The organism is Mucilaginibacter aquaedulcis (assembly GCF_030409325.1).
Classification (GTDB): domain Bacteria; phylum Bacteroidota; class Bacteroidia; order Sphingobacteriales; family Sphingobacteriaceae; genus Mucilaginibacter; species Mucilaginibacter aquaedulcis.
The window spans coordinates 57,672-115,342 of record NZ_JAUFPR010000001.1; the positions used below are offsets into that span (position 1 = coordinate 57,672).

The 57,671-nt window shown below is 41.3% G+C and carries 50 protein-coding genes (2 of these 50 cut by a window edge); 26 read left to right on the forward strand and 24 right to left on the reverse strand.

Translation table 11 applies throughout. From position 1 onward, the window contains the following. A protein-coding gene (locus tag QWZ01_RS00240; protein WP_290321193.1) for a GH92 family glycosyl hydrolase crosses the window boundary here: on the forward strand, positions 1-118 show its 3' portion. The gene continues 2,498 nt to the left of window position 1, outside the view; 118 of the gene's 2,616 nt are visible here — the last part of the coding sequence; the start codon falls outside the window, past its left edge; the stop codon is at positions 116-118. A gap of 91 nt (positions 119-209) precedes the next feature. Continuing rightward, on the forward strand, positions 210-575 hold the full coding sequence (locus QWZ01_RS00245; protein ID WP_290321194.1) for a DUF4870 domain-containing protein: 366 nt from the start codon (positions 210-212) through the stop codon (positions 573-575). Between the two features lie 65 nt (positions 576-640). Here the strand turns inward: QWZ01_RS00245 and QWZ01_RS00250 are convergent, their stop codons facing one another. Beyond that, positions 641-1,510, reverse strand: coding sequence for a polyphosphate kinase 2 family protein (locus QWZ01_RS00250; RefSeq protein ID WP_290321195.1), 870 nt, complete (start codon positions 1,508-1,510; stop codon positions 641-643). A 290-nt stretch (positions 1,511-1,800) separates the two neighbouring features. On the opposite strand from QWZ01_RS00250, the gene QWZ01_RS00255 reads away from it, so the two are divergent. The 4 genes from QWZ01_RS00255 to msrB all read left to right on the forward strand — a co-directional run bounded on the left by QWZ01_RS00255 (position 1,801) and on the right by msrB (position 8,812). Continuing rightward, a complete protein-coding gene (locus tag QWZ01_RS00255) occupies positions 1,801-4,125 on the forward strand; it encodes a penicillin-binding protein 1A (protein ID WP_290321196.1) in 2,325 nt (774 codons plus the stop codon). A 146-nt stretch (positions 4,126-4,271) separates the two neighbouring features. Continuing rightward, complete coding sequence (locus tag QWZ01_RS00260; protein ID WP_290321197.1) at positions 4,272-7,490, forward strand: tolB protein precursor; 3,219 nt, start codon at positions 4,272-4,274, stop codon at positions 7,488-7,490. A 111-nt stretch (positions 7,491-7,601) separates the two neighbouring features. Then, a complete protein-coding gene (locus tag QWZ01_RS00265; protein ID WP_290321198.1) occupies positions 7,602-8,198 on the forward strand; it encodes a fasciclin domain-containing protein in 597 nt (198 codons plus the stop codon). 137 nt (positions 8,199-8,335) lie between these two features. Further along, a complete protein-coding gene (msrB, locus tag QWZ01_RS00270) occupies positions 8,336-8,812 on the forward strand; it encodes a peptide-methionine (R)-S-oxide reductase MsrB (protein ID WP_290321199.1) in 477 nt (158 codons plus the stop codon). On the opposite strand, the gene QWZ01_RS00275 is transcribed toward msrB, so the two are convergent. After that, on the reverse strand, positions 8,802-9,158 hold the full coding sequence (locus QWZ01_RS00275) for a GIY-YIG nuclease family protein (RefSeq protein WP_290321200.1): 357 nt from the start codon (positions 9,156-9,158) through the stop codon (positions 8,802-8,804). The genes msrB and QWZ01_RS00275 overlap by 11 nt on opposite strands. Before the next feature lie 86 nt (positions 9,159-9,244). Here QWZ01_RS00275 and QWZ01_RS00280 point away from each other — a divergent pair, with 86 nt between their 5' ends. The 6 genes from QWZ01_RS00280 to QWZ01_RS00305 all read left to right on the forward strand — a co-directional run bounded on the left by QWZ01_RS00280 (position 9,245) and on the right by QWZ01_RS00305 (position 13,679). Next, complete coding sequence (locus QWZ01_RS00280) at positions 9,245-10,021, forward strand: XRE family transcriptional regulator (protein WP_290321201.1); 777 nt, start codon at positions 9,245-9,247, stop codon at positions 10,019-10,021. 72 nt (positions 10,022-10,093) lie between these two features. Further along, the gene (locus QWZ01_RS00285; RefSeq protein WP_290321202.1) at positions 10,094-10,468 is read left to right on the forward strand and encodes a DUF4890 domain-containing protein; all 375 of its coding nucleotides are present in this window, start codon (positions 10,094-10,096) and stop codon (positions 10,466-10,468) included. Between the two features lie 39 nt (positions 10,469-10,507). Next, positions 10,508-11,656: an aminotransferase class I/II-fold pyridoxal phosphate-dependent enzyme gene (locus tag QWZ01_RS00290; protein ID WP_290321203.1), complete on the forward strand. Its 1,149-nt coding sequence runs from the start codon at positions 10,508-10,510 to the stop codon at positions 11,654-11,656. Further along, positions 11,646-12,263: a dethiobiotin synthase gene (gene bioD / locus QWZ01_RS00295; RefSeq protein WP_290321204.1), complete on the forward strand. Its 618-nt coding sequence runs from the start codon at positions 11,646-11,648 to the stop codon at positions 12,261-12,263. The genes QWZ01_RS00290 and bioD overlap by 11 nt, the downstream gene beginning before the upstream one ends. Before the next feature lie 166 nt (positions 12,264-12,429). Next, complete coding sequence (locus QWZ01_RS00300) at positions 12,430-13,323, forward strand: 3-hydroxybutyryl-CoA dehydrogenase (RefSeq protein ID WP_290321205.1); 894 nt, start codon at positions 12,430-12,432, stop codon at positions 13,321-13,323. A gap of 65 nt (positions 13,324-13,388) precedes the next feature. Continuing rightward, positions 13,389-13,679, forward strand: a complete 291-nt coding sequence (locus QWZ01_RS00305) for a hypothetical protein (RefSeq protein WP_290321206.1) — start codon at positions 13,389-13,391, stop codon at positions 13,677-13,679. A gap of 112 nt (positions 13,680-13,791) precedes the next feature. On the opposite strand, the gene argS is transcribed toward QWZ01_RS00305, so the two are convergent. Continuing rightward, positions 13,792-15,558 (reverse strand): arginine--tRNA ligase, encoded by a 1,767-nt coding sequence (gene argS / locus QWZ01_RS00310; RefSeq protein ID WP_290321208.1) that lies wholly within the window; start codon positions 15,556-15,558, stop codon positions 13,792-13,794. Positions 15,559-15,642: 84 nt separating this feature from the next. On the opposite strand from argS, the gene QWZ01_RS00315 reads away from it, so the two are divergent. Further along, positions 15,643-17,085, forward strand: coding sequence for an arginine deiminase family protein (locus QWZ01_RS00315; protein WP_290321209.1), 1,443 nt, complete (start codon positions 15,643-15,645; stop codon positions 17,083-17,085). Between the two features lie 146 nt (positions 17,086-17,231). Further along, positions 17,232-18,158: a citrulline utilization hydrolase CtlX gene (ctlX, locus tag QWZ01_RS00320; protein WP_290321210.1), complete on the forward strand. Its 927-nt coding sequence runs from the start codon at positions 17,232-17,234 to the stop codon at positions 18,156-18,158. A gap of 601 nt (positions 18,159-18,759) precedes the next feature. On the opposite strand, the gene QWZ01_RS00325 is transcribed toward ctlX, so the two are convergent. Beyond that, complete coding sequence (locus QWZ01_RS00325; RefSeq protein ID WP_290321211.1) at positions 18,760-19,497, reverse strand: hypothetical protein; 738 nt, start codon at positions 19,495-19,497, stop codon at positions 18,760-18,762. A gap of 329 nt (positions 19,498-19,826) precedes the next feature. On the opposite strand from QWZ01_RS00325, the gene QWZ01_RS00330 reads away from it, so the two are divergent. Then, complete coding sequence (locus QWZ01_RS00330; protein WP_290321212.1) at positions 19,827-21,221, forward strand: arginine decarboxylase; 1,395 nt, start codon at positions 19,827-19,829, stop codon at positions 21,219-21,221. Positions 21,222-21,319: 98 nt separating this feature from the next. On the opposite strand, the gene QWZ01_RS00335 is transcribed toward QWZ01_RS00330, so the two are convergent. Continuing rightward, positions 21,320-21,805: a hypothetical protein gene (locus tag QWZ01_RS00335; RefSeq protein WP_290321213.1), complete on the reverse strand. Its 486-nt coding sequence runs from the start codon at positions 21,803-21,805 to the stop codon at positions 21,320-21,322. A 292-nt stretch (positions 21,806-22,097) separates the two neighbouring features. On the opposite strand from QWZ01_RS00335, the gene QWZ01_RS00340 reads away from it, so the two are divergent. Next, positions 22,098-23,597, forward strand: a complete 1,500-nt coding sequence (locus tag QWZ01_RS00340; RefSeq protein WP_290321214.1) for a malate:quinone oxidoreductase — start codon at positions 22,098-22,100, stop codon at positions 23,595-23,597. Positions 23,598-23,668: 71 nt separating this feature from the next. Here the strand turns inward: QWZ01_RS00340 and QWZ01_RS00345 are convergent, their stop codons facing one another. Next, positions 23,669-26,272 carry a M1 family metallopeptidase gene (locus tag QWZ01_RS00345; RefSeq protein ID WP_290321215.1) on the reverse strand — a complete coding sequence of 868 codons (2,604 nt, stop codon included), beginning with the start codon at positions 26,270-26,272 and terminating at the stop codon, positions 23,669-23,671. Between the two features lie 222 nt (positions 26,273-26,494). On the opposite strand from QWZ01_RS00345, the gene QWZ01_RS00350 reads away from it, so the two are divergent. The 7 genes from QWZ01_RS00350 to QWZ01_RS00380 all read left to right on the forward strand — a co-directional run bounded on the left by QWZ01_RS00350 (position 26,495) and on the right by QWZ01_RS00380 (position 34,013). Next, entirely contained in the window at positions 26,495-27,445 is a 951-nt protein-coding gene (locus QWZ01_RS00350; RefSeq protein ID WP_290321216.1) for a glycosyltransferase family 2 protein, read from the forward strand. A gap of 88 nt (positions 27,446-27,533) precedes the next feature. Then, positions 27,534-28,502: a glycosyltransferase family 2 protein gene (locus QWZ01_RS00355; RefSeq protein WP_290321217.1), complete on the forward strand. Its 969-nt coding sequence runs from the start codon at positions 27,534-27,536 to the stop codon at positions 28,500-28,502. A 6-nt stretch (positions 28,503-28,508) separates the two neighbouring features. After that, complete coding sequence (locus tag QWZ01_RS00360; protein ID WP_290321218.1) at positions 28,509-29,207, forward strand: hypothetical protein; 699 nt, start codon at positions 28,509-28,511, stop codon at positions 29,205-29,207. Positions 29,208-29,210: 3 nt separating this feature from the next. Next, positions 29,211-30,710 (forward strand): GH3 auxin-responsive promoter family protein, encoded by a 1,500-nt coding sequence (locus tag QWZ01_RS00365; protein ID WP_290321219.1) that lies wholly within the window; start codon positions 29,211-29,213, stop codon positions 30,708-30,710. Positions 30,711-30,792: 82 nt separating this feature from the next. Then, positions 30,793-31,980 carry a 1-deoxy-D-xylulose-5-phosphate reductoisomerase gene (locus QWZ01_RS00370; RefSeq protein WP_290321220.1) on the forward strand — a complete coding sequence of 396 codons (1,188 nt, stop codon included), beginning with the start codon at positions 30,793-30,795 and terminating at the stop codon, positions 31,978-31,980. A gap of 20 nt (positions 31,981-32,000) precedes the next feature. Further along, on the forward strand, positions 32,001-33,329 hold the full coding sequence (gene rseP / locus QWZ01_RS00375) for an RIP metalloprotease RseP (RefSeq protein WP_290321221.1): 1,329 nt from the start codon (positions 32,001-32,003) through the stop codon (positions 33,327-33,329). Between the two features lie 234 nt (positions 33,330-33,563). After that, a complete protein-coding gene (locus QWZ01_RS00380; RefSeq protein ID WP_290321222.1) occupies positions 33,564-34,013 on the forward strand; it encodes a KTSC domain-containing protein in 450 nt (149 codons plus the stop codon). Between the two features lie 76 nt (positions 34,014-34,089). Here the strand turns inward: QWZ01_RS00380 and QWZ01_RS00385 are convergent, their stop codons facing one another. From QWZ01_RS00385 to QWZ01_RS00405, 5 genes are all read right to left on the reverse strand, one after another. Continuing rightward, positions 34,090-34,647, reverse strand: coding sequence for a DUF4199 domain-containing protein (locus QWZ01_RS00385; RefSeq protein ID WP_290321223.1), 558 nt, complete (start codon positions 34,645-34,647; stop codon positions 34,090-34,092). Positions 34,648-34,792: 145 nt separating this feature from the next. Then, complete coding sequence (locus QWZ01_RS00390; RefSeq protein ID WP_290321224.1) at positions 34,793-35,386, reverse strand: DUF4199 family protein; 594 nt, start codon at positions 35,384-35,386, stop codon at positions 34,793-34,795. A gap of 5 nt (positions 35,387-35,391) precedes the next feature. Continuing rightward, entirely contained in the window at positions 35,392-36,060 is a 669-nt protein-coding gene (locus QWZ01_RS00395; protein WP_290321225.1) for a hypothetical protein, read from the reverse strand. A gap of 6 nt (positions 36,061-36,066) precedes the next feature. Then, the gene (locus tag QWZ01_RS00400; protein WP_290321226.1) at positions 36,067-37,317 is read right to left on the reverse strand and encodes a dihydroorotase; all 1,251 of its coding nucleotides are present in this window, start codon (positions 37,315-37,317) and stop codon (positions 36,067-36,069) included. 28 nt (positions 37,318-37,345) lie between these two features. After that, the gene (locus QWZ01_RS00405) at positions 37,346-39,394 is read right to left on the reverse strand and encodes a BatA domain-containing protein (RefSeq protein ID WP_290321227.1); all 2,049 of its coding nucleotides are present in this window, start codon (positions 39,392-39,394) and stop codon (positions 37,346-37,348) included. A 218-nt stretch (positions 39,395-39,612) separates the two neighbouring features. Between QWZ01_RS00405 and QWZ01_RS00410 the strand changes: the two genes are divergently transcribed. Continuing rightward, positions 39,613-40,608, forward strand: a complete 996-nt coding sequence (locus QWZ01_RS00410; RefSeq protein ID WP_290321228.1) for an aldo/keto reductase — start codon at positions 39,613-39,615, stop codon at positions 40,606-40,608. Positions 40,609-40,663: 55 nt separating this feature from the next. Here QWZ01_RS00410 and QWZ01_RS00415 read toward each other — a convergent pair whose 3' ends face one another. The 5 genes from QWZ01_RS00415 to QWZ01_RS00435 all read right to left on the reverse strand — a co-directional run bounded on the left by QWZ01_RS00415 (position 40,664) and on the right by QWZ01_RS00435 (position 48,062). Then, the gene (locus QWZ01_RS00415) at positions 40,664-41,410 is read right to left on the reverse strand and encodes a hypothetical protein (protein WP_290321229.1); all 747 of its coding nucleotides are present in this window, start codon (positions 41,408-41,410) and stop codon (positions 40,664-40,666) included. A 13-nt stretch (positions 41,411-41,423) separates the two neighbouring features. Next, a complete protein-coding gene (locus QWZ01_RS00420) occupies positions 41,424-43,730 on the reverse strand; it encodes a family 20 glycosylhydrolase (protein WP_290321230.1) in 2,307 nt (768 codons plus the stop codon). A gap of 388 nt (positions 43,731-44,118) precedes the next feature. After that, positions 44,119-45,075, reverse strand: a complete 957-nt coding sequence (gene trxB, locus QWZ01_RS00425) for a thioredoxin-disulfide reductase (RefSeq protein ID WP_290321231.1) — start codon at positions 45,073-45,075, stop codon at positions 44,119-44,121. Positions 45,076-45,149: 74 nt separating this feature from the next. After that, complete coding sequence (locus QWZ01_RS00430) at positions 45,150-46,322, reverse strand: dipeptidase (RefSeq protein WP_290321232.1); 1,173 nt, start codon at positions 46,320-46,322, stop codon at positions 45,150-45,152. A 111-nt stretch (positions 46,323-46,433) separates the two neighbouring features. Next, positions 46,434-48,062 carry an acyl-CoA carboxylase subunit beta gene (locus QWZ01_RS00435; RefSeq protein WP_290321233.1) on the reverse strand — a complete coding sequence of 543 codons (1,629 nt, stop codon included), beginning with the start codon at positions 48,060-48,062 and terminating at the stop codon, positions 46,434-46,436. A 195-nt stretch (positions 48,063-48,257) separates the two neighbouring features. On the opposite strand from QWZ01_RS00435, the gene QWZ01_RS00440 reads away from it, so the two are divergent. Further along, the gene (locus tag QWZ01_RS00440; RefSeq protein ID WP_290321234.1) at positions 48,258-49,031 is read left to right on the forward strand and encodes a C1 family peptidase; all 774 of its coding nucleotides are present in this window, start codon (positions 48,258-48,260) and stop codon (positions 49,029-49,031) included. Between the two features lie 28 nt (positions 49,032-49,059). Further along, positions 49,060-49,377, forward strand: a complete 318-nt coding sequence (locus QWZ01_RS00445; RefSeq protein WP_290321235.1) for a cupin domain-containing protein — start codon at positions 49,060-49,062, stop codon at positions 49,375-49,377. A gap of 81 nt (positions 49,378-49,458) precedes the next feature. Here QWZ01_RS00445 and QWZ01_RS00450 read toward each other — a convergent pair whose 3' ends face one another. From QWZ01_RS00450 to thiC, 8 genes are all read right to left on the reverse strand, one after another. Then, a complete protein-coding gene (locus tag QWZ01_RS00450) occupies positions 49,459-50,490 on the reverse strand; it encodes an LLM class flavin-dependent oxidoreductase (RefSeq protein ID WP_290321236.1) in 1,032 nt (343 codons plus the stop codon). 143 nt (positions 50,491-50,633) lie between these two features. Next, positions 50,634-51,458, reverse strand: coding sequence for a bifunctional hydroxymethylpyrimidine kinase/phosphomethylpyrimidine kinase (gene thiD, locus QWZ01_RS00455; protein WP_290321237.1), 825 nt, complete (start codon positions 51,456-51,458; stop codon positions 50,634-50,636). 9 nt (positions 51,459-51,467) lie between these two features. Then, a complete protein-coding gene (gene moeB, locus QWZ01_RS00460; RefSeq protein ID WP_290321238.1) occupies positions 51,468-52,514 on the reverse strand; it encodes a HesA/MoeB/ThiF family protein in 1,047 nt (348 codons plus the stop codon). 9 nt (positions 52,515-52,523) lie between these two features. Then, positions 52,524-53,639: a 2-iminoacetate synthase ThiH gene (gene thiH, locus QWZ01_RS00465; protein WP_290321239.1), complete on the reverse strand. Its 1,116-nt coding sequence runs from the start codon at positions 53,637-53,639 to the stop codon at positions 52,524-52,526. Further along, a complete protein-coding gene (locus tag QWZ01_RS00470) occupies positions 53,632-54,399 on the reverse strand; it encodes a thiazole synthase (RefSeq protein ID WP_290321240.1) in 768 nt (255 codons plus the stop codon). The genes thiH and QWZ01_RS00470 overlap by 8 nt, the downstream gene beginning before the upstream one ends. Before the next feature lie 95 nt (positions 54,400-54,494). Continuing rightward, positions 54,495-55,142 (reverse strand): thiamine phosphate synthase, encoded by a 648-nt coding sequence (locus QWZ01_RS00475; protein ID WP_290321241.1) that lies wholly within the window; start codon positions 55,140-55,142, stop codon positions 54,495-54,497. Further along, positions 55,129-55,752 (reverse strand): thiamine phosphate synthase, encoded by a 624-nt coding sequence (locus tag QWZ01_RS00480; protein WP_290321242.1) that lies wholly within the window; start codon positions 55,750-55,752, stop codon positions 55,129-55,131. The genes QWZ01_RS00475 and QWZ01_RS00480 overlap by 14 nt, the downstream gene beginning before the upstream one ends. A 183-nt stretch (positions 55,753-55,935) precedes the next feature. Further along, positions 55,936-57,671, reverse strand: partial view of a phosphomethylpyrimidine synthase ThiC gene (thiC, locus tag QWZ01_RS00485; RefSeq protein ID WP_290321243.1) — the 3' portion only. Its footprint extends 148 nt past the window's final position; only the last 1,736 of its 1,884 coding nucleotides appear in the window; the start codon falls outside the window, past its right edge; its stop codon occupies positions 55,936-55,938.

Here is a 57,671-nt window from a genome sequence, read left to right on the forward strand (position 1 = left end):
TTCTACACTTTATAATCAGCCTATAACAATATCGGTAAGCACTACGATCAGGGCAGTGGCCATCATGAATGGTAAAAGCAGTTTTGTTGATGAAGCAAAGTTTGTTAAGCAGAACTAAATGAGGTAATTAATAGTAGAGCTTGATATTTTGATCATAAAATTTAAGTAGATTTATGTAATTAACATATCACTCAAATTAACCTACTCCAATGAACGAATTTGCACCAAAAGACGACGGCAAAACTGCCGGGATCATTAGCTATTTTACCATTATTGGGTGGCTTGTAGCGTATTTTGCCATGTATAAAGATAACAGAACACCATTGGCAACATATCAGCTAAGGCAAACCCTTTTGTTCCACTTAGCATCTATAGTTGTTTATTACTTAGCAGGAGCCATTTTTGCCGCGGCATTTTTCTCCGGCGGCTTTTCCTTTGGTTATTCACTTTATTGGGTAATTAAGGTTGGCTTATTTATTCTTTGGATAATTGGCTTCATAGGAGCCATTAATGGCGAAACAAAACCGATTCCACTTATTGGCGAAAAAGCACAATCAGTATTTTCAGGAATATAAATTCAGGATGTTCCAAAACTTACGAAGTTTTTAAAACTTCGTAAGTTTATTTTTCACAAACAACGTCACTCTCTTTCCAATCGTTTTTTTGACTCCTCCAGTTTTTTCTTTTCCTCTTTAGGCAGGGTTGGATATTTCAGTTTAAGGTCTTTCAGGGTTTCCAATATCACGGTTGATATAGCTATCCTCGTAAACCACTTTTTATCTGCCGGTATAATGTACCAGGGGCAATCTTTAGTAGCCGTTTCCTCAATGGCTTTTTCGTAGGCATGCATATAATCGTCCCATCGTTGCCTTTCCTCAATATCTGAAGATGAAAACTTCCAGTTCTTTTTAGGATCATCAATTCTTTCCAGAAAGCGTTCCTTCTGCTCATCTTTAGATACATTTAAAAAAAACTTGATGATAACGGTACCATTACGGGTAAGGTGATCTTCAAAAGATCGTATACTTTCATACCGTTTGGCCCAAAAATGATTATCGGCATCCTTAACGTTATCAATTCCGGGCAAACGCTCATTCAACAATAACTCCGGATGCACCTTGCTGATCAGTACATTTTCATAGTGCGACCGGTTATGTATGCCAATGCGGCCGCGCTCGGGCAGGGCTTTGTAATGCCGCCACAAAAAATCGTGGTCATAATCTTCCGTACTCGGCTGTTTAAAACTGTATACCTGGCAACCCTGCGGATTTATACCCGATAAAGTATGTGCTATAGCGCTATCCTTCCCTGCCGCATCCATGGCCTGAAAAATTATAAGCAGTGCATATTTGTTAGCCGCGTAAAGCTCTGTTTGCAGATCAAATGTTTGCTCTATTAAATCGTCAAGAATTGCTTTTGCATCGCTTTTATTAAATCCGTCAGCGTAGCCGGCGTCGAAATCTTTAAGCGAAAAGTCTTTGCCATCGCTAATTTTAAATTTGCTGATCATGTTACCCATAATAAAAATTTGCTTTACGCTTTGTTAACTTAAAATTTAGATGCTAAAATTGCGTTGTTTATAATGCTGTTTAATTTTAAATGCCCGATATTACTCAATTGTGCCGAATCGCCCCTCGCTTAGGTTTAAAGCAATATTTGTTTTAAGTTAATACATTATTTTGAGCCTAATACTTTGCAAAAAAGAATTGGAGATGAGTATATCTTTAAATTTATTAAACTGCTTTCATTAATATTTGTTTGATGCTATGATTTAGCGCCATAATTTTACATCTTTACCCAATGTTCAGACGTATACGAAACCGATTTCTGAGATATTTCGCCATATTTATTTACTTCGTTATTATCTTCTTTTGTTCTATCGAACTTAACTTTCTGTGGCTGTCAGGATACTCACCTGATATGCAAGATATTAAAAACCCAATCCTATCAGTTGGGTCAGAAGTTTACACTGCCGACGGCAAACTTATAGGCCAATACTATAAGGAAAACCGCTCGCCGGTTGAATTAAAAAACATTTCGCCCAACCTGGTAAACGCGCTTATCGCAACCGAAGATGTTCGTTTTTACAAACACCACGGGGTTGATTTTTACTCTTTTTTTACCAGTATTCTATCTACCGCTAAAGGCGAGCGCCGTGGCGGCAGTACCATTACGCAGCAGCTTGCAAAAAACTTGTTTGAAACACGTAAGCGGAAGTCGCAGGGTTTTATAAAACGCGTACCGGTAATTCGTACCATGGTTTATAAGTGTAAAGAGTGGCTTACTGCTTTTAAAATTGAGCATGTTTACACCAAGCAGCAAATATTAACCATGTATTTTAATACCGTACCTTTTGGTAATAATTCGTTCGGGATTAAAACGGCTTCGCTAAAATACTTCAATAAAACCCCGGATAAGGTTACCCCTGCCGAGGCTGCCCTGCTTATAGGTATGCTTAAGGCAACATCAAGCTATAACCCTATCAAAAACCCTGAGCGGGCGCTTGAACGCCGTAATACAGTTTTAGGGCAAATGCAGAAATATGGTTCACTCACTAAAATTGGTTACGATACCAGCGTAAAAGCTCCTATAAAGCTTGATCTGAGCTATGTGGAAGAAGACTCTCATGGCGACTCGTACCTACGCCGTGCGGTTGAAAAATGGCTCGACAAATGGTGCAAGGACAATGACTATAACCTTTACGAAGACGGACTTAAAATTTATACCACCATTGATTCGCGCATGCAGCGCTACGCCGAAGAAGCCGTTGCCGAAAAGATGAAAATGCTGCAGAAACGCTTCAATAATCTTTGGGGAAACAAAAACCCGTGGCGCGATTCAAAAGGCGTTGAGATCAAGGATTTTATATTAAAGAATGAGCAAAGACTGCCTATATATAAACTACTTGAAAAGAAGTACAGTAACGATACCACGCAGATTCAACAATACTTCAAAAAGAAAAAACGCATGACCGTTTTTACCTGGAATGGTGAGCAGGATACTACATTTTCAACAGTTGACTCTATCAGGTATTATGCCCGTATATTAAACACCGGCATGATGACACTTGAACCATCAACAGGCAAAATAAAAGTTTGGATAGGAGGTATAGATCATCGCTTTTTTAATTACGACCACGTAAATCAATCACGCAGGCAGGCAGGATCAACCTTTAAGCCTTTTGCCTATTTAACCGCGCTTGATAACGGCTTTACCCCTTGCGATAAATTTACCGATAAACCAGTGACCATTAAATACAAAGACAACGGTAAAGATGAAGTATGGCAGCCAAACAATGCCGATTTCAACTTCTCATACCGTGAAATGTCATTACGCTGGGCCATGGGTAAATCCGTAAACTCCATAACCGCACAGCTTACCGAACGAGTTGGTTGGGATAAAATTGTGGAATATGCGCACAAATGCGGTATTGAAAGCCCGCTGAAATCGGTACCATCAGTATCATTAGGATCAAATGATGTTTCTGTTTATGAGATGGTAAGGGCCTACAGCACCTTCTTAAACAAAGGCGAAAAATTAGATCCGTTGCTGGTAACAAAAATCACTGATCAGCAGGATAATGTTTTGCAGGAGTTTGAACTTAAAAAAGAACGTGTTATAAGTGAAGAAACCGCCTGGCTGATGCTATATATGTTCCGTGGAGGGATGGAAGAACCAGGAGGCACCTCACAGGCTTTATGGGAATATCCTGGCTTGTGGAAAAAGGATAATCAGATTGGCGGCAAAACCGGAACGTCTTCAGATTATGTTGACGGATGGTACATGGGTATCACTAAAGACCTCGTTACCGGGATCTGGGTGGGTGCCGATGATCGCAGCGTGCACTTCACCACTTCGGAATCTGGCGAAGGATCACACACTGCCCTGCCAATTTTCGGCCGTTTTATGGAAAAAGTTTATGCCGATCCTAAATCCGGCTACACATACGGTGCCTTCCCTAAACCATGGGTTAAAATAACCAAAGAGTACAATTGTCCATCGCCAAGAATAGTTGCCGATACTACATCAATCGATAGTACAAGTACACCAATTGATACTACTGGAGTTTTACCGGTTCCGGCTCCTGCTCCTGAAAATCCGGAAAGCACGCCACCAAACAGATAAAATACTCATTATCAATAATATACAAAATACATCATCAACAGGTAAGCCAATACAGCTTACCTGTTTGCTTTTTAACCGGTAATTAATAGTAATTTGTTTCAATAATATCCTATTTCATTAAATTAGCCATATCTATTACTTAAATTATGAACAAACGTTATACCTTATCAAATAAGGCTAAAAGGTTCGCTGTAATATTGATTTGCTTTGTTGGTTCGTTGTTGATAAGCACGGGTGCTAAGGCGCAATATTTTGGTCAAAATAAAGTACGCTACAAAAACTTAAAATTCAACGTATATAAAACCCCGCATTTTGAAATTTACTATTATTTAAAAAATGATAGTATGGTAAAGCGCTTTGCCCAGGAAAGCGAGTTATGGTATACCCTGCATCAGCAAATTTTCAGGGATACTTTCAAAACGGCTAACCCCATCATCTTATATGCCAACCATCCCGATTTTCAGCAAACTACCGCCATTGATGGCGAAATAGGTGTAGGAACAGGTGGTGTTACCGAAGGCTTAAAAAACAGGGTGGTGATGCCGGTAATGGAAACCAATCAAACTACCAGGCACGTAATCGGGCACGAGCTGGTTCACGCATTTCAATACAGGGCATTGCAGGGAGGGGAAAACGAAAGCTTTGAGAATATCAATAATATCCCCCTATGGATGATTGAGGGTATGGCTGAGTATCTTTCCTTAGGCAAAAAAGACTCGTACACTGCCATGTGGATGCGCGATGCTTACTTAAATCATGACATTCCTACCGTTCGTGACCTTACCGAAAGCAGCAAATACTTCCCATATCGTTATGGCGAAGCCTTTTGGTCGTTTTTAGGATCAACCTACGGCGACACGGTGATTGTACCATTCTTTAAAAATACCGCCCATTACGGCCTGCAATATGGCATAAGGCGCACTTTTGGGTACGATGATAAAACCCTATCGCGCCTTTGGAAAAACTCTATAGAAAGCACTTATAAACCTTACCTGAAAGATACGGTTCAAAAACCGGTAGGTCTTAAACTGGTTGACAGTAAAACCGGGGGCGATCTGGTAGTGGCACCGGCAATTAGCCCGGATGGCAATTATGTGGCATTTTTATCAGCCAAAAGCCTTTTTTCCATTGATCTCTACTTAGCTGATGCACATAACGGGCACATTTTACGAAAGCTCACCAGCAAGGTATCCAACACGCATATTGACGAATTTAACTTTATTGAATCGGCAGGTGCATGGTCGCCGGATGGAAAGCGGTTTGCCTTTAGTGTATTCAGTAAAGGGCGCAACCGCATGATTGTTGTTGATGTGGCCAGCGGCCGAACCTTAGACGATGTATCCATGGAAAAAGCACAACAATTCAGCAACCTGTCATGGTCGCCTAATGGTAAGGATATCGCTTTCCAGGGTTTATCAGAGGGGCAAGGCGATCTGTACTCTTATAATTTTGATACTAAAAAAGTTACGCAGCTTACCAATGATAAATATTCTGACTACCAGCCAAGCTACTCAAGGGATGGTAAAAAGATCATTTTTTCGAGCGACAGAACAACCTATGATCAATCTTTAGAACAGGATATTCCCTTTAACCTGGCAGAGCTTGACCTGGCAACGGGAAAAATTACTGATATAAAAATATTTAATGGAGCCAATAATCTGAATCCGCAATACTCTGCCGATGGTTCGCAGATTTATTTCCTGTCAAACCGTGATGGTTTCCGTAACATGTACCGTTACACCCTAAGCACTGGTAAAATTGAACAGATGACTGATCTGTTTACCGGTATATGCGGGATTACCGAATATTCGCCTGCTTTGAGTATCTCCAAAAATGATGATATTGTTTACTCCTATTACCGTGCTCAGAAATATGCCTTGTACAATGCCAAAGCATCTGATTTTAAACCATCAACTTTAGAAGCTACCAATGTAAATTTTAGCGCGGCCATGCTGCCGCCACCGCGTGCCGTTGGTGTGGATCTCATTAACTCTAACCTCAACAATTATCTGGCTTATAAAAAAATACCAGCCGATTCTGTAGTTAACATTGCCTATAAACCCAAATTTAAACTTGATTATTTGGCGGGCAGTGGTATTGGCGTTGGTGTGAGCAGCTTTTATGGCACCAGTTTATCAAGTGGTATACAAGGGGTATTTAGTGATATATTGGGCCGAAACCAAATATTTGCCGCGGCTTCAGTTAACGGGCAGATATATGACTCCGGGGCGGCAATAACCTATGTAAACCAAACCGGCCGCTGGAATCTTGGTTTTGGAATATCACACATCCCTTATCAGTTTGGTTTGCAAACCCGAACATTCCCCACGCAGAATGTAGATGGCAAGAATCAAACAGTATTGTCAGACAATGTGGACATCATCCGTAATTTTGAGGATGCTGCCAGGGTGTTCACCTCCTATCCTATTTCAAAAACAACACGTTTTGAAGTTGGCGCGGGTGCATCATACAACACCTACCGGGTTGATAGGTACAGCGATTTTTACAAACTTGATACCATTACCAATGCTGATAACACCAAAAATATCAGCACCACCTACTTATCATCCAACAGAAAAAAGATCTCTAACAAAGAAGAAGGTGACCTGATCAGTACTAACTTAAGATCATACTCCCTGTTTCAGGTTTCAACAGCTTTAATTGGCGATAATTCCTTTTTTGGGGTAACATCACCTCTGAATGGTTTCCGGTACAGGCTGGAGGCCGAATATAACTTTGGCACCTACCGGTTCTTCGCCCCTACCATAGATCTTCGCAAATATGTACGTGCAGAACCTGTAACCTTTGCCGCAAGGCTTTATGGCTATGGCCGCTTAGGCGATAACGCCACTGGGCTTTATCCCTTATATGTGGGCTATCCGTTTTATATACGAGGCTATGAAGGGCAAACCTTCTACAACAATGGCAAAACACCAAGCAATGGCTTTACCATTGATCAATTATCGGGCAGTCGCATAGCCGTATTTAATTTTGAAGTGCGTTTACCATTCACCGGTCCTGAAAAACTGGCTGTGATCAAATCAAAGTTTCTGTTCACCGATCTGAACTTGTTTTTTGATGCAGGTTTAGCCTGGAACGCTGGCGAACATATCTATTTTCAGAAAAACCCACCTGTTATAGGTCAGGAAAATGTGCTTAACCCTGATGGCACACCTCAGCTTGATGATAACGGGCAACCGGTTACCCAGCCTAAATATGGCAGGGTTCCGGCTTTAAGTGCTGGGGTATCCTTGAGGATAAATGTATTTGGAGCATTTGTGCTGGAGCCTTATCTGGCAATTCCGTTCAACCGTACTGATATAACTAAACCTGTATTTGGCTTAGGATTTACACCGGGTTGGTAGTAAGTGTATTAATTATAAAAGTAAAGCGACCATGTGTCGCTTTTTTTACTTTAAAACCATTTTAAGATACGTAGCTTTGCGCTTTTAAATCCCCTACGTTCATTAATTGGTATGAAAAAAATAGTTCTTTTAAATATCCTTCTTCTTTTCAGTGTCGCTGTATTTGCCCAAACCATCAATAAAACAGATAGTACCGCCGCCGCAAGCGACACGTCAAATACTACCGTTACAGGTGGCATGCAATCAAAAAATGATATAATGCAAAATATGGCTCTTTCAAAAGGGCTATCGGTATTTTACAATTTTATTAAGGTGGCAAACCTGACCGAAACCTATGAAAGCAGAGGCCCTATCACGGTTTTTGCCCCGGTTAACGAAGCCTTTAAAACTTTACAACCCGGCAAACTTGATTCACTTGCAAGGCCGGCATATGTTTGGGAGCTTACACATATACTTACCTACCATGCTATTGCCGGAAAATTAAGCCTGAAGGATATCCAGAAACAAATAAACGGCCACAACGGAACAGCAACTTTTACCACCTTAGGTGGCAGTAAACTCACTGCTAAAATTGATAGCAATCACAATATTATACTGGAAGATGAAAACGGCGGCCAAAGCATGATCAGTCGTATTGATATTGAACAGAGTAATGGTGTATTACACGTAGTAAATAAGGTATTAATACCCAAGGCAAAAGCCATATAATATACAATGGCCTGACAAACTGCTAAAAATAATATTACGTATTTAAAGTATAAAGCCTGTAAGGTAAAGCTATTCATTACGACTAAAGGAATAACGATAAACTACAATGCCTTATTTGCCATTTAAATCACAGTAAAATGAAAAGATCAGTTTTAACAGTATTAATATTATGCATTTTAACATCCTTCGGCTGCCAAAACAGCGATGGCCAAAATGCCAGCAGAAAGCTAAGCAAACCAGCTGCCGAATGGAAGAAAACATTAACCGATAACCAATACCATATCATGGTTGAAAGCGGAACCGAACCGCCTTACAAAAATGAGTATTGGAATAACCACCAAAAAGGTGTTTATGTAAGTGCTGCAACAGGCGAAGTACTGTTCAGCTCCGATGATAAATTTGATAGCGGCACAGGCTGGCCAAGCTTTGTAAAAGCCGTTGATGCTAAAAAAATTTCCATAGTACATGATAACAGTTTTGGCATGAGCCGCGACGAAGTCATTGAAAAAAGTACTGGCCTGCACCTGGGTCATGTTTTTGACGATGGCCCTGCCGATCGTGGCGGCAAAAGGTACTGCATGAATTCTGGTGCCTTAAAGTTTATTAAAAAGTAACGGCACGCCTGTTTGTACTTACAGACGGGCGCAATTGCGGCCTTACACGCAGCCCGTTCTCAAACTTCAACCCAATGGTCAGATCTATCCAGTCAGGATTAACAGGTCTGATCATTTTTTCTTTTTGCGGCCGGGTATAAGTACTTACCTCTTTAAAGCGTTCCATTGCCTGCTCTTCTGTATTGATCTCCTCAAAATATACTAAGCGGTTAAGCTGCTGTGCACTATCAAAAAACAAGGTAGGCATATCGCTATAAAACTGCAGCGTTTTAACAAGGTCGGCACATAGACCTACGTGTAAGTTTTTTCTGTTCCTGTCGGTGATGATATATATAAAACGCTTCATTTTATGATAAAAATTTTGGTGAACAAATATTTATTACTAACTTTATGAGCATAAAATTACTAATAATTTTAGCAAATGCAAATTTTATGTCAATAATTTCACAAAATATTAAGTTCCTCCGCAAAAAGAAGAGTTTAACCCAGCAACAATTTGCCGATCAATTAGGTATAAAACGCTCATTAGTAGGAGCATACGAAGAAGAACGTGCCGAACCAAAATACGAACTACTAAAAACATTAGCATTGTTTTTTGACATTACCGTTGATGATTTCATCAATGAAACTATTAATGAAAAATGGGCACCTAAACCAAAAGGCAATCCGGCCAACCTTCGTATACTTAGTATTTCTGTGGATAAGGAAGACAATGAAAATATTGAAATGGTACCCCTTAAAGCAAGCGCCGGCTATTTAAATGGCTATGCCGATCCTGAATATGTATCGCAACTGCCCAAGTTTTATTTACCAATGTTTAAACAGGGTACTTTCAGAGCATTTGAAATAAAAGGCGACTCTATGCTACCTATCATATCTGGTGATATTATTATAGGTGAATATCTTGAAAACTGGGCCGATATTAAAAGTGGTGAGACCTATGTGGTGATTTCAAAAAATGACGGTGTAGTATATAAACGCATTGGTAACAAGTTTAAGGAAAACAAAAAACTCAAACTCATATCTGATAATCCGGTATATGAACCTTATGAAATAAACGGTGAGGATGTTCTGGAAATATGGAAAGCCAAAGGCTACATATCAACCCAATTACCACAGCCAACACCCGAGCCAACCATGGAAAGCCTTACCAGTATGATGGCTCAAATGCAGCGTTCTATATCAAACTTACAGCAAGGCAACAATTAAGTTACATCGGCTTATTTAAACCTTTACGGTATATCTTTATCATACATAAAACGTAAATAAATTTAAAAAGCTATGAAAAAAATTTTGTTGATGTGCTGTTTCCTGATAGGGATTTCAGCAGCAAGCCATGCACAAGGTGGCCGTATGAGAAGAAGCCCTGAAGAGATGGCCAAAGGATTACAGACACAGCTTAAGCTATCTGATGACCAGACTACCAAAATCACTGCCATATATAAAGATCAGGCAACTAAGATGGATAGTGTAAGAACTGCTGCCAATGGCGACAGGGATGCTATGCGCCAGGCTATGATGCCAATGAGAAAAGCAACCAACGAGAAAGTTAAAGCCCTTTTAACACCAGAACAAGTTACTGCTTTTGACAAGTTGCAACAGGAAATTGCAGACAGAATGAGACAAGGTGGCGGCGGAGGCGGCTCACAAAATTAATTGATAATAAGAAGCGGCTTAGCGCCGCTTTTTTTATTTTTGCAGAAATTATTTTTAGTGGCATCTGCTGATATATATATTCAAGACAAACTCAACGAAAGACGCTCATCCGGTGCATACAGATCTTTAAAGCCAGAAAACAGCCTTATTGACTTTTGCTCTAATGATTATCTCGGCTTTGCACACTCCGCAAACTTAAAATACAAAGTTGAAACCGAATTACAGCATCATGCATCATACCTTAACGGTTCAACAGGTTCACGACTTTTGTCAGGTAATTTAAGCTATGCCGAAAGCCTCGAAAAAGATATTGCCGCTCACCACCAATATGAGGCCGGTTTACTATTTAATTCGGGTTATGATGCTAATCTGGGTTTACTTTCATCGTTGGCCCAGCGCGGTGATACCATTATACTCGACGAGCTTATACACGCCTCGATAATTGATGGAGCACGCTTAAGTTATGCCAACCGGTATACCTTTAAGCACAACGATCCTGATAGCCTGGAAGATAAGCTAAAACACGCTAAAGGCAATTGCTACGTAGTTATTGAAAGCGTTTATTCCATGGATGGTGATACACCTCCCCTGGCCGACTTATTAACGGTTACTGAAAAATACGGCGCTCATTTAATAGTTGATGAAGCACATGCAGTAGGTCTTTATCCTACAGGTTTAATTGGAGAACTGGGCTTACAAAACCGTGTTTTTGCTGCTGTAGTTACTTTTGGTAAAGCCCTGGGATGCCATGGAGCCATTGTGTTGGGCAGTAATTTATTAAGGGAATACCTCATTAATTTTGCGCGATCTTTTATTTACACCACAGCACCGTCTTTCCATCAGCTGGCGGCTATAAAAATGGCGTATGAATTATTGACCAACGCTGGGGAACAAATTACTCATCTTAAACAAAATATTCAATTGTTTAAAGAGCACTTAAATACTAATAGTATCTTTCCTTTACCTAAGAGCGATAGCGCTATTCAATGTATTATACTAAAAAGCAACGAGCGAGCACGTAAAATGGCAAACATTTTGCAAAGTGCAGGGTTAGATGTAAGGGCTATACTTAGTCCCACTGTTGCATCAGAAACAGAAAGAATACGCATATGCCTGCATGCATATAATACAATCAACGATATAATTAAACTTACTGCAACAATTAACACGTTTATAAATGCCAGCTAAACAGCCCATATTTATTACCGGCATTGGCACCGGGATTGGCAAAACAGTAATTTCGGCCATAGTAACAGAAAAATTAAAGGCCGATTACTGGAAACCCGTACAAGCCGGAGATTTGGATACCAGCGACACCATCAAAGTAAAAAGCCTGGTTTCCAATAATATTTCACGCTTTCATCCAGAAGCATATCGCTTAACACAGCCTTACTCTCCGCACAAAGCGGCAGCAATGGATAAGGTAGTGATTGACATTCAAAACATCGTTCTGCCCGAAACCGATAATCAATTAGTAATTGAAGGTGCCGGAGGTTTAATGGTGCCCTTAAATGATAACACCTTAATGGTTGATGTGATCAAAAAACTAAATGCCAAGGTTTTGCTGGTATCGCAAAATTATCTGGGCAGTATTAATCACACGCTATTATCACTGCATGCCCTCAAAAGCTATAATATTCCGGTAATGGGTATTATATTTAATGGTGATAAGGATATTTATTCAAAAACGTATATCCTTAATTATTCAGGTCTTAACGAGATTGGGCATATCCCCGTGTATGACAACGTAAGCAAGAAAGCAATAATTGAAGCCGGAAATTTTCTCGCTTTATAACATTAAAAAAGGGAACGGAAATCCGGGTAAAAATATTATTTAGTCGCTCTTTTAAAAATCATCGTAAGCGCATCGTCTGATTTGTGCGGATTGAATATTTTGTGAAATAAATAATTAATCCCACTTTCGCTTTACTGATTTTAATATTTATACACCTTCCGTTGTCATGAAAAATATAACTGTAATTGGTTCAGGTACCATGGGAAATGGTATTGCACATACTTTTGCCCAGCATGGTTTCCATGTTTCGTTGGTTGATATCAATGGCGATGCTTTAAACAAAGCCATTCAAACCATTACCAGTAACCTTGATCGCCAGTTAAAAAAGGGCAGCATTGATGAACAGTTAAAGGCCCATACCTTGCTACGTATTGAAACATTTACCGATTTAAAACAAGGAGCCGCAAAAGCCGACCTTGTAATAGAAGCGGCTACCGAAAACCGGGAAATTAAACTGAACCTTTTTAAACAACTGAGCGATATTTGCAGCGCGGATGTTATTCTTGCCTCCAACACCTCATCTATATCCATTACACAAATTGCTGCTGTCACTAAAAACCCGGGCAATGTGATTGGAATGCATTTCATGAATCCCGTACCGGTAATGAAACTGGTAGAAGTAATCAGGGGATATGCTACTACTGATGAAACCACTGCTACCATTATGCAATTGTCAAAAACTTTGGATAAAGATCCTGTAGAGGTGAATGACTATCCGGGCTTTGTGGCTAACCGTATTTTAATGCCCATGATAAACGAGGCCATTTACACGCTATATGAGGGTGTTGCGGGTGTTGAGGAGATAGATACGGTAATGAAATTGGGTATGGCCCACCCTATGGGCCCGTTGCAACTGGCAGATTTTATAGGCCTTGATGTTTGCCTGGCTATTTTAAAAGTATTATATGATGGCTTCGGAAATCAAAAATATGCTCCTTGCCCTTTATTGGTAAATATGGTAACTGCCGGTCACTCAGGCATAAAATCGGGCAGTGGCTTTTACAAGTATACTCCGGGTAGCAAGGAATTGGTGGTTGCCGATAAATTTGCCGGTAAATAATTAAACTTTTTAATATTCATGCTGTCAAAAATTCTGTAATAATATAATACAAATAACATTTACAGATGAAAAAGATAGCGAAAATAGGATTATTATTAGCCATAACCGGCACCTTGTTCACCTCATGTGCTGCTGATTATTATGTAGCAGACCGACCTGCCGAACCCGTATACGTACGCCCTGCTGCCCCTTATCCCGGTGCCTACTGGGTACCCGGCGAATGGGTATGGCGTAGCGGTAGATATACTTATGTAAATGGCTACTATGCCCGCCCTCGCCCCGGCCGCGTTTATGTACGTGGTTATTGGCATCCCGTTCGGCATGGCTATGCATGGCACAGAGGTTATTGGAGGTAGGTAGCCCAAGCCCCCCAGCCCCCTAAAGGGGGAGCTTTTTGATGTGCATAATTTAATTCGCAAATACCCAAACAGCAAAGCCCCCCCTTTAGGGGGCTGGGGGGCTTGGGCTTTACATCCTTTCAGGCACATCAATACCCAGCAGGTTCATGGCCTTGCTGATCACTTTTGCTGATGATGCGGATAGTTGCAGCCTGAATTGTTTTGATATTTCATCCTCGGCTTGCAAAATTGATTTTTCGTGATAGAATTTATTATATGTTTTGGCCAGCTCATAGGCGTAATTAGCTATAACAGCCGGGCTGTATTCATTAGCAGCCGTACCAATTATATCAGGGAATTGGGTTAACAATACAATCAGGTCACGTTCCACTGAAGCAAGCTCTGTTACTTCAATTTTGTTATTAAGCTGGTAACCGGCCTTACTCAACACCGATTTGATACGCGCGTGAGTGTATTGAATAAACGGCCCCGTATGTCCCTGGAAATCTACCGATTCATTCGGGTCAAATAGCAAGCGTTTTTTTGGATCAACCTTTAGCAGGAAGTACTTAAGGGCACCCATACCTATGGTATGATACAATTGCAGTTTATCAGCTTCTGTAAAGCCATCAACTTTGCCCATTGCTTCGGTTTGCGCTTTGGCAGTGGCATTCATCTCGGCCATCAGGTCATCAGCATCAACCACGGTACCCTCACGTGATTTCATTTTACCGGAAGGTAGATCAACCATACCGTACGATAAGTGGAACAAACCATCGGCACCGGCTTTACCTAACTTACGTAGTATCAGGAATAGTACCTTGAAATGGTAATCCTGCTCGTTACCTACCACATAAATAGATTTATCCATGTGGAATTCATTGTATTTTAACTGAGCAGTACCCAAATCCTGGGTAATGTATACCGAAGTACCGTCTGAACGCAATACCAGCTTTTCGTCGAGCCCGTCGGCTGTGAGGTCTATCCATACAGAACCATCTTCTTTTTTAAAGAAAACGCCTTTTTGCAAACCTTCCTCAATAATATCCTTTCCTAACAGGTAGGTATTTGACTCGTAGTAATATTTATCAAAGCTAACGCCAAGCTGCTTGTAGGTTTCAGCAAAGCCAGCGTACACCCATTCGTTCATGGTTTTCCACAGCTTGATCACCTCTGCATCACCTGCTTCCCATTTTTGCAGCATTTGCTGCGCTTCTTTTATAAAGGGAGCATTTTTCTTGGCTTCTTCTTCACTCTGGCCTTCAGCTTTTAACTCATCGATCTGGGTTTTATAAGCTTTATCAAACAGTACATAATATTTACCAACCAGATGATCGCCTTTTAAACCAGATGATTCCGGCGTTTCGCCGTTACCAAATTTTTGCCAGGCCAGCATTGATTTACATATATGTATACCACGGTCGTTAACCAGGTTAGCTTTCACCACTTCGTAACCGGCGGCACCCAATATTTGTGCAACCGAATATCCTAACAGGTTGTTGCGGATATGACCAAGGTGCAGGGGTTTATTGGTATTGGGCGAGGAATACTCAACCATAACCTTTTGCCCATTGGGTTTTGCCACTGCAAAATCCTCAGCTAAAATATGATTGTATAACTGGCCAATCCAGTATTCATCAGTTATTGATATATTCAGAAAGCCTTTGATCACGTTGAACGCGGCTATCTCTTTCAATTCATTTTTAAGGTACTCCCCTATTTCGGTACCCGTTTGCTCGGGCCCTTTTCGCGAAAATTTGGTAAACGGGAAGGTTACGATAGTTACCTGCCCTTCAAACTCTTTACGGGTTTCCTGTAAACTTATAGTAGCCGGGGCTACGTCTGTTTGATACAGTTGTTTTATTGCTTTAACAGCTGCTTCAATAATAAAATCCATTCAGCAAAATTAAATAAATTGCTAATAACCTCGCTATAATAAAATATTGATTATTCTGAATAGATTTGTTGTTTATATCAATTTATGATACTAACCAACAGCAATTTTAAAATAGATGTAACTTCTGAAATTGGCAACCTGCGTACTTTGCTGATCCATAGCCCTGATAGCGGTTTGGGTAAGGTGGTACCTTCAAAAGCCCAGGACTGGCTATTTGAAGATATTGTTCACCTGGATACCATGCGTAAAAACGAATATGATTATTACGTAAAACTTTTGCTTTATTTTTTAGATCCGGCCAAAATAAAAGGCAAACTGCAACAAATTGATAACGACGCGGAACGTTCTTTTTTTAAGCCAGACAATGCAGATTTTCACGCTTCAAACCAGGTAATTGAGATACAAACCTTATTGGCCGATATTTTACAGGAAGACGATATACGCGAAAAACTGGTGGCCTCTGTTTGCGCCATTGAAAGCTGTAACTACCGCCTGCAGGAGCAACTGACCAATACAGATCCTGTTGAACTGGCGAAAATATTCATCTCCGGATCACTAACCACCGAAGAGATGATATTTGCGCCCATACCTAATTTAATATTTTCGAGAGATATAGGTATAGCGGTAAATAACCACATGCTTTTAAATAAACCGGCTAAAAAAGCCCGTTTCCGCGAAACTTTGCTGGCCCGTTATATATTTTTCAATCATCCGCTGTTTGCTGCTTACAGTAATAATATACTGGAGATACCTGAAACTGCCCAGCATTTTTTACGCCCTGGCGAAGATAACCTGGAAAAAACCACATTAGAAGGCGGCGATGTTATGATGGTGAGCCCTCAGCATTTAATTATCGGTTGCAGCGAACGAACTTCCATAAGCGGTGCCAACGAGGCTATAAAGCTGTTATTTGAGAATAATGTGGTAAAAAAGGTAACCATTGTAAAAATTCCGCACAAGCGCGATTACATGCATATTGATACCGTTTTTACTCAAATAAAACGCGATACCTGGGTACTGTTACGTTCATTGGCAGTTGCTGAAGCCCCAATTGAAGAACAGGAACCCATATCATGGTTTGCTGATAAAAAACAAAAGGACAGGGCCGAGATCGTACAGTTTGAAAAAGATCAAAAGCCAAAACTTTTTAGCTGCATTGAAGATTTGCTGACTGATATCAGCGAGAACGATTTGCAGAGTCCCAATAAAACAAAATTCATATACTCAGGTAACAATACTTTCCCTTTTGATGCCCGTGAGCAATGGACCGATTCCTGCAACCTGCTGGCTATTAAAGAGGGCGTGGTTTTAGGCTACGACCGTAACGATAAAACGGTTGAAGCCTTTAAACAAAACGGTTTTAACATCATCAGGGTGAATGAGCTACTGGAGAAATTTGAAACCGGTGAACTTGATCCGCAAAAATTAACTGATACTTTAATTTTAATGCCTTCGGCAGAACTTTCCCGTGCCCGTGGTGGTTTTCATTGTATGAGTATGCCACTTTTAAGAGATAAGGTAATTTGAGAAATTGTCTGAACCAGGATTAAACAGATTTCCTGGATTTTGATTTTCAGGCGGATAAGAAATCCAAAAATCTCTCAAACATATAAATCGCAATTCGGACAAATTAAAACCTTAACAAATTCCGGTTCAGATAAAATTTAAAATACATGACTAATCAACAATCCACCAGTAATATATTGATGATAAGGCCGGTTAGTTTCGGCTTTAATGAGCAAACAGCGGCCAGCAATGCCTTCCAAAACCGAGCTGCCGACCAGCAGTCTGTTCAGGATAAGGCTTTGGCGGAATTTGATGGCTTTGTTAAAATTTTAACGGACAATGGCATCAATGTTACCGTGGTTGATGATACATTACATCCACACACGCCCGATTCTATTTTCCCTAATAACTGGGTATCCTTCCATGAAGATGGAGGTATTTTCTTATACCCAATGCAGGCAGAAAACCGCCGCCTGGAGCGCAGGGAAGACATTATCAGCAAATTGGAAGATAGCTTTAAGGTTGGCCACATCATTGATCTGAGCCGGTTTGAGCACGACCATAAATTTTTGGAAGGCACCGGCAGCATGGTGCTTGACCGTGAAAATAAAATTGCTTACGCTTGCCTGTCGCCGCGCACCGATAAGGAAACGCTGAATCTTTTTTGTGAACAAGCCGGTTATCAACCTATCAGCTTTGAAGCCTCAGATGCACAGGGCAAAGATATTTACCATACCAATGTGCTGATGTGCATCGGTAGCCACTTTGCCGTGATCTGTGCGGATAGCATCCCAAATCCGCATGAAAAAGTGGTGGTTTTAGAATCGCTCCGGTCAACGCATAAAGAGTTGGTTACCATAACGTTTGACCAAATGAACCGTTTTGCCGGCAATATGCTCGAATTAAAAAACAAAGCCGGGGAAAACCTGATCATCATGTCGAAAAATGCCTACCAGGTTTTAAATGAAGATCAAAGATCAGTATTAGAAAAATATGGCAAATTGATTTATGCCGACATCAACAATATTGAAACTAATGGTGGTGGAAGCGCAAGGTGCATGATAGCCGAAGTACATTTGCCTGAGTTAAATTGAAATTCGCCTCTCTCAACAAACTAAAATTTATAAATAAGGTAAATAAGACCTCCTCACACTCGCTGCTTGGAGGTCTAACCTAAACCTTATCACAATAAGTAAGTTGTAGAACTTACTTACATGCATCAATTATAAGTTTTAAATGCTTTTTTAGTTAAAAAAATACGCTTAGTTTTTTAACTTTTTTTAACAACTATAATAAAGTTCATTTTTTGCTGTTATTAGCAGCTATACTCTGTATACTACTCAAAAAAAATCAATAAAAAACCCCAACCTATAATGGTCAGGGCTAATAAACTCTAAGTTATCCTTAATGCTTCAATGTTTATTTTTGATATAATAAATTAGTGATCGACAAAAATTTAAGACCTCCTTGCAATCGCTGCTCGGAGGTCTCTACCTAAACTTAAAATAAGTTTAGGATAAGGATTGCTTTATCCCTCAATAATAAGAAGTTAAACATATCCAATGTGTAAAAAATACGCTTATATTTTTTCGCTACCAATCCAGGCAATTTCTAATCTGTGTTTAATCTGCTCATTTTAACAGCTTAGTAAAGCCTTTTTAAATTGCAATTACTCCAATCAGTTGTGATAAATATTTAGATTTTATTAAGTTCTTTATACAATGCCCGATGAAATTCTTTTATCCCTTCATATGATGTATATAATAACTTCAAAATAAAAATATTGGATTCTTTAAACTTAAATTCAGCGTTCTCAATTACTCTTAAAAGTTTATCAGTTGATTCCACTTTTCCGTTTTTAATTATGACATCATTCTCTTGTTTTACACCATCTACATAATTGCCAGATATCTTTATGTTAGAATTACCACCTACAGGCAAATTTATATGATTTGCGAAGTTTATTTCTGCGACAGATGTTTCCTTTACTTGTTCTTCTTTTGTCTTGTGCTTAATGTTTTTAGTTAGCTTGCAAATGTTTGTTAACCAATGTTGGTTATTATCAAAATATTGGATTGAAGATATTATACCATAAACATTTGGCAAATATTGTTTTATCTGTGGGATTGATTTTTCCAATTCAGCTTCAGTTTCCTTATATGGAAAATAATCATTTTGTTTTTTTCTTTTAGTATTGTGTTTTAACATTTCTGCATCGACCTTTTCCATTATATCATTGTTAGCCCAATCAAGACACATTCTAAGGTTTAAAATTAAATTCATTACCTCTATTGAATCTAATTCGACTTTGTTTAAATCCTCACCTGCTTCCTTTTCGAAAGTTTTTAACTTTTTCATTCTATTTTCTATGCTATTAAGCAATTCCTTTATATTTATTTCATTTATCATATTATTATATTTTTTTAGTTTCATGAAGATACGACTAACTGTTAATTATAAAGGTCATGTTGAAAATCATGTTTTGAATGTGTATCCTAAGGCTGCTAAAATATAATATTCAACTTTTTTTCAGCTCGAACATATATAAACATATCATCTAATATTTATTGATAATCAACCAGATTCAATTAAAAGTACTCGGAGCGGAATTATAAATAATGCTGTTTAAGTCTGATACCAGCATCCTTATAATAAGCCATAAACCTTACTCGCAAATAAATTACATTCAAACCATAAATTTTATCCCAACATTTGGCACTTAATTCCGTTTAAAAATTACATTTTTGCCAAAATTTTAAAGGATGCAGAGTTACCAGGAATTTCTTGATCTAAGCGTAGGTTTTCCGCAGGATGGTTTTGAGATCATCGACGATGAACTATACTTTCAGGACCTTAATTTGATGGAGATGATTGAAACGTATGGTACCCCCTTACGCTTCACTTATTTACCGATGATAACCAAGAAAATACAGCAGGCTAAGCTGTTATTTCAGCAGGCTATTATTAAAAATAATTATCGCGGCAGTTACAAATACTGTTATTGTACCAAAAGCTCGCACTTCAGGCATATTGTTGAGGAAGCCCTAAAGAACGAGATCCACCTGGAAACATCATCAGCGTTTGATATGCCGATGATTGATGCCCTGGAGAAAAAGGGTGCAGTTAATAAGGATATTACAGTGATATGTAACGGTTTTAAAACCTTCCAATATAAAACGTATATTATTGACATGCTGCATGATGGCTTTAAAAACATCATCCCGGTGCTGGACAATAAGGAAGAGTTTAACCTATACGACGACGAGATTGAGATGGACACCCCATGTAACCTGGGTATCCGTATAGCCGCGGAAGAACAACCCGACTCTCAGTTTTATACCTCACGCCTGGGCGTGCGCATGGAAGATGTTATTGACTTTTACCATAACAAGATAGAAGACAATCCAAACTTCCAGGTAAAGCTGTTACATTTCTTCATCAACTCTGGTATATCTGATACACCATATTACTGGAACGAGCTTGAAAAATATGTAACGCTTTACTGCAAATTTAAAAAGGTTAACCCAGCTCTTGATACATTGGATATTGGTGGCGGTATGCCTTTCAAAGACTCGCTGGTTTTTGATTTTGATTACGAATACATGATCAATGAGATCGTGAGCCGTATCAAAGAAATTTGCGCAGAGCACGATACAATCGAACCAGATATTATTACCGAGTTTGGTAAATATACCGTTGCCGAAGCATCGGGTATATTATATAAAGTTTTGGGCCGTAAGCAACAAAATGATCGTGAAAGATGGTTAATGCTTGATGGATCATTCATTACCAACTTACCTGATGTTTGGGCGTTGAACCAAAAATACATCCTGCTGCCGGTTAATAACTGGGATTCAGAATATGAGCGTGTAAACCTCGGTGGTATCACCTGCGACGGGCAGGATTATTACAACCAGGAAGCCCATATGAATAGTGTGTTTATGCCTAAAACCCGTAAAGTACAATATTTGGGCTTTTTTAACACAGGTGCCTATCAGGAAGTACTGAGTGGATACGGCGGTATACACCATTGCTTACTACCTTCACCCAAACATGTAATTATTCGCCGTAACCGCGACGAAACATTCAACTTTGAGGTATTTGGCGAAGAGCAGAACAGTAAACAAGTGCTTAAAATATTAGGCTACACCACATAATCTGTTAAGCTGAACAACAGCTAACAATAAGATAATTACCATAGCGACAGGTTTAAATAATCTGTCGCTATTTTTTTTATCCCATGTTTTGAGTTTGATCAATAACAATTGCTTCTTATTTTTCTAAGCATATCAGGTGTTATGCTCGATGTTTCTCCTGGTTGTTTGGGTTCTATATTCAGTAATCGTACTGTGCCATCCTGATTGTTATACACGTATGAGCACAATTTCCTATCTTCTCCATTTTCATTTTCTCTGACATCTACCTTCAAACTATAAAAATTAGTACTATCGTTAAAGTCTGCCTGCGGGTTTGCTTTAATTCTGTTAACCGAATAGGTAATATTTTGTGGTAAAAAAGCTGTTGTATTTTCGTGATAGCTCCTGGTGCCTTGTACAACCTGCAGCAAGCATTTTATACACATGCTGGCAACCGCAGGTTTAACAGGTAAGCCAGAATTGGTTTTACCTGCCAAATTTGTTTTAGCCCCTTCATCAGTTATCGGTTGAGATTTAAGCCTGCTGCAGGCCCATAAGGTTAGCATCATCACGCTAAAACAAAAGCCCCATTTTAATATACTCATGTTAAATTTTATACCATTTTATAATATATACAGCAATCCATGATTTTTGTGTTAACACATGATAAACATAAGCGGTACATAATCAGGCTTATTTTAATTTAAACATGGTTTTATTGCATTTAACGGACAGGTAAGGTCGCTTTTTCTATAAAAAATTCTTAAAATTGTCTGATTTAAGTTTCGCTTGTCAATAAGAGGGCTGGCAGCACTTGATCATCGTAACAATTTTTCAAAAATCAGGTTATACCTGGTATAATTTAACTTGAACATACCCGGCGGGTATTATACTAAGATGGCTAAAAGCGATAAAGTTTCAGAAACAACGGTTGATGTGGTTTTAATAGGTGCGGGTATCATGAGTGCCACCTTGGGAGTAATGCTAAAAGAGCTTCAACCCGATTTAACAATTGAAATTTTTGAACGACTTGATGTTATTGCCGCCGAAAGTTCGGCACCGATGAACAACGCCGGTACCGGGCACTCTGCCTTTTGTGAGCTAAATTATACTCCCGAACTTCCGGATGGTACCGTTGAAATAAAAAAAGCGATAAAAATTGCCGAACAATTTGAAATATCAAAAGAGTTCTGGACATACCTTATCGAGCAAAAATATATCCAATCACCCCAAAGCTTTATTCGCAAGGTGCCGCACATGAGCTTTGTTTGGGGAGCAGAAAATGTAAACTATCTAAAAAAACGTCAGCAGGCACTTACCAAACATCATTTTTTTAAAGGGATGGAATACTCTGAAGATCATGGACAGCTGCAAAAGTGGATCCCGCTGGTAATGGAAGGCCGTGATGCACAGGAAAAAGTTTCTGCCACATTCATGGACCTTGGTACCGATGTAAACTTTGGCAGTTTAACCAGCAGTCTTTTAAGTCAGCTTAAACAAAAACCGGGCGTTAATCTTTATCTGAGCCATGATGTGACCAACCTTAAGCGCAATCAGGATGGCAGCTGGCTGGTAACTGTAAAAGATAAAACCAGCGGACAGAAAAGAAAGCTAACCGCCAAATTTGTATTTGTTGGCGCGGGCGGCGGTGCTTTGCATCTGCTGCAAAAATCAGGCATTCCTGAAAGCAAGGGCTTTGGAGGTTTCCCGGTAAGCGGCCAATGGCTGGTTTGCAACAACCCTGATGTGATTAAACAACACGAAGCTAAGGTTTATGGTAAAGCATCAGTTGGTTCGCCGCCAATGTCTGTACCACACCTTGATACTCGTATGATCAATGGAAAAAGGGAACTGCTTTTTGGCCCATATGCAGGCTTTTCTACCCGCTTCCTGAAACAGGGTTCGCTGCTTGATTTGTTTTGCTCTATTAAAGCTAATAATATAGGCCCATTGCTTGCTGTAGGGCGCGACAACTGGTCTTTAACCAAATATCTTATTACCCAGGTACTGCAATCGCCTAAAGACAGGCTAAAGGCATTACAGGAGTACATGCCTACCGCTAAGGATAGCGATTGGGATCTGGATATAGCCGGCCAACGTGTTCAGGTTATTAAAAAGGATGCCAAACATGGGGGTGTGCTGGAATTTGGTACCGAAGTAGTAACCTCTGCCGATGGTAGCATCTCCGCATTGTTAGGTGCTTCTCCGGGTGCGTCAACATCGGTGCCTATTATGATACATTTGATTGAGCGTTGCTTCAAAAACCACATCAAGACTGATGATTGGCAACAAAAATTAAAGCAAATGATACCTTCATACGGCCAATCATTGGCCAATGATGAAGCACTTAGCGAGGCCACAAGAACCAGAACAAGTAAGGCATTGGGATTAGTCTAAGCGGATAGAACTTAACAGAACGGGGCACCATGGTTTAAACCATGGTGCCCCGTTTTATTTTAGATAAGATCTTACTGAAAAGATACCGCCGATATATTACTATTTACTGCGGTTTCCTTAACCTTAAACTCTGCGGGCTGCCCCAAAAGAGTGGTTTTCATAAAGAACGGAATCCTGATACCACCGTTTATACCCTCATAATTACTCCACTCAGTTGCCGAAATTACCGGGCCATCTACAACTTGTTTCACCTTTAAACCGCTCTTTTGACTGTAAAAGTTCTTTATTGTTGCGCCTTCGGCAAGCTTTACGTCAATTTCGTAAGCCAGATCGCCATTTACAATCTTAAGCGCCGAATCAAGTACTAAAGTATAACCATTTTTTTCATAGTCAAGTTCGGGGAATGGCTTGCTCCGGGCCTTTACTACTTTTTTACCTATATCATCAAGCGGTATTTCCCGGTTAAGCTGTTGGGCATTTACGTTATCGCCATTTACCAAAATATGGTTAACTACCATGTTATTATATGATGGCACCGTAATTTGCTGGTAATACATATCAGGCACACGGTAACGGGTTACCATCTGTATTTCCGAACCCTGCACGGTACCTGTTGATGATACTTGCAAGTCTTTGATATTCTTTAACTTTTCGGCACCGCCAATGGCATCAAGGTAGTTTTTTATAACTCCGGAAGCTGTAATACCTGCGGGAATAGGCAAACCACTGAACGAGTTATTTTCCGGGTTGATATCAGGTAATTGATGATCAGGATCGATAGTTGCCAAAACAATTTTTGAGGTTGATTTATAATGGAACGTCCAGCTGGGGCCGCGTTGCCATACTTCAACCGGTAATTTTACAGTAGCCGTTTTTCCATTTTCTTCCTTGATCAGGATGGTAACAGGCAGCGCCATTTCTTCCAGGTTCTCCAGAGTAATAAGTGCACCCTTGGTAGCATCCCCGTCGGGATAGCTTATGTCTTTTATGCCCTGGTCAAGTTTCCAGGTGGTGAAAAACCACTCGTTCCAAAACCAGCTCAGGTCTTCGCCCGCTGCATTATCCATGGTATGAAAAAAGTCCCATGGCGTAGGATGTTTAAATGCCCAGCGCTTAATATATGTTTTAAAGGCATAATCAAATCTTTGTTCGCCCAATATTTGCTCGCGTAAAATGTTAAGTCCCAACGCAGGTTTTTCATAGGCGGCCACACCTAAAAATTCGGCTTGCAATACATCCGGGATGGTCATAATGGGTTCGGCATCCTGGCCAAACAAACCTGGCGCGGCCTTTTGCTGATCAGGTTTTAAATAATACTCTCCCTTATTAAACACCTTGGTATCAACACCATTTAAAAAAGTATTAAAACCTTCATCCATCCAGGCGTATTTGCGCTCATTTGAACCTACGATCATCGGGAACCAGTTGTGCCCAAACTCATGATTGGTTACCTCCCACAATTCGCTGGTTCTGTTTTCCGATCCGCAAAAAACTATCCCTGGGTACTCCATCCCTCCTACGGTACCTGCCACATTGGTTGTAACCGGATAAGTGTACTCAAACCATTGGTTAGAATAGAGCTCGATAGCACCTTTTACATACTCTGTAGAACGCCCCCAGGCTTGGCTACCTTTGCTTTCAACCGGGTAAACAGATTGGGCAAGCGCCTTTTTACCGCTGGGTAAATTAATGCGGGCCGCATCCCATATAAATGCCTTTGAGGCTGCCCAGGCCACGTCGCGTGCGTTTTTACAGAAAAAGTGCCAGGTTAGCATCTGTTTTTTAGCATGATCTTCTTTTCGCAAAATATCTGCAGAGTCCCGGATCATAACCGTTTTATCGCTCTTGCGAGCTTCTGCCAATCGACTTAAAGTAGTGGCTGAATAAACATCATTTGGGTTAAGCAACTCGCCCGAGCCTACCACAACAAGGCTGGCAGGTGCAGTAATTGTGTAATCAAAATTTCCGTATTCGAGGTAAAACTCTCCCGCGCCCAAATAAGGAAGCGTGTTCCATCCGCTTACATCATCATATACCTCCATACGGGGATACCATTGCGCCAGTTCATATATCCAGCCGTTTTTGGTAAGGAGGCGCCCCATTCGGTCGGTACCATACTGCGGAATATCAAAACCATATTCTATTTTAATTTGCAGCTTGCTGCCACCGGCTTTTAACGAGTCTTTCAGTTTTATTTGTAAGCGGGTGTCAGTTACTATATAATCAGCCTTTTCAGTTTTGCCGTTTTTTACAACATAAATTGCCTTTATCTCATCACCTTTGGTATATCTACGGTTATTAAAGCGTCCGCCGGATAAAGGACTGGTGGCCTCGGCTCTTGAATCTTCCCGGTAAATATTCTGCTCAACCTGTAGCCATAAAAAGCCAAGCGCATCTGGGCTGTTATTGGTATAGGTAATTAACGCAGAACCATCAAGCCGGTGTTTTGCGGTATCCAAATTAATATTAAGCTTATAATCTGCGCGGTTTTGCCAATATTTTGCCCCGGGAGCACCGCCAGAGTTTCTGAACTCGTTCCCTTTTTCAGGATAAAAAAGGGGAGTAAATACTTTATGCTGATCATATTTGGGGCCTTGCTGATCGGCATTTTGTGCATACGCCACCCGGATGCAAGCACACAACAGCATAACAAGCGTTATTTTATAAAACTTCATGAATTATAGCCTGATGATTTTGAACGCCAATATATTAAAAATTAAAGCTAAGCAGGTAAGCACAATTGTTCATATAACATATTTTAACATATTATTATTGCGGTAACGTTTACCCCAAAAAGCGCTTTCTGTTTTATCCTGTTATAATCATTACCTATTTTTTATATTTTTGCGGATGATTACAGGCAAATCAAACACCGCCAATAATCACATTCCTAATAAATGGATATATCAGTAGTAGTACCACTTTATGACGAAATAGAATCATTACCGGAATTAACCTCCTGGATAAGCCGTGTAATGGACGAACATCGTTTTACCTACGAGATCATACTTGTTGATGATGGCAGTAAAGATGGGTCATTTGAAATGATCAGAAAGCTGCAATTAAATAATCCTTTTATTAAAGGCATCAAATTCAGGCGCAATTATGGCAAATCGGCTGCATTAAATACTGGTTTCGCTGCTGCCAATGGCAACGTGGTAATTACCATGGATGCCGACCTGCAGGATAGCCCTGATGAAATACCGGAGCTTTACCGTCGCATTGTTGAAGAAAACTATGACCTGGTTTCGGGATGGAAAGCAAAACGGTATGATCCCTTGAGCAAAACCATACCTACCAAGCTTTTTAACGCGGCAACCCGTAAAATGAGCGGCATTAATAACCTGCATGATTTTAATTGTGGTTTAAAAGCCTACCGAAAGACCGTTGTTAAAAACATTGAGATTTACGGCGAAATGCACCGTTATATACCAGTATTGGCAAAATGGGCAGGTTTCACCAGGATTGGCGAGCAGGTGGTTGAACACCGCGCCCGCAAATACGGTAAAACTAAATTTGGCATGAGCCGCTTTGTAAATGGATTTTTAGACCTGCTTTCTATATTTTTTGTAGGCAAGTTTGGCAAACGCCCTATGCACTTTTTTGGCACCATGGGTACATTAAGCTTTTTTACCGGAACCATAATAGCCATTTGGATAATTGCCGAAAAGCTTTATTTAATTGCCCACAATGAAAAATACAGGGATATAACCGCCAATCCACTTTTTTATATAGCACTGGTAGCCATTATTTTAGGTTCGCAACTATTTTTAACAGGCTTTGTGGCCGAACTGGTTTCTCGGAGCGCAAGCGAACGTAACAACTACCAGGTAGAGGAGATTATATAATTTGAGAAACAAGAACCAGGATACAAGAATCAAGAGTGTTGCTTTTGGACTTATATCTTGTTCTTATCTCTTGATTCTAATTTAGCACATGTTTTTTTCCATCATCATTCCATTATACAATCGCCCCCAGGAAATTAAAGAACTGCTGGAGACCCTTGTACTTCAAACCTACAAACAGTTTGAGGTTTTGGTGATTGAAGATGGCTCAGTTAACGATGCAGAAGCTATTGTGAACAGCTTTAGTACTGATCTTAACGTTCGTTACTTTAAAAAGCCCAATGAGGGCCAGGGCTTTACCCGTAATTTTGGCTTTGAACGGGCAAAGGGTGATTACTTTATCATTTTTGATTCTGATTGCCTTATTCCCGCCAATTACCTCGAAATAGTAAATAACTCACTCGCTACTAACTATCTCGATGCTTATGGCGGCCCGGATGGTGCGCACAGTTCATTTACACCAACTCAAAAAGCCATCAGCTACTCCATGACCTCTCCTTTTACAACGGGAGGTATCAGGGGTAATAAAAAAGCCATTGGCCAGTTTCATCCCCGGAGTTTTAATATGGGTGTATCAAGGAAGGTTTGGGAAAAAGCGGGCGGTTTTATCATTACCCGCCTGGGCGAGGATATTGAGTACAGCATCCGCATCCACTCATTAGGTTTTAAAATAGGATTGATCCCCAACGCCATTGTTTTTCATAAAAGGCGAACCAATTTTTCGCAGTTCTATAAGCAATTACACTTTTTCGGCAGGGCACGTATCAACATTTATAAATTTTTCCCGGCACAGTTAAAGCTGGTTCATTTTTTTCCGGCTGTATTTACCATTGGTGTAATATTAACTTTGATCTTCAATTTGTTAAGCTGGCAGATAGCAATTTTGGCTAACTTTATACTGGCAATATTTACTTTGTTAATATTTTTTCATGCCTGGTTAGTAAACAAATCAGTAAAAATTGCATTTTTGAGCGTTGTAGCCGCCTTCACCCAACTTATTGCCTACGGGTTAGGATTTATGCAGGATTTTTGGAAGCGAGTAATTTTTAACAGATCATAATAACCTATGTACCACCCATTTTCTGTTGCGGAAACCATTAAAACTGCATGGTATATTTTAAAGAAAAATTTCGCCACAATTTCTGTTTATTCCGTAATCGCGTTCATTATCGTTCTGATATCGGGCTTCCTGATTTACTTTTTTGATGATGCTGTATTATCATCCATAGGTTTTGTTGTTTTACTGGTAGAAATAAGCTTTATATTTTTAGGATTCATTAAACTGGTGTTCAGGCTTATTGATAAAGAATATTACGATTTCGATTTTGGCGACATTCTCCCCAAAATAAAAATGTTGATTAGCTATTTAACCTTACTGGTATTGGTAAGCACGCTCACGGTAATCATCACCAACTTAATTGAAAAGTTTGAAGCCGGTTACACCCAGCAGTTTTTAGGGATAGTGATAGGAGCCATTGTTCAGTTCTTCTTTCTGTTTTATTTTCCAATTTGTACCTGTTTTATAGTTGATGATGAATCGGGGCCGTTTGAGTCTGTTGCGCAAAGTTTTCAGCTTATCAGAGGCAATTTTTTCAAATACTTTGTATTGTTCCTTTTAATTGAAGCACTGATCGCTATAGGCTCACTCACTATTATAGGGATGATATTTGTGGTTCCTTTTGTAAATATCATATTGCTGGTGGCATATCGTAAATTAGTTTACAGCCATCAGGATGTTGACGATGATATCGCCGAAACTAATTAACCAATGGGATTAAAATCTGCACTGAGTAAAGTATTTGCAGCTGTTGTTAATAAACAGCTAAACCAACTGCGCCAAAACGCGGTGGCCCTGCAGCAAAAAACCTTTACCAACCTGGTTGATGCAGCTAAAAACACCTCCTTTGGTAAGGATCACCATTTTGAGCAGATCAACAATTACGAGGATTTTAAAAAACAAGTCCCCATACATGATTATGAGGATTTGCGCCCCTACATTGACCGCGTTGTAAGCGGAGAGGAAAATGTGTTATGGCCCGGAAAACCAGCTTACCTTGCTAAAACTTCGGGTACCACTTCGGGGGTAAAATATATCCCCATCTCAAAGGAAAGCATGCCTGAGCATATCAAAGCGGCACGCAATGCCCTGCTCAGCTATATTCACGAAACAGGTAACACCGGCTTTGTTGATGGCAAAATGATATTTTTACAGGGCAGCCCTACACTTGCCCAAAAACATGGCATATCAACCGGCAGGCTATCGGGCATTGTGGCTCACCATGTACCCGGATATCTGCAAAAAAACCGTTTACCCAGCTACCAAACCAATTGCATTGAAGATTGGGAGCAAAAGGTTGATGCCATTGTTGAGGAAACTTTTCATGAAGATATGCGCCTCATATCGGGCATACCACCATGGTGCCAAATGTACTTTGACAGGCTATCGGCCAAGGCAGGCGGCAAAAAGATCAAAGATATATTTCCCAATTTTAAACTATACGTGCACGGCGGTGTAAATTACGAGCCCTACCGCGCTCGTATGGAGGAAAGCATTGGCTTTAATATCGATTCTATAGAAACTTACCCGGCATCTGAAGGATTTATTGCTTTCCAAGATTCGCAAAAGGAAAAGGGATTGCTGTTGCTGGTTGACTCGGGAATATTTTATGAGTTTATCCCATCTGAAGAATACTATAATGACAACCCTACCCGCATCAACCTAAAAGATGTTGAGCTTGATAAAAACTATGCGCTCATCATGAATACCAGCGCTGGCTTGTGGGGTTATAGTTTGGGAGATACCATTAAATTCATCTCCAAAAACCCATATAAAATTGTAGTTACGGGCCGCATTAAACATTATATATCGGCCTTCGGCGAACATGTGATAGGCGAAGAAGTTGAGCAATCATTAATGAGTGTTGCCCAGCAAGAAGGTGTGGATGTTGTTGAGTTTACCGTGGCGCCGCAAGTTAATCCGGCAGGCGGACAACTACCCTATCATGAGTGGTTTATAGAGTTTGGCACCCCACCTGCAGATTTGAAGGCTTTTGCGTTTAAAGTAGATAAAGCATTGCAAAAGAAAAATATTTACTATTTTGACCTGATTGAAGGTAACATTTTGCAACCTTTGATAATCCAAAGCCTGCAAAAAGACGCGTTCATAAATTATATGCGTTCGCAAGGTAAACTGGGCGGGCAAAATAAAGTGCCGCGACTGGCAAACGACAGGAAGATTGCAGACGTATTAAAGGAATACGCTATTTAATAAGTAAATTTGACGTTGTTTAGATAAACAGTTTAGTAATTTAAGCGTTGATTTAAACAACTAATTAGTAACCAGAACATCATTGACTAATCATATTAAAAACATTGCCATTCTTGGCTCAACCGGCAGCATAGGTACGCAAACGCTGGAGGTGATCAGAAATAACAGCAACTTATTCAGGGCATTTCTTTTAACTGCACACTCCAATGCCGATCTGCTTATTAGTCAGGCCATTGAATTTGAGCCTGAGTATGCCATTATATGCGATGTAAATAAATACGCAGAAGTTAAGGCCGCGTTAGCCCATTTACCGGTAAAGGTATTGGCAGGTCATCAGGCTATTATAGATACTGTTACCCATCCGGATATTGTGGTAGTGCTTACCGCCATGGTTGGTTTTGCCGGGCTTGAGCCTACCATTGCCGCTATAAAGGCAGGTAAGGATATTGCCCTGGCCAATAAAGAAACCCTGGTTGTAGCCGGCGAAATTGTGACAGGACTGGCCAAACAACATGATGTCAAGATCCTTCCTGTTGATTCTGAACATTCGGCCATATTTCAGTGCCTTGCAGGTGAAGAACTGAATAATATTGAAAAGATCATCCTTACAGCCTCCGGAGGGCCGTTCCGCGGTCGCAGTGCCGATTTTTTGGCTAATGTAACCCGCGAGGATGCCTTAAAACACCCGAACTGGGTTATGGGTGCCAAGATCACTATTGATTCGGCTTCGCTAATGAATAAGGGACTGGAAGTGATAGAAGCCAAATGGTTGTTTGATGTAGAAGCAGATCAGATAGAGGTGATTGTTCATCCACAATCTATTGTGCATTCACTGGTTCAGTTCCATGATGGTTCTATTAAGGCCCAGATGGGTTTGCCTGATATGAAACTACCTATTCAGCACGCCCTATCCTACCCAAATCGCTTACAAAACGATTTTAAACGCTTTAATTTTACCAGTTATCCTAACCTGACATTTGAAAAACCGGATATGGATACTTTTCGTAATCTTAGTTTAGCATACGCGGCTTTAAGGCAGGGTGGTAATATGCCTTGTATCATCAATGCCGCCAATGAAATTGCCGTTGCAGGCTTTTTAAATCGCAGTATTGGCTTTTTAGCCATGAGTAATGTTATTGAAGAATGCATGCAGCATATACCATTCATAGCACAACCAACGTTAACCGACTATTTGAATACTGATAAAGAAACACGCATCTTTGCGCAAAACGTAATAAATAAACTACCAATAAAGGCAATACAATTTTAAAATATACATAAACGCAAATAATGAGCATAGTGATAATGGTGGGCCAGCTGATACTGGGCCTTTCAATTTTAATAATCCTGCACGAGTTGGGACACTTTTTGGCAGCACGTGCATTTGGCATTAAGGTAGAGAAGTTCTACCTGTTTTTTGATGCCTGGAACATAAGCCTGTTTAAATTTACATATAAAGGAGTTGAATACGGAATTGGCTGGTTACCACTGGGTGGCTATGTTAAAATTGCCGGTATGATAGATGAATCAATGGATACCGATCAATTAGCAGGCCCACCGCAACCCTGGGAGTTCCGTTCAAAACCGGCCTGGCAACGCTTAATTGTAATGCTTGGCGGTGTTACCGTAAACATTATCCTTGGTATATTGATATTCTGGGTACTTACTATGCGTTTCGGCGATAGCTACATCCCTAACTCGGCTGCCAAATATGGTATAGTACCGGGTGAAATTGGTAAAAAAATCGGCTTGCAGGCTGGTGATAATATAGTAGCTATAAACGGTAAACCATTTGATCGTTTTGATGATCTTACCAGCCCGAAGGTTCTGCTTGAAAACACGGTATTCAGCGTGCAGCGCGGTTCGGAAGATTTAAAAATAGCTATACCCCGTACTATACTGAATGATCTTTCTGACCACGGTATTGAGGAATTTATCAGCAGGGTACCACGTACTAAATTTGTGGTTGATTCTGTTTATGGCAACTCCTTAAAAGGTGGCTTACAAAAGGGCGACAGTGTTGTAGCTGTTAACGGCCAGCCTATAGCTTTCTGGGATCAGTTACAGGTTGCTTTGTTGAATACCAAAGGTAAAGTGGTTGATTTAACCGCAAAACGTAATAACAACCTTGTACCGCTTAAAATTCAGGTTAACGAGGATGGAACAATTGGCTTTGCCCGCTCAAAGAAAGATTTCCCTGAATTTAAAACTATTAATTACAGCTTTTTTGCCGCATTGCCAATTGGTGCTTCAAAAGCATGGGGAACCTTCTCAGAAAATGCTAAGGGCCTCGGTAAAATATTTAAAGGCGATGTTAAGTTCAGTAAAGCAGTAAGCGGCCCGGTAGCTATTGCCAACTTGTTTGGCAGCCATGTAGACTGGGTTCACTTCTGGACGCTGGTAGGCTTTTTATCAATGGTACTGGCCTTAATGAACTTACTGCCTATCCCAGCGCTTGATGGTGGCCACGCGGTGTTTTTGATCATTGAAATGATAAAAGGTAAACCATTAAGCGATAAATTTTTAGAACGCGCCCAGATAGTTGGCTTTGTAATACTTGTTACATTAATGGTATTTGTTTTTGGAAACGATATTGTAAAGATCATAACCAAAAAATAAGCTTTCAACTTCAGCACAAATAAGTAGTTCCGATGAATTAGTTTTCATCGGGACTACTTATTTTAATCAAGCTCATTCCCCTTTGAAGTATTTAATAATCAAAGCCTTACATTAACTTTACAAACTCCGGATTTTTATAAGCTTAAAAAGCGTACCTTCGCGCCGATTATTTTCTTGAAAAGGTGCAAACTTTATTAGCAGTTCTTCAACGACAATAAAACTTAAATCAATAGAATGAAAAAAATTGTCGATTACAGAAAGCTTTTAGAAGTAAACGAGGCTGCAGAATTACAGGAATTAAAAACCAAATACAGGAGCTTAATGAAAGCCTGGCATCCGGACAAGTTTCAGGATAGCCCTGAAAGTAAGCTGGAAGCTGAAGAAAAAAGCAAAACCATTATTGAAGCATATCATTTTTTGGTAAGCATTGCTCCCGAAACTCGTGACCAATCGTTTGCTGAATACACTATTACCACAACAACCTGCGCCATTGCCGATTTTGAATACAAATCGCAGGTATTGAAAATCAGCTTTACTGATGGCAACACTTATGAATACTTTGATGTACCAAAAGCTGTTTATGTTAAACTGATCAATGCTGATTCGCCAGGCCGTTTTGCCCGCAGGCACATTTATAACGATTACGTTTACAGGAGTATCAGTAAACTGGTAGCAAGCGCGTAAGCTTAATTATATTCTTTAAAATAACAGAAAAGGCCTTGCAATATTTGCAAGGCCTTTTCTGTTATACTTTCTAATTTTATACTGTAGGTTCAGATGTTTGGTCGCTTGTACTCACCACATCAAAGGGTGAGCGTTCTTTTTTGAATATGGCTGCCCCTATCAACGATACGATAACTCCCATAATTATAGACGATACTAACGCCCCTATGGCGATACTTTTTGGCCCGACAAACTTGCGGGTAAAGGTCATTCCCTGGTCTATTTGTTCCTGTGATAATCCCTTTGCAGCCAACTTAGCCTCGGTAGAAGCCAGTATCTTCTCTAACATTTCGGGGCTAAGCACTGCAAAATACAAATATGTAAACACCACCAATACTATTCCTGAGAGTATTGAATACAAAAAGCCTACCTTAAAAGCCTCGCCAAAAGTAATATAGCCGCCATTATTATCCCTAAGCTCTTTTTGCGTTAAAAACATAAAAGCGATGAAGGGCACCATGCCCAGCCATTTAACCGGAGAATCAGGATCAAGGTTAAGGAATTGAATGATATAAGTAATTACGATAGAGGTAACAACGTAGATTAGCCCCCATTTTATAGCTAATGAAATTGGAGTGACTTTTTTTGATTCCATGATTTTAGGTTTATGATTGATCTAAAATAAACAATATTTTTTCAATATAACCACCTGCAGCTATAATTAAGCAATGGCTAATAAAACAAAACGGGCATTTCTGATCAGAAATGCCCGTTTTGTTTTATTACAAGAACACTACTCTTTACACCGTAGCATTATTGCCCGCATTTGTTGCATAGCTATCCTTTTTGAAAAAGGCAGCGAAGATAATAGCCAGTACAAATATAAAAATAATAGAAATTCCTAATCCTTGTATCTGTTTCCTTATAGTAGTTTCCTTTTGAACATCAAACTCTGACTGGATCTCATCTAATTTTTTCTTGATAATATCCGGACTTGTTTTATTTTCCGTCAGAAATTTGCTTACGGAGTGAGTCATAGCAGTTTGCGTTTTCTCAATCATGTGGGGCTCTATAACCTTGGCAAATAACTGGTCGCGCAGTATAAATTGTGTTATAAAAGCCATGAAAAACATAATGAATATGCCGGTTGCAGCCTCGCGCATGATCCAGAAGCCACCTACTCTTTTCCTGAAATTAAAACACAAAACAACTACCAATAAAACCGGTATCAATACCGAAAAAATAAATGGAATGGAAGATATTACCACAACCGAACTTGTAGATAATATGATATAAAAAGATATAATACTAAGTACGGTTAAAGCCACACCCAGTAATAGCCCAAAGACTATACCGGTAACCCTCAACCGTTTTTTGTCAACTTCAAACGCCATCGATACTATTGAAAATTGATTAATATCTCTAATACCGCCATATCAAAATCTTTTTCAATAGCGTTTTCAGCAATTTCATCTACGGCATCTTCAGATGGGTCTAAATTTTGAAAGAAACACATCATTGGGTAAAACAACTCTTTCAATTCCGAATCTTCAGGAAGGCTTTTAGCGACTTTGGCTATTTCTGAAACAGGACTTTCAATCAATATCTGATTGGCTATTACGGGTTCGTAAATGCGGTATTCATCCTGAAACTCATCCTCATCAACCAGTAAAAACTCTTTCAGGTAATCTTCCAGTTCAGGCTCAATTTCTTCGTCTTCACACTCGTTAAGGTATAGTAACAGGTTTAACAACTCGGTACCACGATCAAGTGTTTGTTCTTCAATATCCTCCCACTCCGGAGTGTCCAGGTAATCTTCTTCCAGTTTTTTAACATCGGCGCTAAAAAAGTTGATCATCAGTAAATCGAAGAAAACTTCGCGTAACGACTCTACATCCGGGTTATTATCAAACACCTCATCCAAAGCATCCACCTTGGTTAAAAAGTCTTCGTCTGATGCGAAAACTTCACCAAAATTTTCAATGAGCTGGGTAGCGTCAAACTCGTTATATTTAGAAAAAGCCTCTAAAGCGGCTTCAAAGGCGGTTTCTATTTTTGGATCGATCATGATTATCTATTTAAAAATTTGTTGATTATTATACGTTAAAAGTACTTTACCTTTTAAGTTTTGGCCCATAAACGGCGAGTTAACAGATTTTGAACGGTTATTTTTACCATTAAACTCCCACTCTGCATCAGTATCAAAAAGTACGAGGTTAGCCTGCTCACCCTCGGCAATAACAGGCACCGCAACACCCAATATTTCGCGGGGATTAATAGCCAGCTTGTCAATCAGTAGCTCTACCGGCAAACCTGATCTTAAGGCCAGGGCTAATGCTGTTTGAAAACCGGTTATCCCAAATTCAGCCACCTCAAATTCCACATCTTTAAATTCAACCTCGTGTGGCGTATGCTGTGTTACTATAGCATCTATAGTACCATCTTTAAGCCCGTTTATCAACGCGCTAACGTCATCTTTGGTACGTAGCGGTGGTTTTACTTTATACATACTGTCAAAACCCAGCAGGGCTTCATCTGTAAGCACCAGGTGATGTGCAGCAACATCGCAGGTAACTTCTATACCCTTTCTTTTAGCCTCACGGATGAGTTCAACCGAGCGGGCCGTTGATATGGTACTGAAATGTATTTTTGATACAGTATATTCTGCCAGATAGAGGTCACGGGCTATCATGAGTTCTTCTGCCAGTGAGGGGATGCCTTTCATGCCCAGCAGTGTGCTAATCTCTCCCTCATTCACTTTAGCTTTGCCTGCAATAGCGGTGTCTTCAGGGTACGAAAACACCAAGGCGTCAAAACCCTGGGCATACAGCAGCGCGCGCTCCATTAGTCCGGCATCCTGCACCGGGCGATTACCATCGGTAAAGGCTTTTGCGCCGCTCAGGTACATATCATACATTTCGGCAAGGTCTTTCCCCTCACGTTTATGCGATATGGTGCCTAACGGATATACATCAACCAGGTTGTTTTTAGCCCGGTTAACCAGGTATTCAATTTCTGCTTTAGAATGTACAGGCGGTATAGTGTTAGGCATTAATGCCACGCCGGTAAAGCCTCCTGCCGCGGCAGCGCTTGTACCCGAGTACATATCTTCTTTGGTTTCGAGGCCAAGCTCTCCAATATTGCAATTAAGGTCAAAAAAACCAGGTGATACGTATTTACCTGCCGCCTCAATGAGTTCGGCATCGGCTTCAATATCTTCTGCAATGCGGGTAATTAGCCCATTTTCTATTAAAATATCGGCAATTTGTTGATGAAAGGCTGATCCGGGATCAAGAATGGTGGCAGATTTGATAAGCAAATTCATTAGCACTGCTTTAAGGATTTTGTATGAATTAAACAGGCTGCTTTATACTTTGTTTAGCGGGTTTAAAATACCTGATCAACAAAATTTCTGCGGCCAGAAAAATCAATGCCAAAATTATACAAAGTTTCCATAATTGTGTGCCAAAATTTGTTTCGGCAACAATACCTTTTAATGAAGCATTAGTACCTGTTAATAAGGCGGTTGACTTTGGCATTAATTTCGTTAGCTCTCCCTTGTTCAAATAACTCATGTCTGATTCTGTCCGGTTATCATTAAAAGCGAGCATTGCCAGTGTGCTATCCTGCTTTTTAAGCGTGTAAATACCACTTTCCCGAAGCTGATCTGACAGGTATAAAATGGTGCTTCCCTCCTGCTGCCTCACATCCGGGATGGTACTTTGATCGCCTTTAACCAATTTCAGTAATTGTTTCTCCGTAAGCTGAACCGGCGGTATCTCTAAAGTTTCATCCTGCCCTAAAGTGTAAAAAAGGGGCAGATCATGACCACTTAATAAAGCAATCCTGAACATTACCGGCACAAAAAGAGCATGGCGGGGTAAATTGCTGAAATCTTCATTTAGCGGCACGGAGGCTACATACACTTTGCCCCTGCCACTTGTGTAGCCGGCCCAGAAAATTTGACCGCCTGTCAACTTCATGAGGTTATCCTGTGCGGATGATGATGGTGATAACTGATAATATTTTTTAACAACAGGCAGATCGGGATTTTCCGGAAAGCTTTCAAATACGTTTTTAAATACAGGGCTCTGTTTATTTATGGCTGATACCTTTATGCTTTCGCTCACCAGTTTTTCGGGCCATGAAGTGCCCATGGGTTGCAGGAACGAATGATAATTAGCCAAATCAGCATCGGCAGCTGGGAAAACCATCAGCGTACCGCCCTTGACCACATAAGTTTTTAACTGCTGCGCCAAACCTGCAGATATGGCCTTAACATCACTGATAATTACTATGGGCATACTGTTAAGGCCGGTGTAATCAACATTGCCATCGGGTACACGCTGGGCACTAAAAAAAGGATCGGAAGCAAAAACAGCTTTTAAATAGGTATTGGGGATCCCCCCATCTATAAGCAGTACCGGCATTTGGTTGCTTACGTTAAAACTAAAATAAAACTGGTTATCAAACGTAACAGGATTATCCTGAAGTTCAACCTTACCTTGTTGCCAGCCCGCTTGAAGGCCCATAAATGCCAAGGTATCATTCTGTACGGCACCTGCAGGGATACTATAACTGCCCAATGCCTTTTGCGCGCCGTTTATAATTACTTTAAGTGGAATTTTATCGGCTTTTTGGGTGGAGTAATTGTGGAGGCGTACCACCAATTTTTCGTTTTCACCAAGCCTGTGAACAGCACTTAGCAGCCAAACCGAATCAACTGCCACATTGGATAAAGCAGCAGCTTTAAGTTGTATCAAATTAATGGCCACGCTGCTGTCGCCCTTTAATGGCTTTCCGGCCATATTTTTTTGAAGGTCAGAAATTACATAGATTGATTTTATACTGCCAGGCTGTGTAAGCAACAGGTTTTGCTGACGGCTGATGATCTGCTGCAGATTGCGGCTTTGGGCGCTGATCTTTACCTGGTCAACCGCATCGTCAAATTCGTCCCGGCTTAACAATCGTTGATGTTTGCCCTCAAAATCCTGGGTAAGCAGCTGAAAACGATCGTTAATATTATAGGCCGATGCAATTTCCTTAGCCTTTTGTTTAGCATCATCAAGCAGTGAACCCTCCCGGTTAAGGGTTTCCATACTGTAGGAGTTATCTACAAAAACACTCACTACGTTTTGCCTGCCTGCGCCCGTATAATTTTGCCCCGGCAGGTATGGCCGTGCAAATGCCAGTATCAGGAAAAACAAGGCCAATAATCTGGAGGCAAGTATGAGCCTTTCTTTTAAGTTGCGGCGAGATGATTGCTGCTCCTGTATCTCCTTCAAAAACTGCACGTTGCTAAAATTCACTTTCTGAAACTTACGAAAGTTGAATAAATGGATAATAACAGGAATAGCTAACGTGAGTAATGCAAATAAAAAAGAAGGATAGATAAAGTGCATATATACAAATGTGGTGATAAATGTGCAGATTTCAAATGTGGCGATAGCTCAGTTAACCTTTTGACTTGCTGTAGCCTGTCTTTTGCATAAATGTCTTTAATACTGTTGGCATAAATAACGTAAAAGATGTGATTTCGCTCATCAAATAATTTCTTAATCTCAATAATTAAATACATTTTGTCTGCGATTTATAAACAACAAACACTACTTAATAAACTATGGAATTCAGACGATTAGGAGATACTAAACTGGCTGTTTCGGCTATTACTTTTGGGGCCTGGGCCGCCGGTGGCTGGATGTGGGGTGGTAATGATGATAAGGAAGCTATTGAGGCCATGCGCGTATCATATGATCTTGGGGTAACCTCTATTGATACTGCTCCTATTTACGGGCAGGGTAAAAGCGAAGAACTTGTAGGCGAGGCTATTAAAGGCTTACCGCGCGATAAAGTTCAACTGTTAACAAAATTTGGAATGCGCTGGGATCTGGCCAAGGGCACCTTCGGGTTCAAAAGTCAGGATAACCAGGGTAATGATATTGACATATATAAATATGCTGCTAAAGAAAGCATTATACTGGAGTGCGAAAACAGCCTTAAACGCTTAGGTACCGACTATATAGACCTATACCAGACACACTGGCCAGATGCTACCACACCTATTGACGAAACCATGGAGGCTTTACTGCGCCTTAAAGAGCAAGGTAAAATACGCGAAGCCGGTGTAAGCAATTATGATGTAAAGCAAATGGCTATTGCCGAAAAAACAATTAAGCTGGCATCAAACCAGGTACCATACAGCATGGTGAACCGCGATTTGGAAGATGAGGTGATACCTTACTGTATTGAAAATAAAAAAGCGATACTGGCTTACAGCCCACTTGAACGTGGCCTGCTCACCGGCAAAATAAAACTAGGTCATCATTTTGGCGATGGTGATCACCGTGCCGGCGTTAAGTATTTTAAAGAGGAAAATATTAAACGCACCAATGAGTTTCTGGCTAAAATTAAACCACTGGCCGATGAAAAGAACGCCACACTTGGCCAATTAGTGATCCGGTGGACAATTAACCATCCAGGTATTACCGTTGCACTGGTAGGTGCCCGCAATGCCGAACAAGCTAAACAAAACGCGCAGGCCATCAATATTCACATTAATGGCGAAGAAATGGAGTTTATCAATAATCAACTGAGCGATCTGGAAATTGTAGGATAGATACATCCTCTTAATACATAAAAAAGGGAGGCACTTTTAATGCCTCCCTTTTTGTTTAATCTCTGTGTCTTCTTCGTTTCTTTTTACTTGATTTTGAGCTGCTCTTCTTTTCTGAATTCTGGACTTTACTATTATCCTGATCCTGCTTTACTGCAGCGTTAGCGGCTGGCTTATCGGCTACATTGGTAGAATCTTTACTCAGCTGTTTTACAGTAAACTCATTACCCCTTAAGCCATATTCCAGCTGGCGTTTGGCTCCTGTGGGTTGCGCATCTTTCCCATTGCCGTTATAAATAGGAAATTCCCTGATCAGCTTTCCATCACGTATGTAAAAATTATCACCGCCGCGGTAACCTTTGCGGTAACCACTGTTAAGTCTTGGAAAATCGAGCTTGTTGGCTTTGTTGTTATTAAACTCAAACGCGTAGATACTGGTGTAACGGGTAGTATCCTTTGATTTGGCCTGTATCAAAATTTCGGGATTGCCATCCACATCCATATCAGCGTTGTATACATCTACTATCGCGCCATCCAGGTCGCCGGTAGTTGTAGTGTATTGAATACCCGACGAATCAGAATGTAAGATCAGGAATGCACCGGCATCAACTGATCCGCGACCCCAGCTCAATATATCATAGCTCTGCCCCGGCGATACCTCTATCATTTTATGAAACCGAAATGGAGGCATTAATTCAGGCTTCTTAGCAGCAGGTGTACTTACAGTTGTCTTTGTTTCATTGCCGCTACAGCCGGCAATTATAGTACCTATTAATAATGCAAAAAGATTAAATCTGTTAACCATTATATATATAATATTAATTGTATAATGTATCTGCTGTTAGCTCGGCTTTTTGTTTACCTGGTGCATTTATAAATACTTTTAAGGCAACAGGCCCGCCGGCATCTACATACTTTAAGCTGAAGCGGTGATACCCCTTCATTAAAGGAACTGCGCCATCCTGTTCTGTAACCGCATGCTTGCCATCGTTATCAACAACTACCTGATCATCTATCAATAACACCGCTCCGTTACCAGACAAGGTTGAAAAACCATAATTACCATCGGCCTCGGCATTGATATATCCCGAATAAACAACGCCATATTTACCTTTGTTTTTACGAAAATCAGCCGTGCTAAAAGTTTTAATCGCGCCACTATCTGTAGCAGTAACATTACTTAACTGGCTGGTTGCTGTAAACGTACCTGGAAATAATTGATATTTTACACCCGGAGCTGATGCCGTATAATTACTAACGGCAGCCAAAGGCGCTTTATTATAAACTACCATACGCGTTGCCACGCTCCTTTTACCCGATGGAGTGATTACGATGGTTTGCAATTCGCGGTACTGATCCTGCGGAACCGGGAAGCTCAGCGGGATATTATAGATTAAGTCTGTCTCCCGTGGCGAATAGCCATCAATAGTATAGTAAACCTTAGCCCCATCAACAGATGGCTTTAAGGTGGCGGTTAATTGCGAACCAATCATCACGGTATCTTTAGCACCTATGGCTGTAGGTACACGATAATTAAAGCCATTTTTATCCAACCAGGCTAAATGACCGGGCAGGCGGGTTTCTGAAAAATCTTTAAAATTCTTATTAGCCAACGGCGACCAGGCCACTTCTGATAGCGCCATTAACCTTGGCAACAGCATATATTCAACCTTGGCATCTGTTGGTATGTATTCTGTCCATAAATTGGCTTGTACGCCTTCTATGTACTTCTGCTCATCTGCTGTTAAAACATCAGGTGTTGGGTTGTAGCTGTAAATTTTTGACAAAGGCTCATTACCACCAATGCTTAAAGGCTCCTGGCTTGGTTTACCCTGCCCGTGGTCAATGTATAAACCATTACTGCCAGGGGTCATGATCACTTTGTGTTTTTGTTGAGCGGCGGCAATTCCTCCCTCTTCTCCGCGCCAGCTCATTACGGTTGCATTTGGTGCAAGCCCGCCTTCCAGAATCTCATCCCAGCCAATAATGCTGCGTCCTTTTGAGTTCAGGAATTTTTCCATGCGCTGAATGAAATAGCTTTGCAGGCCATGTTCATCTTTCAGCTTTAACTTTTTGATCAGCTGCTGGCAATACGCCGAATTTTTCCAGGCATCTTTTGGTGCCTCATCACCACCGATGTGAATATATTTACTTGGAAACAGCTCCATCACCTCGGTTAAAACATCCTCCAAAAAGCTGAATGTTTTTTCGGTAGGGCAATAGATATCTTTAAATACTCCCCAGGTTTCGGCAGCTTTATAAGCTTTACCGGGCTCGCAGCCTAATTCAGGATAGGCGGCTAATGCAGCTGATGAATGGCCTGGCATTTCAATTTCGGGCACTACATTGATGTACCTTGCAGTAGCATATTTAACCACGTCACGAATCTGATCCTGGGTGTAAAAACCACCATAAGGGGTGTTATCAAACTGCTGAGGAGTGCGGTCGCGGTAACCACCAATAAGGGTTTGCGCGCGCATACTGCCGATTTGCGTTAGCTTAGGATATTTTTTTATTTCGATGCGCCAGCCCTGATCTTCGGTTAGGTGCCAGTGAAAGTTATTAAGCTTGTATGCTGCCAGCAGGTCGATGTATTTTTTCACCATCTCTACCGAGAAAAAGTGACGACCAACATCAAGCATGGCTCCGCGATAACCAAAACGCGGGTAATCCTCTACCTGCACACATGGTAATTTGCTGGTAGCGCCTCTTTCTAAAGGAATTAATTGTAATAGTGTTTGTATACCGTAAAACAATCCCGCGCCTTTACCTGCTACGGTAACTTGCTGAGGTGTAATAGTTAAACGGTAACCTTCGGCAGGCAAATTTTCTGTACCGGCTGATGTTAATGTAACTACATTATTGTTTGCCCCCCCTTTTGCAACGATAGCTTTATTGTAGGCCAGGTTGTTAGTTAAAAAATCCTTAAAAAATAAAACCGCTTTATTTGAAGGCGAATCGGCCTGAATAATGGTTTCCTGGCTCAACGTAAACTGTCCGGGAGCTTTTTTAACCGATACAGGAACCGGAATAATACCCAAATTAGGATCGCTGTCCTGTGCTTTTAAAAGATTGGAAGATACTGTAAGCAGTGCCAACAGCAAGAGGGAGGCTTTTTTATACATAATTATTAATCAGGTTGATACTAAGTGGTGAAGATATAAGATTTTAAAAAAATATAAGAAGTTTGCTCTGTAAAAAATATGTTAGCAGCAGAAACCTCTTTCTATCTCCTCAATCCCTTCCTGTAAATAATAGACCAAAAATGGCAAAGAGCAATAAAACACTCGAAAAAGTAGTAAGCTGTCATGCTGAGCTCAGTCGAAGGGTAGAGTGTCGAGGCCTGCCCACTATGCTTCGACGGAGCTCAGCATGACAGCTTTTTTTAATTACTGCCTAATGAGGGGTTATTACTATCTAAGGGTATGGAGTTAAAACAACAAAGCCACCCAAAAGGGTGGCTTTGTTTATATTTTATGTATCCCTCTTTTTGAAGAAAGGGAATATTAACCTTTATGCTGTTACTACGTGCTCTTTAGCAGCCAGGTACCTTTCGGCATCAATAGCTGCCATACAGCCTGTACCCGCAGCGGTTACTGCCTGGCGGTAGATATGATCCTGTGCATCGCCGCAGCAAAATACACCTTCAATATTGGTTTCTGTTGAACCTGGGCGGGTTTTGATATAACCGGTTTCGTCCATATGTAACCAGCCTTTAAAAATATCAGTATTAGGGTGGTGACCGATGGCTACGAAGAAACCTGTAACATCCAGATCGGTATCGGTATTGGTTAAAGTATTGGTAACCTTAACACCGTTTACGCTTTGACCGTCACCTAAAATCTCTTTAGTTTCGGTGTTATATAACACTTCAATATTAGGAGTGTTCAATACACGATGCACCATTGCTTTTGAGGCGCGGAACTCATCACGACGAACGATCATGTATACCTTACGTGTCAATTTAGCCAGATAAGTAGCTTCTTCAGCAGCGGTATCACCGGCACCTACTATAGCAACATCCTGTCCTTTAAAAAAGAAGCCATCGCAAACAGCACAGGCAGAAACGCCAAAGCCGCTATATTTTTGTTCAGACTCCAGACCCAGCCATTTTGCTGAAGCTCCGGTAGCAATAATTACCGTATCGGCAGTAATGGTTTTTACATCATCAATAACCACTTTGTGTGGCAGGCTGCTAAAATCAACAGAGCTGGCATAGCCAAAACGTATTTCGGTACCCAAACGCTCAGCTTGTTTACGCAGATCTTCCATCATTTCGGGGCCCATGATACCTTCGGGATAGCCCGGAAAGTTTTCAACCTCGGTAGTTTGGGTAAGCTGTCCGCCGGCTAATAAACCAGTGTACATAACCGGCTTTAAATCAGCTCTTGAGGCATATATAGCGGCTGTATAACCAGCCGGACCTGAGCCTATGATCAGGCATTTTACGTGTTCAGTTTCTTGAGACATTATCTTTTAAAAATGTATGCGAATTTAACATTTATTAGCCTATTAGGCAAATAGCATCAGTCAACACTGTGCCATCATTTACCTGTATTTACCTTAAGCACCCGCATTACGTTACCGCCTAATATTTTATCAATATCGCTCTCGCTGTAATGCAAATCAAGCAAAGCTTTGGTTATTTTGGGATAATCGGCAACGCTGTTCATCTGTAAAGGGTATGATTCAGAACCGTCAAAATCAGAACCTATGCCTACGTGGTCAACTCCAATCAGTTTAGCGATGTAGTCTATATGATGAATGAGCATACTGAGAGGCGGGCGCAGTTCATTAGCTTCTTTCTGATGCAGTGAACTTGCCTTAATAAAACCCAGATCGGCATCATTGTACGCCTTACCAAGCGAATCTATCTCGGCCTTATGTTTTATATAAAAATCGTTAGCCTTAGCGGCATAGGTGCTGTCAACAAAACCGCTGTAAAAATTAACGCATACTACTCCGCCATTTTTAGCAAGAGCCTTCAACTGATCATCTTTTAGGTTACGCCTGTGTGGATTGAGTGCGTATGCACAGCTATGCGAGGCAATAACCGGCTTGGTGGTTGTAGCTATCACATCATAAAAAGTGCGTTCGCCAACGTGCGATACATCAACCATTACACCCAGCTCATTTAAGTGCTTAACAATCTGTTTACCATAATCAGTTAAACCCAAATGCGGTAAACTGTCTTTTTTAGTTACCTCGTCACGGGCCGAAGTTGCCCAGGAAGTACTGTTGTTCCAGGTTAGGGTGAGGTAGCGCATACCACGCCGCGCCAGACTATCTATATAATCCATTCTATCCTCAATCATATGGCCCCCCTCAACACCTATCAATGCGGCCAGCTTCTTTTGTTTCACAATATTTTGCAGTTCAGCGCTGTTGCGGGCAAGTGCAATTTTATCAGGGTTACGTTTAATAAGAGCATATAAAGAATCTATCTCACGGTTTGCCATGGCGAAAGCAGTTCCCTTGCCGTATTTTTCGCCGCACCATATGGAAAATATCTGCGCATCAAGTCCGCCATCCTTTGCCCTAACCAAGTCAAAGTTACCCTCGGTTTGAAGTTTAGCCAGATCAAATTTGGTGATGAGTTGGTTAGATAACACATCGTTATGCGTATCAATCAGTATGGCTCTTTGATGGATCTGTTGAGCGTTTTGAGCTGAAAGTTTGAGGGAAAGAAAAAGCAAAGGCAGCAATAGTTTTTTCATAGGTTCAAGATATATATTTGAAGCATTCATTTTGTCTAAAGCAGGATTTTTGTGATTAACTGATTACCTGGACTGTTTACTTAATATAATCCCACTCACTATTCACAACCCCTACGTCTGTATCACCCCAACATTAAAAGCTTTTTCAATTGGCGCGTGGTTGGCAGCTTCAATACCCATGGAGATCACCTTACGGGTTTCCAGCGGATCAATTATGCCATCAACCCACAGCCTTGCGGCAGCATAATAAGGTGTTGTTTGGGCGTTGTACCTGTCGGTTATTTCTTTCAACAGTTCTTGCTCTTTTACTTCGTCCACATCTTCGCCACGAGCTTTTAGTCCCGCTGCCTGTATTTGAAGTAGGGTTTTGGCGGCTTGTCCGCCGCCCATCACTGCTATTTTAGCCGAGGGCCAGGCATAAATGAGTCGTGGGTCGTAAGCTTTACCGCACATGGCATAGTTGCCGGCACCGTAAGAATTACCTATTACTATTGTAAACTTGGGCACAACCGAGTTGGCTACCGCATTCACCATTTTGGCCCCATCTTTAATAATACCGCCTTGTTCGCTCCGGCTGCCTACCATAAAACCTGTAACGTCCTGCAAAAACACCAGCGGAATTTTTTTCTGGTTACAATTCATGATAAAGCGGGTGGCCTTATCTGCCGAATCGGAATAGATTACGCCTCCAAACTGCATCTCCCCTTTTTTTGATTTGATCACCTTGCGCTGGTTGGCTACTATACCCACGGCCCAACCATCAATACGGCCCAATCCGCAAATGATAGACTTTCCGTAACCTTCCTTATATTCTTCAAAAGCCGAATCATCCAGCAGGCGCAGAATGATCTCCATCATATCATAAGCTTTTTCGCGGTTATCGGGTAGTATACCGTAAATTTCCTTCTCGTTTAATTTAGGGACGGATGCTTTGATCCGATCAAATCCGGCTTTGTTGTAGTCGCCAACCATGCTCATGATGTTGCGAATAGAATCCAAACAGGCCTTATCATTGGGTTGTTTATAATCTGTAACGCCCGAAATTTCGCAATGCGTAGTAGCACCACCCAGGGTTTCGTTATCCACATCCTCACCAATCGCAGATTTTACAAGGTACGATCCTGCCAGGAATACCGAACCCGTACCCTCCACAATCATAGCCTCATCGCTCATGATAGGCAAATACGCCCCGCCTGCCACACAAGAACCCATGATAGCTGAGATCTGTATAATACCCATGCTGCTCATGATAGCGTTATTGCGGAATATACGCCCAAAATGTTCCTTATCCGGAAATATCTCATCCTGCAGCGGCAGGTAAACCCCAGCCGAATCAACAAGGTAAATAATGGGTAACCGGTTTTCCATAGCTATTTCCTGCGCCCGCAGATTCTTTTTGGCGGTGATCGGAAACCAGGCCCCCGCTTTTACTGTGGCATCATTAGCTACTATTACACATTGCCTGCCCGCTACATAACCAATGCCGCATATTACACCACCAGATGGGCAGCCGCCATGCTCTGCGTACATGCCATCGGCCGTAAAAGCGCCCATTTCAAGCCAGGGCTTATCATCATCAATTAAATAAGCCACCCTTTCGCGGGCCAGCATTTTCCCTTTTTCTTTTTGTTTTGCAGCAGCCTTTTCACCGCCGCCCTCGTGTATCTTTTTGAGCCTGTTGTTAAGCTCGTAAACAAGCTGTTTGTTTATATCCTCGTTAATATTGAAGCCGATATCCATAATTGGTTTAATAGGAAATTGTAATTTAGGAATTTACAGGTGGCAAAGCTAATGAATTGTTATTTTGATAAGCAAGCCACTGTTTGTTCACTTTTTAAAAGTCGGGTGCTAACCCGTATAAAATTGCGTAAAAACACGCTATCAAATTAGTATAATTCAGTATAACTTTATCATAAATTAAAACATCCCTGATTTATGATACAGCAAACAAAACACTATGGCTGGCTACCCGATCTGCCAGACCATCGCGACTTGAGATACGCCGCAGTACGCCATGACGCTTTGGCTAAACCAGTACCTCCACTTGTTGATTTACGGGCGCAATGCCCCCCGGTTTATGATCAGGGATCATTAGGCTCATGCACGGCCAACGCCATAGCCGGTGCTTTTCAGTTTGAGCTGATGAAACAAAACTTGCCGGTTTTTAATCCATCGCGCCTGTTTATCTATTATAACGAGCGGGTTTTGGAAGGACATGTTAAAGAAGACAGCGGCGCCCAGATACGTGACGGCATAAAATCTGTAGCTACCCAGGGTGTTTGCGATGAAACATTATGGCCTTACAACATTGCTAAATTTGCACAAAAACCTACCAAAGCATTATATACCAAGGCACTTAAAAGCCAGGCACTGCAATATACCCGTTTAAATAACACGGCCATTAATGAGCTTAAAACATGCCTGGCAAGCGGCAATCCATTTGTTTTTGGCTTTACAGTATACCAAAGCTTTGAAGGTGATAAAGTGGCCCAAACCGGTATATTACCTATGCCATCATCAAGCGAAAGTGTAATGGGTGGTCATGCTGTAATGGCAGCCGGGTATGATGATTCAAAGAAAGCCTTTATTATCCGTAATAGCTGGGGTGATGCCTGGGGACAAAAGGGCTATTTTTATATGCCTTATGATTATATAACCAGTACCGACCTTGCCGACGACTTCTGGACAATAAGCCAGGTGGAAGGTTAAATTAAAATATAATAACTAAACGCTTCAAATGAAATCATCAGTGATCAAGGCCCTGCAACATTTGAGTAAAAAACCAGAAGACTTGTTTGTAAAAGTTCTGGAACATGGCAGCATGTCTGTTGAATTATACAAGCCAGTTGAGGTTGATCTGCAAACGCCGCACCTTCAAGATGAACTCTATGTAATTATAAGCGGATACGGTGAATTTTTAAATGATGGCGTGCGTACTCCTTTTCAGCAGGGAAATGTACTGTTTGTAAAGGCCGGCGTTGAGCACCGCTTTGAAAATTTCACTCCTGATTTTGCTACCTGGGTTATCTTTTACGGACCCGATGGTGGAGAATAAAATATACATAACCAAACCTTGCCTCAAACAAAAAGCCCCCGGATCAAATGATCTGAGGGCTTTTAATTTAAATATCCTTATTTATTTGTTAGATACGGGTATTTCCAAATCTTTCAAAACATCTGCAAAAACTTGGTACGAGTGTATCCGTGCCTGTTGATCATAAATGTGTGAGGTTACCATCACTTCATCAACCTGCGTTTTCTCCAAAAATGCCTGTATATCTGTTTTTATCTTTTCACGATCGCCAACAAACAAGTATTTTAGCATCTGGCTTACAGCCTCATGCTCATAAATATTCCATACATTATCCATTTTTTCCAACGGAGGTTGCAACAGCTTTCTGCGGCCGGTAACTATACCCAGAAAAAGCTGCTGAACAGAAGTAGCCAGCTTTTCAGCTTCGTCAACCGTATCGGCGGCTACCACATTAATGCACGACAAAACGTATGGCTCATTCAGGTATTCAGATGGCTGAAAATTTTCGCGGTAAATGTTGATGGCCTCATTAAAATACGCTGGGGCAAAATGGCTGGCGAAGGCATAAGGCAAACCCATTGCGGCAGCCACATGCGCACTATCCGTACTTGAACCTAATATCCAAATAGGCACGTTCAACCCCTCACCGGGGATCGCCCTTACCTTACTATCCCAATTATCATCAGAAAAAAGAGCTTGAAGCTTTTTTATATCTTTTGGAAAATTATGCGGCACATTAAAGTTGGCACCTCTTATTGCCATAGCAGTAACCTGGTCAGTACCCGGTGCACGGCCTAAACCAAGGTCGATGCGATTGGGATATAATGAAGCCAAAGTGCCAAACTGCTCGGCAACGATAAGCGGCGAATGATTGGGCATCATAATGCCTCCCGAGCCCACACGTATGGTAGAAGTTCCACCTGCAATATGCCCGATAAGCACAGCCGTTGCGGAACTGGCCACATTAACCATATTATGATGTTCTGCAAACCAATAACGGGTATAACCTAATTTTTCTGCTGCTTTTGCAAGTTCCAAACTATCAGCAAAGCTATCGGCTGGTGTATGGCCTTCTTTTATACTTGCGAGGTCTAAAACTGAGTATAATATCTTTTTATATTGCTTAGTATCCATTACTTATAATTTGAACGGAGCACAGTTTTTCAGGACTGTAAACCCCACATTATCCAAATTTAAAAATTATGTAACGGAACAAGCGAATTACACCATTTATATTACTTTCTATAAACCAAATCGGAACTTTCCGATATGTTAATCTAGACTTTGACTAATTTCCCGGGATCAAAAAAATGGTTTAAAGGGCCCTGCCCTTCCCCTGTTTTCACATCCTTTCCATACTCAATAGCCTGATGTACATAAGTCTTGGCCCTTTCAATTGAAGTAAGCATATCATCACCCAATGCTAAAAAAGAGGCTATTGCCGACGATAATGTACAACCCGTTCCGTGGGTATTTGGTGAGTTTATAGATTTCGACGAAAAAGTATGCTCTGTGCCTTTGTTATCCAGATACACATCATACAAATCAGTTCCTTGTAAATGCCCACCCTTAATGAGCACCGCCTTACAACCCTGTTTTATAATATAGGCGGCGGCCTTTTTCATGTCGTTAACGGTTTCAACAGGCGTACCTGTTATTAACGACGCTTCACTTAAGTTCGGGGTAAGCAATCTTATTATCGGAAAAAGATGCTGTTTTAAACGATCAAGCGCATCGGTGTTTATGAGTTGGTGCCCGCTTGATGATACCATAACAGGATCAAATAGGATTGGCACATGCTGATAGTCTTTTAAAAAATCGGCAATAGCAGCAGCAAGCTCCGCACTGTAAATCATGCCTAATTTAATGGCCATGGGCTTAATATCGTCCATCACAGCTTTGATCTGGCCTATCACAATTTCAACCGGTATGGGATAAATGGCGCTTACCCCTAAAGTATTCTGCACAGTAACAGCAGTTATAGCGGTAGCTCCATAACAACCTAATGCGCTGAACGTTTTCAGATCAGCCTGTATACCTGCCCCCCCGCCGCTGTCTGACCCGGCTATGCTGAGTACTACCGAATATTTATATTTAATCATGATTTGATTTTAAAAGATGCCATTTTTTAAACTATACATTTCGCCTTTATAACCGGGTTTTAAGAAATGAATGGCCATTTTACTCCGCTGACCAGTTTGGCAGCAAAAAACCAGTTTCTTATTTACGGGGAGATTACCGGCTTGCTCTGCTAGTTCATAAAGCGGAATATTAACCCCTCCTATATTATAATCTTCGTATTCATAGCCTTCTCTAACATCTACCAGATAAATTGAATCCGGATCACTGTTCATCCATTGATTTACCAACTCCATACTCACCTCATTGATTACGCTGGAATCTTTTTCCAATTCAACATTTTCAGCCTGTCTATTTGCCTGCTTCATCACACTAAAAACTACAACACTATTATCTAAAGCATTTAGCGTAAGCAATTTACCGGAAATCAACTCGCCTATACCACAGATCAATTTGATAGTCTCATTAGCCATGTAAGTGCCTATAATACCTGGTAATACACCGATCACCCCTATTTCATCACAATTAGGCACCTCATCATTGGCCGGAGGTTCGGGAAAAACATCACGATAGTTCGGGCCGTTATCGTGGTTAAACACCGCCACATGTCCCTCAAACCTAAATATGGAACCAAATACCAGCGGCTTACCTAAATTTACACAGGTATCATTAACCAAATAACGGGTGGTAAAATTATCGGAGCCATCAACAATCACATCGTACTCCGCTATAAGCCTTTCTGCGTTTTCAGCAGTCAATTTTTCCTGATAAGAATGCAGGCTGATATATGGGTTCAGGGCCTCCAGTTTTTGCTTGGCTGCTGCAGCCTTGGGTTTGCCTATGTCGGCGGTGTTGTACAATATTTGCCGGTGCAAGTTGCTGACATCAATAACATCATGATCAACAATACCAATTTTGCCTACCCCGGCAGCCGCCAGGTATTGTAATACCGGGCAGCCTAAGCCTCCGGCTCCTACCATGAGTACGCAGGCATTTTTTAACAAATCCTGACCGGCTAATCCTACCTCTGGTAATATGATCTGGCGGTCATAGCGTTGTAATTCTTCGCGTTTTAACATTTTTACAAATTATTTAGCCAGACAGTTGTCCCAGTCTTTCCAAACCGGCTCGTAGCCCTGCGCCCTGATCACTTTGGCAATTTCCTGCGGGCTCCGCTCGTCCGAAATTTCAAACTGTTCCAATGATTGCGGCTCAACAGCATAACCTCCCGGATTGGTTTTTGAACCCGCGCTGATGGCAGTTACCCCAAGCTTGATGATGTTGTTTCTAAAACTTGGTGATTCACGGGTTGATATGGAAAGCTCCACCTCTTCGTTAAACAAACGGTAGGCACAAATAAGCTGCACTAATTCCCGGTCGTTCATCTCTACCTTGGGTTCTAAACCGCCGCTGAAAGGACGCAAGCGCGGGAACGACAGGCTGTATTTACTTTGCCAGTATCGTTTTTCAAGATAGTTTAGATGCAGGGCGGTAAAAAAGCAGTCGGTACGCCAGTCTTCCAAACCAATCAGCACACCGAGGCCCATTTTGTGGATACCTGCTTGCCCCAGTCTGTCGGGAGTTTCCAGGCGGTATTGAAAGTTTGATTTTTTCCCTTTAGGGTGATGTTTTTTATAATCATCCTCATGGTAGGTTTCCTGGTAAACCAGCACCGTATTTAATCCGTATGGGGTTAGCTGCTCATAATCTTCCAGATCAAGCGGCTGAACCTCCATGGAGATATGCGCAAAATGCGGACGGATGAGATCAAGTGTTTTCTTAAAATAATCTACATGAACAGTTTGATTAGCTTCACCAGTAACCAATAACACATGATCGTATCCCATATCCTTGATAACGGCTACCTCCTGCATAATTTCCATGGGAGACAGTGTTTTGCGCCGCACCTTATTATCATAGCTAAAGCCGCAATAGGTACAAATGTTATTGCACTCGTTTGATAGGTAAAGCGGTACATACATTTGTATTACCTTACCAAAGCGTTTCAAGGTGAGTTGCTGGCTGATATTCGCCATCTGTTCAAGGTAAGATGCGGCCGCGGGCGATACTAAGGCTTTAAAATCCTCTAAAGTACGTTTGGGCGAAGCCAATGCCCGTTCCACATCACCTGCGTTTTTGGCGTAGATGCTGGCTTTGGTATCGTCCCAGTTATAGGTTTCAAAAATATCGTTAAAGCTATTCATCTAAAAAAGAAGTTAGTGGACTACTGGCTACAGCATGAGCAACGGGCGTTGCCAGTTTTGCCTCAAAAGCCATACGCCCGGCCTCTACTGCCATTTTAAAGGCTTTAGCCATTTTAACCGGGTTACTGGAAACTGCTATGGCGGTATTCACCAGTACTGCGTCGGCGCCAATTTCAAGGGCCCGGGCAGCATCAGATGGTGAGCCTATTCCTGCGTCGACAATAACAGGCACATTGCTTTGGCTAATGATGATCTCTAAAAAATCAATGGTCTTTAGTCCCTTGTTACTCCCAATGGGCGATCCTAAGGGCATTACAGCAGCTGTGCCGGCATCTTCAAGTCGTTTGCACAAAACCGGGTCGGCATGAATATAGGGAAGCACCACGAAGCCCATTTTAGCTAATTCCTCTGTGGCCTTCAGGGTTTCTATCGGGTCGGGCATCAGGTATTTAGGATCGGGATGAATTTCCAGCTTTACCCAATTGGTTTCTAAAGCCTCACGTGCCAGCTGGGCCGCGAATACGGCCTCTTTGGCATTCCGTACGCCAGAAGTATTGGGCAGCAAATTAATATGCGGGTATTTCAGGCGGATCAGGATATCATCCTGCTCGTTGTTTTTTACGTCGACACGCTTCAGGGCCACAGTAACCAGCTCCGATCCCGAAGCCAGTAAGGCATCCTCCATCAAAATTGATGAACTGAACTTACCCGTACCTGTAAACAAGCGTGAATTAAAAGTTTTTCCTGCTATGGTTAACATTTTTGTTTGTTTTAAGCTCCACCCAACCCTCTTTAAAGGAGAGGAATTTAAAAAGCTCCCTAACCGGGAGAGATTTAAAGGAGCTGATTTTAATTTTAGTCTTCAATTAGTTGAGCAGCATTCAAATGACTATACAGTTGCGCTACCGTTTCAGCAGGTTGGGCAGCGTAAGTAATAGCTCCCGATACTGCTACGCCATATAATCCAGCTTGCATGAGAACTGATACATCATCTGGTAAAATACTACCGATGGCGATGACAGGTATTGTGATCCCGGCTTTCTTAACCTGTTTCATGATCCCTTCGTAACCAGCTATCCCTAATATCGGGCTGAGCTTTTGTTTGGTTTTAGTAAACCGAAACGGGCCCAATCCAATATAATCTGCTCCTTCGGCAACCCTTTGTTGTATGTGCTCAAAAGTATTCGCGGTACCACCGATGATCATTTGCGGACCCACTATTTGCCGGGCCTGCGCAATAGACATATCCTGCAAGCCCAAATGCAGGCCATAAGCCCCTGCTTTAAGAGCTATTTCAGGGTGATCGTTCACAATAAGTTTCGCTTCACACCTTGCGCATAATTCATTGATTATAATAGCATCATCTAAAATCAACTCATGCGGTTGATCTTTTACGCGAAGCTGTATCCATTTGCAACCTGCATCAAGCGCAGCTTTAATTGCCGCCAGATGAGTACCATTTTCGGGTCGTTGCGATATATAATGAAGTTTATCTATCATCATGATTTTCAGTAATTAATTGTAATTGCTGTAGTAAGTATTTAAAGTTGGTTACAGCCATATCCGGCTTATTCCATATGGTTCCGAGTACAGCTGCGCCATCAAAGTTCATGGCTTCTACCTTATTCAGATTTGACAATTCCATCCCTCCTAAAGCAATTATATTCAGGCTATTATATTGTTTATCTAAATAAAATTTTTCAGAAAATTTAGCCTTATAGGCTGGTTTGGAGATGCTATTAAACACAGGCCCGAGAAAGGTATAATTAAACAGAGTTAGGGTTTGCAGTACGTCAAGATCATGCGCTGAAGTGCTTAAAATATACCCTTTCTGATTTTGCAGATGCAGTTTTGCCTCGTGCGTGCTTAGCCTTTGCTGCTCCGGATAATGCAAACGCTGTATCCCAAAATAAGGTGCTACGGCATGATGCTGGTGCAAGGCAATACAATGGTGATAATGCTCGTCTATCTCCTTTAAAAGCGCTGCTATCTGTTGCGCGTTATAACCAGGCTTGCGCAAATGAAAGCGGCTTAACCCTGCCTCAAACAGCTGGTTAATGATACCCGCTTCATTTGGTATAGCTTCAGGATTTGATATGACTATTAGCTGCATATGTTTTGTTATTAAACTAATCCTCATATACCATTACGAGAACCGAAGCAATTGCCTCACCGAACCCTCTCCAAAGGAGAGGGCTTTAAAAACTTCTTAAAGTCCCCCTTTTTGGAGGAGATTTAGAGTGGGCTTTGCTACGCTCGCAATGAATATGTAATATTCCCATTCAAAAGATACTCCCTATAGGTATATCTCGCTTCCTTTCTCAGTAAACTCCTTTGATTTTTGCTCCATGCCTTTCAGCAGGGCATCCTCTTCGCCTACGCCGTTCTCTTTGGCATATTCACGTACATCCTGCGTAATTTTCATGGAGCAGAAGTTAGGGCCGCACATAGAGCAAAAATGGGCTATTTTGGCGCCATCGGCAGGCAAGGTTTCGTCATGAAATTCGCGGGCCGTATCAGGATCAAGCGAGAGGTTAAACTGATCTTCCCACCTGAACTCAAACCTGGCCTTGCTCAGCGCGTTGTCACGATACTGCGCGCCGGGATGCCCTTTGGCCAGATCGGCAGCATGAGCAGCAATCTTATAGGTAATCACGCCATCCTTCACATCTTTTTTATTTGGTAAACCAAGGTGTTCTTTAGGCGTAACGTAGCACAACATAGCCGTGCCAAACCAGCCGATCATGGCAGCCCCAATTGCCGAAGTGATATGATCATATCCCGGAGCAATATCTGTAGTAAGCGGGCCTAATGTATAAAACGGAGCCTCGCCGCAATGGGCCAGCTGCTTATCCATATTCTCCTTGATCATGTGCATAGGTATGTGGCCAGGGCCTTCAATAATGGTTTGCACATCGTGCTTCCAGGCTATTTTGGTAAGCTCGCCCAGGGTTTCCAGTTCTCCAAACTGAGCGGCATCGTTGGCATCGGCAATACAGCCGGGCCTTAGGCCATCGCCCAAAGAGAACGACACATCATAAGCTTTCATGATCTCACAGATCTCTTCAAAATGCGTGTACAGGAAGTTTTCTTTATGATGAGCGAGGCACCATTTAGCCATAATAGAGCCTCCGCGAGATACTATCCCTGTAATACGTTTGGCCGTTAATGGCACGTAACGCAGCAAGACGCCAGCATGTATAGTGAAGTAATCTACACCTTGTTCGGCCTGTTCAATTAAAGTATCTCTGAACAACTCCCAGGTCAGATCCTCGGCCTTGCCGTTCACTTTTTCAAGCGCCTGGTAGATGGGTACGGTACCTATGGGTACGGGCGAATTACGAATGATCCACTCGCGGGTTTCATGGATATTTTTTCCGGTAGATAGGTCCATAATAGTATCGGCACCCCATCGGCATGCCCAAACGGCTTTTTCAACCTCTTCCTCAATACTGGAGGTTACGGCTGAGTTGCCGATGTTTGCATTGATCTTCACCAAAAAATTCCTACCGATAATCATCGGCTCCGCCTCCGGGTGATTGATGTTTGCCGGTATCACCGCCCTGCCGGCCGCTACCTCCTGCCTTACAAACTCAGGGGTGATGTAACCTTTAGGCGTATTGGCTCCAAAACTATACCCCTGATGCTGGTGGCTCATTACATCGTACTGACCGTTCAGTTGTTCTTTCAAAAGATCGATACGCTGATTTTCGCGAATGGCGATATATTCCATCTCAGGAGTGATGATACCTTTTTTGGCATAATGCATCTGCGATACATTGGCGCCTTTTTTAGCACGTAACGGACTGGATACGTAGGCAAAACGCAGGTTATCTAAACTAACATCACTCAAACGCTGCTGGCCATATTGCGATGAAATATGATCTAACCGTTCCACATCACCACGATCCAATATCCATTGTTCGCGCAAACGCGGCAAACCTTTCTTTACATCGATATTGGCTTCCGGATCGGTATACGGGCCGCTGGTATCATAAATGGTTACGGGTGGGTTTGGCTCGGTTTCTCCAA

Excerpts from the sequence above, each read along its gene's own strand:
- QWZ01_RS00245 (WP_290321194.1), top strand. The coding sequence starts at position 210 with ATGAACGAATTTGCACCAAAAGACGACGGCAAAACTGCCGGGATCATT.
- QWZ01_RS00250 (WP_290321195.1), bottom strand. The coding sequence starts at position 1,510 with ATGATCAGCAAATTTAAAATTAGCGATGGCAAAGACTTTTCGCTTAAA.
- QWZ01_RS00255 (WP_290321196.1), top strand. The coding sequence starts at position 1,801 with ATGTTCAGACGTATACGAAACCGATTTCTGAGATATTTCGCCATATTT.
- QWZ01_RS00260 (WP_290321197.1), top strand. The coding sequence starts at position 4,272 with ATGAACAAACGTTATACCTTATCAAATAAGGCTAAAAGGTTCGCTGTA.
- QWZ01_RS00265 (WP_290321198.1), top strand. The coding sequence starts at position 7,602 with ATGAAAAAAATAGTTCTTTTAAATATCCTTCTTCTTTTCAGTGTCGCT.
- msrB (WP_290321199.1), top strand. The coding sequence starts at position 8,336 with ATGAAAAGATCAGTTTTAACAGTATTAATATTATGCATTTTAACATCC.
- QWZ01_RS00275 (WP_290321200.1), bottom strand. The coding sequence starts at position 9,158 with ATGAAGCGTTTTATATATATCATCACCGACAGGAACAGAAAAAACTTA.
- QWZ01_RS00280 (WP_290321201.1), top strand. The coding sequence starts at position 9,245 with ATGTCAATAATTTCACAAAATATTAAGTTCCTCCGCAAAAAGAAGAGT.
- QWZ01_RS00285 (WP_290321202.1), top strand. The coding sequence starts at position 10,094 with ATGAAAAAAATTTTGTTGATGTGCTGTTTCCTGATAGGGATTTCAGCA.
- bioD (WP_290321204.1), top strand. The coding sequence starts at position 11,646 with ATGCCAGCTAAACAGCCCATATTTATTACCGGCATTGGCACCGGGATT.
- QWZ01_RS00300 (WP_290321205.1), top strand. The coding sequence starts at position 12,430 with ATGAAAAATATAACTGTAATTGGTTCAGGTACCATGGGAAATGGTATT.
- QWZ01_RS00305 (WP_290321206.1), top strand. The coding sequence starts at position 13,389 with ATGAAAAAGATAGCGAAAATAGGATTATTATTAGCCATAACCGGCACC.
- argS (WP_290321208.1), bottom strand. The coding sequence starts at position 15,558 with ATGGATTTTATTATTGAAGCAGCTGTTAAAGCAATAAAACAACTGTAT.
- QWZ01_RS00315 (WP_290321209.1), top strand. The coding sequence starts at position 15,643 with ATGATACTAACCAACAGCAATTTTAAAATAGATGTAACTTCTGAAATT.
- ctlX (WP_290321210.1), top strand. The coding sequence starts at position 17,232 with ATGACTAATCAACAATCCACCAGTAATATATTGATGATAAGGCCGGTT.
- QWZ01_RS00325 (WP_290321211.1), bottom strand. The coding sequence starts at position 19,497 with ATGAAACTAAAAAAATATAATAATATGATAAATGAAATAAATATAAAG.
- QWZ01_RS00330 (WP_290321212.1), top strand. The coding sequence starts at position 19,827 with ATGCAGAGTTACCAGGAATTTCTTGATCTAAGCGTAGGTTTTCCGCAG.
- QWZ01_RS00335 (WP_290321213.1), bottom strand. The coding sequence starts at position 21,805 with ATGAGTATATTAAAATGGGGCTTTTGTTTTAGCGTGATGATGCTAACC.
- QWZ01_RS00340 (WP_290321214.1), top strand. The coding sequence starts at position 22,098 with ATGGCTAAAAGCGATAAAGTTTCAGAAACAACGGTTGATGTGGTTTTA.
- QWZ01_RS00345 (WP_290321215.1), bottom strand. The coding sequence starts at position 26,272 with ATGAAGTTTTATAAAATAACGCTTGTTATGCTGTTGTGTGCTTGCATC.
- QWZ01_RS00350 (WP_290321216.1), top strand. The coding sequence starts at position 26,495 with ATGGATATATCAGTAGTAGTACCACTTTATGACGAAATAGAATCATTA.
- QWZ01_RS00355 (WP_290321217.1), top strand. The coding sequence starts at position 27,534 with ATGTTTTTTTCCATCATCATTCCATTATACAATCGCCCCCAGGAAATT.
- QWZ01_RS00360 (WP_290321218.1), top strand. The coding sequence starts at position 28,509 with ATGTACCACCCATTTTCTGTTGCGGAAACCATTAAAACTGCATGGTAT.
- QWZ01_RS00365 (WP_290321219.1), top strand. The coding sequence starts at position 29,211 with ATGGGATTAAAATCTGCACTGAGTAAAGTATTTGCAGCTGTTGTTAAT.
- rseP (WP_290321221.1), top strand. The coding sequence starts at position 32,001 with ATGAGCATAGTGATAATGGTGGGCCAGCTGATACTGGGCCTTTCAATT.
- QWZ01_RS00380 (WP_290321222.1), top strand. The coding sequence starts at position 33,564 with ATGAAAAAAATTGTCGATTACAGAAAGCTTTTAGAAGTAAACGAGGCT.
- QWZ01_RS00385 (WP_290321223.1), bottom strand. The coding sequence starts at position 34,647 with ATGGAATCAAAAAAAGTCACTCCAATTTCATTAGCTATAAAATGGGGG.
- QWZ01_RS00390 (WP_290321224.1), bottom strand. The coding sequence starts at position 35,386 with ATGGCGTTTGAAGTTGACAAAAAACGGTTGAGGGTTACCGGTATAGTC.
- QWZ01_RS00395 (WP_290321225.1), bottom strand. The coding sequence starts at position 36,060 with ATGATCGATCCAAAAATAGAAACCGCCTTTGAAGCCGCTTTAGAGGCT.
- QWZ01_RS00400 (WP_290321226.1), bottom strand. The coding sequence starts at position 37,317 with ATGAATTTGCTTATCAAATCTGCCACCATTCTTGATCCCGGATCAGCC.
- QWZ01_RS00405 (WP_290321227.1), bottom strand. The coding sequence starts at position 39,394 with ATGCACTTTATCTATCCTTCTTTTTTATTTGCATTACTCACGTTAGCT.
- QWZ01_RS00410 (WP_290321228.1), top strand. The coding sequence starts at position 39,613 with ATGGAATTCAGACGATTAGGAGATACTAAACTGGCTGTTTCGGCTATT.
- QWZ01_RS00415 (WP_290321229.1), bottom strand. The coding sequence starts at position 41,410 with ATGGTTAACAGATTTAATCTTTTTGCATTATTAATAGGTACTATAATT.
- QWZ01_RS00420 (WP_290321230.1), bottom strand. The coding sequence starts at position 43,730 with ATGTATAAAAAAGCCTCCCTCTTGCTGTTGGCACTGCTTACAGTATCT.
- trxB (WP_290321231.1), bottom strand. The coding sequence starts at position 45,075 with ATGTCTCAAGAAACTGAACACGTAAAATGCCTGATCATAGGCTCAGGT.
- QWZ01_RS00430 (WP_290321232.1), bottom strand. The coding sequence starts at position 46,322 with ATGAAAAAACTATTGCTGCCTTTGCTTTTTCTTTCCCTCAAACTTTCA.
- QWZ01_RS00435 (WP_290321233.1), bottom strand. The coding sequence starts at position 48,062 with ATGGATATCGGCTTCAATATTAACGAGGATATAAACAAACAGCTTGTT.
- QWZ01_RS00440 (WP_290321234.1), top strand. The coding sequence starts at position 48,258 with ATGATACAGCAAACAAAACACTATGGCTGGCTACCCGATCTGCCAGAC.
- QWZ01_RS00445 (WP_290321235.1), top strand. The coding sequence starts at position 49,060 with ATGAAATCATCAGTGATCAAGGCCCTGCAACATTTGAGTAAAAAACCA.
- QWZ01_RS00450 (WP_290321236.1), bottom strand. The coding sequence starts at position 50,490 with ATGGATACTAAGCAATATAAAAAGATATTATACTCAGTTTTAGACCTC.
- thiD (WP_290321237.1), bottom strand. The coding sequence starts at position 51,458 with ATGATTAAATATAAATATTCGGTAGTACTCAGCATAGCCGGGTCAGAC.
- moeB (WP_290321238.1), bottom strand. The coding sequence starts at position 52,514 with ATGTTAAAACGCGAAGAATTACAACGCTATGACCGCCAGATCATATTA.
- thiH (WP_290321239.1), bottom strand. The coding sequence starts at position 53,639 with ATGAATAGCTTTAACGATATTTTTGAAACCTATAACTGGGACGATACC.
- QWZ01_RS00470 (WP_290321240.1), bottom strand. The coding sequence starts at position 54,399 with ATGTTAACCATAGCAGGAAAAACTTTTAATTCACGCTTGTTTACAGGT.
- QWZ01_RS00475 (WP_290321241.1), bottom strand. The coding sequence starts at position 55,142 with ATGATGATAGATAAACTTCATTATATATCGCAACGACCCGAAAATGGT.
- QWZ01_RS00480 (WP_290321242.1), bottom strand. The coding sequence starts at position 55,752 with ATGCAGCTAATAGTCATATCAAATCCTGAAGCTATACCAAATGAAGCG.